50 protein-coding genes and 1 tRNA gene (2 of these 51 only partly in view) are annotated in these 57671 nt (G+C 29.7%); 22 read left to right on the top strand and 29 right to left on the bottom strand.

The window, feature by feature from the left end; all coding sequences use genetic code 11:
• The 3 genes from ABNT65_RS11215 to ABNT65_RS11205 all read right to left on the bottom strand — a co-directional run.
• Positions 1-512, bottom strand: the beginning of a protein-coding gene (locus tag ABNT65_RS11215; RefSeq protein WP_348706904.1) for an SRPBCC family protein. The gene continues 514 nt to the left of window position 1, outside the view; only the first 512 of its 1026 coding nucleotides appear in the window; the start codon lies at positions 510-512; its stop codon lies off the left edge, out of view.
• Between the two features lie 493 nt (positions 513-1005).
• Complete coding sequence (locus tag ABNT65_RS11210) at positions 1006-2010, bottom strand: DoxX family protein (protein WP_348745865.1); 1005 nt, start codon at positions 2008-2010, stop codon at positions 1006-1008.
• A gap of 19 nt (positions 2011-2029) precedes the next feature.
• Positions 2030-2575 (bottom strand): DUF1599 domain-containing protein, encoded by a 546-nt coding sequence (locus ABNT65_RS11205; RefSeq protein WP_348706902.1) that lies wholly within the window; start codon positions 2573-2575, stop codon positions 2030-2032.
• Between the two features lie 85 nt (positions 2576-2660).
• Between ABNT65_RS11205 and ABNT65_RS11200 the strand changes: the two genes are divergently transcribed.
• From ABNT65_RS11200 to cdaA, 4 genes are read left to right on the top strand one after another with little or no spacing between them, the layout of a single operon-like run.
• The gene (locus ABNT65_RS11200; RefSeq protein WP_348706901.1) at positions 2661-3248 is read left to right on the top strand and encodes a TIGR00730 family Rossman fold protein; all 588 of its coding nucleotides are present in this window, start codon (positions 2661-2663) and stop codon (positions 3246-3248) included.
• A complete protein-coding gene (gene folP, locus ABNT65_RS11195) occupies positions 3249-4073 on the top strand; it encodes a dihydropteroate synthase (RefSeq protein WP_348737764.1) in 825 nt (274 codons plus the stop codon).
• 9 nt (positions 4074-4082) lie between these two features.
• On the top strand, positions 4083-4925 hold the full coding sequence (locus ABNT65_RS11190; RefSeq protein WP_348745864.1) for a metallophosphoesterase: 843 nt from the start codon (positions 4083-4085) through the stop codon (positions 4923-4925).
• A gap of 45 nt (positions 4926-4970) precedes the next feature.
• Positions 4971-5756, top strand: a complete 786-nt coding sequence (gene cdaA / locus ABNT65_RS11185) for a diadenylate cyclase CdaA (RefSeq protein ID WP_348706897.1) — start codon at positions 4971-4973, stop codon at positions 5754-5756.
• Positions 5757-6003: 247 nt separating this feature from the next.
• Here the strand turns inward: cdaA and ABNT65_RS11180 are convergent, their stop codons facing one another.
• From ABNT65_RS11180 to truA, 3 genes are all read right to left on the bottom strand, one after another.
• Positions 6004-6459, bottom strand: a complete 456-nt coding sequence (locus ABNT65_RS11180; RefSeq protein WP_348706896.1) for a hypothetical protein — start codon at positions 6457-6459, stop codon at positions 6004-6006.
• 69 nt (positions 6460-6528) lie between these two features.
• On the bottom strand, positions 6529-8244 hold the full coding sequence (locus ABNT65_RS11175) for an ABC transporter ATP-binding protein (RefSeq protein WP_348745863.1): 1716 nt from the start codon (positions 8242-8244) through the stop codon (positions 6529-6531).
• 50 nt (positions 8245-8294) lie between these two features.
• A complete protein-coding gene (gene truA / locus ABNT65_RS11170) occupies positions 8295-9029 on the bottom strand; it encodes a tRNA pseudouridine(38-40) synthase TruA (RefSeq protein WP_348706894.1) in 735 nt (244 codons plus the stop codon).
• Between the two features lie 1180 nt (positions 9030-10209).
• Here truA and ABNT65_RS11165 point away from each other — a divergent pair.
• Complete coding sequence (locus ABNT65_RS11165) at positions 10210-10707, top strand: metallophosphoesterase family protein (protein WP_348745862.1); 498 nt, start codon at positions 10210-10212, stop codon at positions 10705-10707.
• On the opposite strand, the gene ABNT65_RS11160 is transcribed toward ABNT65_RS11165, so the two are convergent.
• From ABNT65_RS11160 to ABNT65_RS11145, 4 genes are all read right to left on the bottom strand, one after another.
• A complete protein-coding gene (locus ABNT65_RS11160; RefSeq protein ID WP_348745861.1) occupies positions 10694-12565 on the bottom strand; it encodes an ATP-binding protein in 1872 nt (623 codons plus the stop codon). The two genes, ABNT65_RS11165 and ABNT65_RS11160, sit on opposite strands and share 14 nt — an antisense overlap.
• An 8-nt stretch (positions 12566-12573) precedes the next feature.
• Positions 12574-13272, bottom strand: coding sequence for a hypothetical protein (locus ABNT65_RS11155; RefSeq protein ID WP_348745860.1), 699 nt, complete (start codon positions 13270-13272; stop codon positions 12574-12576).
• Positions 13273-13555: 283 nt separating this feature from the next.
• On the bottom strand, positions 13556-14212 hold the full coding sequence (locus ABNT65_RS11150; protein WP_348706890.1) for a response regulator transcription factor: 657 nt from the start codon (positions 14210-14212) through the stop codon (positions 13556-13558).
• 653 nt (positions 14213-14865) lie between these two features.
• The gene (locus ABNT65_RS11145; protein ID WP_348737774.1) at positions 14866-15303 is read right to left on the bottom strand and encodes a DUF4293 family protein; all 438 of its coding nucleotides are present in this window, start codon (positions 15301-15303) and stop codon (positions 14866-14868) included.
• 208 nt (positions 15304-15511) lie between these two features.
• On the opposite strand from ABNT65_RS11145, the gene rho reads away from it, so the two are divergent.
• On the top strand, positions 15512-17239 hold the full coding sequence (gene rho, locus ABNT65_RS11140; protein ID WP_348706888.1) for a transcription termination factor Rho: 1728 nt from the start codon (positions 15512-15514) through the stop codon (positions 17237-17239).
• A gap of 51 nt (positions 17240-17290) precedes the next feature.
• On the opposite strand, the gene ABNT65_RS11135 is transcribed toward rho, so the two are convergent.
• The 8 genes from ABNT65_RS11135 to ABNT65_RS11100 form a co-directional block, all read right to left on the bottom strand.
• A complete protein-coding gene (locus ABNT65_RS11135) occupies positions 17291-17839 on the bottom strand; it encodes a 5-formyltetrahydrofolate cyclo-ligase (protein ID WP_348745859.1) in 549 nt (182 codons plus the stop codon).
• 3 nt (positions 17840-17842) lie between these two features.
• The gene (locus tag ABNT65_RS11130) at positions 17843-18208 is read right to left on the bottom strand and encodes an MmcQ/YjbR family DNA-binding protein (protein WP_348706886.1); all 366 of its coding nucleotides are present in this window, start codon (positions 18206-18208) and stop codon (positions 17843-17845) included.
• Positions 18205-18453: a hypothetical protein gene (locus tag ABNT65_RS11125; RefSeq protein ID WP_348706885.1), complete on the bottom strand. Its 249-nt coding sequence runs from the start codon at positions 18451-18453 to the stop codon at positions 18205-18207. Before ABNT65_RS11125 ends, ABNT65_RS11130 begins: the two co-directional genes overlap by 4 nt.
• Positions 18443-19057, bottom strand: coding sequence for a DUF4230 domain-containing protein (locus ABNT65_RS11120; RefSeq protein WP_348706884.1), 615 nt, complete (start codon positions 19055-19057; stop codon positions 18443-18445). The genes ABNT65_RS11125 and ABNT65_RS11120 overlap by 11 nt, the downstream gene beginning before the upstream one ends.
• Positions 19058-19265: 208 nt before the next feature.
• Complete coding sequence (locus tag ABNT65_RS11115) at positions 19266-19721, bottom strand: hypothetical protein (protein ID WP_348706883.1); 456 nt, start codon at positions 19719-19721, stop codon at positions 19266-19268.
• Between the two features lie 306 nt (positions 19722-20027).
• Positions 20028-21044 (bottom strand): phytase, encoded by a 1017-nt coding sequence (locus tag ABNT65_RS11110; protein WP_348737778.1) that lies wholly within the window; start codon positions 21042-21044, stop codon positions 20028-20030.
• Positions 21045-21090: 46 nt separating this feature from the next.
• On the bottom strand, positions 21091-23958 hold the full coding sequence (locus ABNT65_RS11105) for a TonB-dependent receptor (RefSeq protein WP_348745858.1): 2868 nt from the start codon (positions 23956-23958) through the stop codon (positions 21091-21093).
• 143 nt (positions 23959-24101) lie between these two features.
• On the bottom strand, positions 24102-25619 hold the full coding sequence (locus ABNT65_RS11100) for a tetratricopeptide repeat protein (RefSeq protein ID WP_348745857.1): 1518 nt from the start codon (positions 25617-25619) through the stop codon (positions 24102-24104).
• Between the two features lie 144 nt (positions 25620-25763).
• Here ABNT65_RS11100 and ABNT65_RS11095 point away from each other — a divergent pair, with 144 nt between their 5' ends.
• The gene (locus ABNT65_RS11095) at positions 25764-26522 is read left to right on the top strand and encodes a ThiF family adenylyltransferase (RefSeq protein ID WP_348706879.1); all 759 of its coding nucleotides are present in this window, start codon (positions 25764-25766) and stop codon (positions 26520-26522) included.
• On the opposite strand, the gene ABNT65_RS11090 is transcribed toward ABNT65_RS11095, so the two are convergent.
• Positions 26519-27286: a response regulator transcription factor gene (locus ABNT65_RS11090; protein ID WP_348737784.1), complete on the bottom strand. Its 768-nt coding sequence runs from the start codon at positions 27284-27286 to the stop codon at positions 26519-26521. The two genes, ABNT65_RS11095 and ABNT65_RS11090, sit on opposite strands and share 4 nt — an antisense overlap.
• 160 nt (positions 27287-27446) lie before the next feature.
• Between ABNT65_RS11090 and ABNT65_RS11085 the strand changes: the two genes are divergently transcribed.
• The 8 genes from ABNT65_RS11085 (at position 27447) to ABNT65_RS11050 (ending at position 37369) form a co-directional block, all read left to right on the top strand.
• Positions 27447-28112 (top strand): hypothetical protein, encoded by a 666-nt coding sequence (locus ABNT65_RS11085; RefSeq protein WP_348706877.1) that lies wholly within the window; start codon positions 27447-27449, stop codon positions 28110-28112.
• Between the two features lie 77 nt (positions 28113-28189).
• On the top strand, positions 28190-30601 hold the full coding sequence (locus tag ABNT65_RS11080; RefSeq protein WP_348745856.1) for an outer membrane beta-barrel family protein: 2412 nt from the start codon (positions 28190-28192) through the stop codon (positions 30599-30601).
• A gap of 90 nt (positions 30602-30691) precedes the next feature.
• A complete protein-coding gene (locus tag ABNT65_RS11075; protein WP_348737787.1) occupies positions 30692-30877 on the top strand; it encodes a hypothetical protein in 186 nt (61 codons plus the stop codon).
• A gap of 62 nt (positions 30878-30939) precedes the next feature.
• Positions 30940-32124, top strand: coding sequence for a radical SAM protein (locus tag ABNT65_RS11070; protein ID WP_348702328.1), 1185 nt, complete (start codon positions 30940-30942; stop codon positions 32122-32124).
• 13 nt (positions 32125-32137) lie between these two features.
• Positions 32138-33229: a hypothetical protein gene (locus ABNT65_RS11065; RefSeq protein WP_348702329.1), complete on the top strand. Its 1092-nt coding sequence runs from the start codon at positions 32138-32140 to the stop codon at positions 33227-33229.
• A 16-nt stretch (positions 33230-33245) separates the two neighbouring features.
• Complete coding sequence (locus ABNT65_RS11060; RefSeq protein WP_348737788.1) at positions 33246-35459, top strand: peptidase domain-containing ABC transporter; 2214 nt, start codon at positions 33246-33248, stop codon at positions 35457-35459.
• A complete protein-coding gene (locus tag ABNT65_RS11055) occupies positions 35449-35880 on the top strand; it encodes a hypothetical protein (protein WP_348737789.1) in 432 nt (143 codons plus the stop codon). The genes ABNT65_RS11060 and ABNT65_RS11055 overlap by 11 nt, the downstream gene beginning before the upstream one ends.
• 271 nt (positions 35881-36151) lie before the next feature.
• Positions 36152-37369, top strand: a complete 1218-nt coding sequence (locus ABNT65_RS11050; protein WP_348745855.1) for a zinc-dependent metalloprotease — start codon at positions 36152-36154, stop codon at positions 37367-37369.
• 88 nt (positions 37370-37457) lie between these two features.
• Here the strand turns inward: ABNT65_RS11050 and ABNT65_RS11045 are convergent, their stop codons facing one another.
• The 3 genes from ABNT65_RS11045 to ABNT65_RS11035 form a co-directional block, all read right to left on the bottom strand.
• Positions 37458-38132, bottom strand: coding sequence for a response regulator transcription factor (locus tag ABNT65_RS11045; protein WP_348702334.1), 675 nt, complete (start codon positions 38130-38132; stop codon positions 37458-37460).
• Entirely contained in the window at positions 38122-39396 is a 1275-nt protein-coding gene (locus tag ABNT65_RS11040) for a HAMP domain-containing sensor histidine kinase (protein ID WP_348745854.1), read from the bottom strand. The genes ABNT65_RS11045 and ABNT65_RS11040 overlap by 11 nt, the downstream gene beginning before the upstream one ends.
• 305 nt (positions 39397-39701) lie before the next feature.
• Positions 39702-39776, bottom strand: a tRNA-Pro gene (locus ABNT65_RS11035).
• A gap of 154 nt (positions 39777-39930) precedes the next feature.
• Between ABNT65_RS11035 and trxB the strand changes: the two genes are divergently transcribed.
• Positions 39931-40869 carry a thioredoxin-disulfide reductase gene (gene trxB, locus ABNT65_RS11030; protein ID WP_348702336.1) on the top strand — a complete coding sequence of 313 codons (939 nt, stop codon included), beginning with the start codon at positions 39931-39933 and terminating at the stop codon, positions 40867-40869.
• Positions 40870-40927: 58 nt separating this feature from the next.
• On the opposite strand, the gene ABNT65_RS11025 is transcribed toward trxB, so the two are convergent.
• Positions 40928-42070, bottom strand: a complete 1143-nt coding sequence (locus tag ABNT65_RS11025; protein WP_348737791.1) for a histidine decarboxylase — start codon at positions 42068-42070, stop codon at positions 40928-40930.
• Positions 42071-42235: 165 nt separating this feature from the next.
• Here ABNT65_RS11025 and ABNT65_RS11020 point away from each other — a divergent pair, with 165 nt between their 5' ends.
• On the top strand, positions 42236-42688 hold the full coding sequence (locus ABNT65_RS11020; RefSeq protein WP_348702338.1) for an Lrp/AsnC family transcriptional regulator: 453 nt from the start codon (positions 42236-42238) through the stop codon (positions 42686-42688).
• A 4-nt stretch (positions 42689-42692) separates the two neighbouring features.
• Here the strand turns inward: ABNT65_RS11020 and ABNT65_RS11015 are convergent, their stop codons facing one another.
• The 6 genes from ABNT65_RS11015 to ABNT65_RS10990 all read right to left on the bottom strand — a co-directional run bounded on the left by ABNT65_RS11015 (position 42693) and on the right by ABNT65_RS10990 (position 50044).
• Positions 42693-43541, bottom strand: coding sequence for a rhomboid family intramembrane serine protease (locus ABNT65_RS11015; RefSeq protein WP_348702339.1), 849 nt, complete (start codon positions 43539-43541; stop codon positions 42693-42695).
• 165 nt (positions 43542-43706) lie between these two features.
• Complete coding sequence (locus ABNT65_RS11010) at positions 43707-45518, bottom strand: acyl-CoA dehydrogenase family protein (protein WP_348702340.1); 1812 nt, start codon at positions 45516-45518, stop codon at positions 43707-43709.
• A gap of 18 nt (positions 45519-45536) precedes the next feature.
• Positions 45537-46727, bottom strand: a complete 1191-nt coding sequence (locus tag ABNT65_RS11005; protein WP_348702341.1) for an acetyl-CoA C-acyltransferase — start codon at positions 46725-46727, stop codon at positions 45537-45539.
• Positions 46728-46769: 42 nt separating this feature from the next.
• A complete protein-coding gene (locus tag ABNT65_RS11000) occupies positions 46770-47117 on the bottom strand; it encodes a four helix bundle protein (RefSeq protein ID WP_348702342.1) in 348 nt (115 codons plus the stop codon).
• Between the two features lie 42 nt (positions 47118-47159).
• Positions 47160-49565: a 3-hydroxyacyl-CoA dehydrogenase/enoyl-CoA hydratase family protein gene (locus ABNT65_RS10995; protein WP_348702343.1), complete on the bottom strand. Its 2406-nt coding sequence runs from the start codon at positions 49563-49565 to the stop codon at positions 47160-47162.
• A 17-nt stretch (positions 49566-49582) separates the two neighbouring features.
• Positions 49583-50044 carry a MarR family winged helix-turn-helix transcriptional regulator gene (locus ABNT65_RS10990; protein WP_348702344.1) on the bottom strand — a complete coding sequence of 154 codons (462 nt, stop codon included), beginning with the start codon at positions 50042-50044 and terminating at the stop codon, positions 49583-49585.
• A 185-nt stretch (positions 50045-50229) separates the two neighbouring features.
• Between ABNT65_RS10990 and ABNT65_RS10985 the strand changes: the two genes are divergently transcribed.
• The 5 genes from ABNT65_RS10985 to ABNT65_RS10965 all read left to right on the top strand — a co-directional run.
• Entirely contained in the window at positions 50230-53199 is a 2970-nt protein-coding gene (locus tag ABNT65_RS10985; RefSeq protein WP_348745853.1) for a T9SS type A sorting domain-containing protein, read from the top strand.
• 192 nt (positions 53200-53391) lie between these two features.
• Entirely contained in the window at positions 53392-54321 is a 930-nt protein-coding gene (locus ABNT65_RS10980; protein ID WP_348737797.1) for an ABC transporter ATP-binding protein, read from the top strand.
• 4 nt (positions 54322-54325) lie between these two features.
• Positions 54326-55648, top strand: a complete 1323-nt coding sequence (locus tag ABNT65_RS10975; RefSeq protein WP_348737798.1) for an ABC transporter permease — start codon at positions 54326-54328, stop codon at positions 55646-55648.
• A gap of 104 nt (positions 55649-55752) precedes the next feature.
• The gene (locus tag ABNT65_RS10970) at positions 55753-56574 is read left to right on the top strand and encodes a mechanosensitive ion channel family protein (RefSeq protein ID WP_348702350.1); all 822 of its coding nucleotides are present in this window, start codon (positions 55753-55755) and stop codon (positions 56572-56574) included.
• A 265-nt stretch (positions 56575-56839) separates the two neighbouring features.
• Positions 56840-57671, top strand: partial view of a sigma-54 dependent transcriptional regulator gene (locus tag ABNT65_RS10965; protein WP_348702351.1) — the 5' portion only. It continues 332 nt past the right edge of the window; only the first 832 of its 1164 coding nucleotides appear in the window; the start codon lies at positions 56840-56842; the stop codon falls past the right edge of the window.

Here is a 57671-nt window from a genome sequence, read left to right as displayed (position 1 = left end):
TTATCTAAATTGGCTAAGCCTTTTTCTTGCATTGAACCTAACATGTTATCCCATCCGCCAGAAATTGCTGCAAACATTTTAAATATAAATGGAGATTTATCTGCTTTCATGCCCCAAGTTACTTTGGTGCCTTCTTCAACTTCATTAAACTTCCAATAAATTCCGCTTGGATCTCCGTTGTTAAAAGACATTTCTTGATCTATAAACGTATTAGGTTCAATAGCTATGGTTTTCATGGCTCCAGGGCCATCTTTACTAGTCCAGCTATTAGAAGCTCCAACACCAACAGTTTTGTCGCCGTAAGTAACTACAATAGTTGAGTCTTCATCATGCCAAGGACCCCATTTTTCCCAAGTTTTTAAATCATTAACGGTGTTAAAAGCATGGGCTATAGGTGCTTTTACTACTTTACTTCGTGTAATGTTATAATTACCAGAGTAAGTGCTTACATACAATAATCCTAAAAGGATGATAGCTAGTAAAAAAAGAAAAAAATACTTTAAAAATTTCATGGTTAATAAAATTTGGTTGCGGAGTGAATTTACAAATTTTATTGATGTGAAAAAAAGTTAAGGACTTGATTTTTATGCTTGTTTGGTTTTTAGTGTTTTGTGCAATTGAGTAGTTTTGTTACAAGATTTCCTCTTTGCTTGTTACGAGTTCCTTTTGTCTTGTTGCTGGTTTCTCTTTGCTTGTTATGAGTTCCTTAGGTCTTGTAGCTGGTTTCTCTTTGCTTGTTACGAGTTCCTTTGGTCTTGTAGCTGGTTTCTCTTTGCTTGTTACGAGTTCCTTTGGTCTTGTAGCTGGTTTCTCTTTGCTTGTTACGAGTTCCTTTTGTCTTGTTACTGGCTTCTCTTTGCTTGTTACGAGTTCCTTTTGTCTTGTTACTGGCTTCTCTTTACTTGTTAAGAGTTTCTTTCGCTTTGTTGTGAGTTTTATAGGGTATTAAAAAACAAATCAGAGGCTAAAAGCCTCTGATTATAGAAAAATTTATATATAAGTAACTTATTTTAATTCAATATCATTAGCATCTGTCCAGTTCCACTTACCAACAATGTTTCCTTTTTCTACAGTTAAAACACCAGGGTTAGCTCTAACTGCTGTTTTAATAGCTTTTTCATCACAACTACCAAAGGTATAAGGCAGGTTGTATTCTTTTTTAAATGCGTTTAACGTATCGTAATTTTCTTCATAAATAACATCTGCCATCATAATATCAGAAGTTAAAATATAAATTTCATATCCTTTCTTTTTAGCTTCAGCAGCTACTTTTGAAATTTCTTGTAATCCTTCTTTACTAACTTTTTCAGTGGTGGTCATAAAAATAAGCATGGCTTTATTTTTAGATAGCATTTCTTCCATCTTGTCACCATCTGCAGTGCTTATTTCAAAATCATGAATAGGAGGTACTTCATCACTATTTTCCTGGTATTGCATTCCTTGCTCAATATTAGTTCCAATTGAGTAAGCTCTAAAATCAATAATAGGTAAATGTGTTAATACATAATAAGCAATTACTAAGGAAAGAAATGCAGAAGCATAGGTAGTTAAAGTTGATACTTTTTCAGAAATTAAAGGCTTTATGTATTTAATACCTAAAATTAAAATGATAATGAATATCATAAAAATAACATTTTTATAAAATGTTTCTTTAGGTGTTAATTTAACAGCGTCTCCAAAACAACCACAATCTGTTACTTTATTGTAGGTGTATGAGTACCAAGTTAAGAATAAGAATATTAAATTTAGCCCGAATAAACTCCAAACTGTAAGTTTAGGTTTGTAGCCAACTAAAAGCATCACACCTAAAACTAGTTCAGAAACAATTAAAAGAATAGCAAAAGGTAATGCAACTGGAATTAGAAATTCTAAATTTAAAACATCTGCACTAAAATATTCTTCAAATTTGTATTGAGAACCTATAGGGTCTACCAATTTTACAAATCCAGAATAAATAAATAAAAGTCCTACAAGTACTCTTGAAATATGGGTCAGTAATTTTAATATCATATTGATAGGGGTTTTAAGGTTAACTGTCTAATTCTGAATGATGAATTAAAGCAAAAATAGCATAATTAATCATATCTTGGTAATTGGCATCAATACCTTCTGAAACTAATGTTTTTCCTTTATTATCTTCAATCTGTTTTACTCGGAGTAATTTCTGAAGAATTAAGTCAGTTAAAGAAGAAATTCGCATATCTCTCCAAGCTTCACCATAATCATGGTTTTTATTTTCCATTAGTTCTTTGGTTATGGCAATGTGTTTGTCATATAAAACAGCGGCGTCTTCAGTTGATAAATCGGGCTGTTCAACAACACCAAGTTCTAACTGAATTAGAGCCATTATAGAATAATTGATAATGCCAATAAACTCAGGCTTTTCTCCTTCGTCAACTTTTCTTATTTCATTTTCTTGCAATTGTCTAATACGTTGGGCTTTAATGAATATTTGATCTGTTAATGAAGGCAAACGTAATATTCTCCATGCGCTTCCGTAATCTGACATTTTTTTAACAAATAAATCTCGACATGTTGCCACAATCGAGTTGTATTGTTCTGAAGTATTTTGCATTTTTTGTTTTCTGAAATAATAAGGTAAAAATAATAAAACCATTAGGTTTTCCTTTATTTTTACCAAATAATTTATTTTAACTATTATGAAATTAGAAAATATAGTAGTCTTTTGCGGTTCCAGTAAAGGCTATAGTTCCATTTATGAGCAAGCTGCAATTGAATTAGGAAATTATTTTGCAAAAAATAATTTGCAAATGGTTTATGGTGGTGGTAAAGTTGGTTTAATGGGGGTAGTAGCTAATACAGTTTTAGATCAAAAAGGAAAAGTAATAGGTGTAATTCCAAATTTATTAAGAAAAGAAGAGGTAATACATGCAGGTGTTACAGAGTTGATAGTTACCGATACAATGAGTGAACGTAAAGTAACTATGAGCAAACTAATAGATGGGTATATTGCTTTGCCTGGTGGATTTGGTACGTTAGATGAGCTTTTTGAAGCATTAACATTACAGCAGTTACATATTGAACAAAAACCAGTTGGTGTGTTGAATATAAATGGTTTTTTTGACGCTACACTAAAGCAACTAGATTTTATGGTAAAAGAAGGTTTTTTAAAACCTGAAAATAGGGCATTTTTATTAGTAGATACTACTGTAGAAGGGTTGATGGAGCAAATGAAAAACTATAAAGCGCCAGAGAAAAAAGATATAATAGATAAAGTTGTACGTTAGATGACAATTAATTGTAAAGGGAATTTAATAGATGTATCCTCACCCAAAGTGATGGGGATTTTAAATATAACTCCAGATTCATTTTTTGATGGAGGGAAGTATACAGATGAAGGTAGTATTCTTAGGCAAGCTGAAAAAATGTTACAAGAAGGTGCTGCATTTATTGATGTTGGTGCCTATTCATCAAGACCTGGTGCTGCACATATATTGGAAGATGAAGAATTGAAAAGAATTGTTCCTGTTATTAATTTATTAGTGAAAGAATTTCCTGATATTACTATATCTGTAGATACTTTTAGAAGTAAAGTAGCTAAGGAAACAGTGTTAGCAGGTGCAGCAATTGTAAATGATATTTCTGGAGGAAAAATGGATAATGCTATGTTTTCTACTATAGCGGCTTTACAGGTGCCTTATATTATAATGCATATGCAAGGTACACCTCAAAACATGCAAAATAGCCCTCAGTATGAGAATATTGTTAAGGAAATAATTTCATTTTTTGCAGAACAGTTGTTTAAATTAAGAGCATTAAAAGTAAATGATGTTATTATTGATGTAGGTTTTGGTTTTGGAAAAACAATTGCTCATAATTTTGAATTATTACAAAAGTTGTCTTTGTTTGAGAGTTTAGAGGTGCCAATTTTGACTGGTGTTTCTAGAAAGTCTATGTTATATAAAACGTTAGGTATTACAGCTAAAGAAGCGTTAAATGCTACTACAGTAGCTAATACTATAGCCTTGATGAATGGTACACATATTTTAAGAGTTCATGATGTAAAAGAAGCAGTAGAAGCAGTTACAATTTATAAGCAATTAAATTTATAGTATAAGAAAATGAAAAGAAGAAGTTTTGTAAAAAAGGCAGTGTATGGTGGTGTAGGTTTAGGTGTTTTAAGTGGTTGGTATACTTGGCAAGTGGAGCCTTTTTGGTTAGAGTTTGTAACTAAAAAAATGCCTATTAAAAATTTACCTCAGGCGTTGGAGGGGAAAACCTTAATGCAAATAAGTGATGTGCATGTTGGTAATAGATTTGATTACCAGTACATAATTGATAGTTTTAAAAAAGCGCAAGAGCTTAAACCTGATTTTGTAGTGTATACAGGTGACTATGTGAGTTATGAAACAGAAGAACAATTAAAACAGTTAAAAGAAGTTTTAAAGTATACGGTAAAAGGTGAACTAGGAACACTAGGTGTATTAGGGAATCATGATTATGGTAAAAATTGGGCAGAACATCATGTAGCGAATGCAATTACTGATATGTTAGAGTCTTCTGGAGTGTCTATGTTAAGGAATACTCAGAAAGAAATAGAAGGTTTAAATTTTATTGGTTTTGATGATTATTGGGGTGTGAATTTTAATCCTGTAAAAGCAATGCAAGATTATAGTGCTTCAAAAGCTACTATTGCTTTGTGCCATAACCCAGATGTTTGTGATTTAAATGTTTGGGGGAGTTTTAAAAGCTGGATTCTTTCAGGGCATACACATGGAGGGCAATGTAAGCCTCCTTTTTTACCACCACCTATGTTACCGGTTAAAAATAAAAAATACAGTGCTGGCGAGATAGATTTACTAGATGGACGAACATTATATATTAATAGAGCTTTAGGGCATTTATGGCAAGTTAGATTTAATGTGCGCCCTGAAATTACCGTTTTTGAATTGACTACTGCCTAATGCATTGGTTTAAAATAAGTACATTTACACAAATAGTACCTAATAATGAATTTAGACTTTATTGATTTTTCTTTTTTGGATATTCTTGATATAATCTTGGTAGCGGTACTACTATATTATATTTATAAGCTTTTAAAAGGTACTGTGGCTATAAATATTGTTATAGGGATTGCTTTAATTTTTGTTATTTGGAAAATAACTCAAGCATTACGTATGGAAATGTTGAGTGGTATTTTGGGGTATTTATTATCAGGAGGTGTTATTGCGTTAATTATTGTCTTTCAGCAAGAAATACGTAAGTTTTTATTAATGATTGGTACAACCAACTTTTCTGCTAAAAGGAGTTTTTTACATCAGCTTAAATTTTTACAAACTGAAATTACTTCTGAGGTTGATACAGAAACAATATTGAAATCTTGTGTTGTTTTGTCTAAGACTAAAACAGGTGCTCTAATTGTTATTGAAAGAACTAATAAATTAGATTTTTTAGTAAATACGGGTGATGCTATGAATGCTGTGGTTAATGAAGCTATTTTAGGTAGTATTTTTTATAAGAATAGTCCTTTGCATGATGGGGCTACTATTATAAGGGATAATTATATTGTTGCTACTAGGGTAATTTTACCTATTTCAGAGAATACACAAATACCCTCGCGTTTTGGATTGCGCCATAGGGCTGCTATTGGTGTTACGGAGAAAACAGATGCTGTTTGTTTGTTAGTGTCTGAAGAAACAGGAGAGATTTCTTATATTAAGGATGGTGAGTTTGTGTTGTATGGGTCTATAGAAGAGTTAGGTAAAAAATTACAAAGTGATGTAGTGATAACTTAACATGATATTGGAATATAATACCAATTAAATAATAAAATATCGCATATAAATTCTTTCTTTTTAGCTTGTTTGTCGTTTAAAAAAGACAAGCATAATTAAGACTATGCTTGATTTTTCAGCCTAAAACAATTCTAAAAATAATTCAATTAATTTATACGGTATTCTAAAATTCAATTGGTATAAAACATAAAAAAACCTTCAAATAACTTGAAGGCTTTTTTGTTTAACTTAGAATTAAGTTAATTTATTATTTAGCTGGAGCCATTTTAGCTTGAATAGCGCTTATTACACTATTAAACTTTTTAACACCATCAGCATCTAAAGTCTTTACTAATTCAGCACCTTTAGTAGCTAATTCAACCCCTTTTTTAGCTAATTGAGTATTTTTAACTACATCACCTTTAGCAGCTATATAGTCTTTAGCATAAGTAGCGTAGTCTTTTAAGTGTTGCTCAACTTTTTCGTTGTCAAAGTTAGGGATAGTTACGCCCTCTAAAGCAGATTGTACTGCTTCTTTAGCCTTATCTACAGCTTCAGTAGTTGTTTCTACAGCTTTAGTAGCAGCTTCTTTGGTAGCATCAGCAGCTTTGTCTACAGCTTCAGTAGTTGTTTCAACAGCTTTGTCAGCTTCTTCTTTAGCTTTTTTACAAGAAGTTGCAATTAAAGAACCAGCAACTAATGCTGATAAGATTACTTTTTTCATCGTTCTATGATTTTAAGTTTAATGATTGATTGAGAAACAAATGTACTATTTTGATTTGTCTATTCAAATTTATTCTACGTTTTCATTACTAAACTGTTTTTCGTATAAATTACGATAAAAACCAGTTTCATTTTGTAATAAATCATGGTGATTTCCTTGTTCGGCAATCTTACCTTTATCCATTACAATAATTTTGTCAGCCTTTTTAATAGTGGCTAACCTGTGAGCAATTATAATTGACGTTCTATTTTTAGTTATTTGATCGGTTGCATATTGAATCATTTGTTCTGCATGTGAATCTACTGATGAGGTAGCTTCGTCTAAAATTAAAATAGAAGGCTTACTTACGTATGCTCTTAAAAATGCAATTAATTGCCTTTGACCAGAAGAAAGCATACTACCTCTTTCTTTAACATTGTACTGGTAATTATTGGGTAAACTCATAATAAAATCATGGATTCCAATTTGCTTGGCAGCTTCTTGCACTTCTGTTAACGTAATAGATGGGGTGTTTAGTGTAATGTTATTAAAAATACTATCAGAAAATAAAAATACGTCTTGTAAAACTACGGCTACTTTGTTGCGTAATGATGAAATATCGTATTGTTGTACAGGTGTGTTATCTACAGTTATTTCTCCACTATCTATTTCATAAAACCTACTTATTAAATTGATAATGGTTGATTTTCCTGCTCCTGTGGCTCCTACAATAGCTATTGTTTGGCCTTTATCAACATTAAAACTAATGCCTTTTAAAACTTCTTCATTTTTAATATAACTAAACCTAACATTTTTAAAAGTAATAGCTCCTTCTAAATTTTTAGCTTGTAATGTTCCAGTTTTATCAATAGAGCTTTCAGTATCAATAATAGCAAAAACACGCTCACCAGAAACAATACCCATTTGTAATTGATTAAACTTATCGGCTATTTGGCGTAGCGGTCTAAAAAGCATTTGTGCCATTCTTATAAAACCAACAATTGCTCCTAGAGTTACTGCTTCATTTTCTACAGCTTGTAAACCACCAAACCAAACAATAAGTCCAATGGCAATTGATGATAAAATTTCAGCAATAGGAAAGAAGATGGAGTAGTACCATACAGTTTTAATATGGGCTTTTTTATGTTTGTTATTAATGTCAACAAAGTTTTTATATTCTATAACTTCTCTATTAAAAAGCTGAACTATTTTCATTCCCGTAACACGTTCTTGTACAAAACCATTCAAATTAGCAACCTGATTTCTTACGTCTTGAAAGGTAGCTTTTATGGCAATTTGAAAAAGTTTGGTAGCATAAATTAATATGGGAAGCATTGCTAGTGCTATTAAAGCTAGTTTCCAATTAATAGTAAACATCACTATTGCTACTACCAGCATTTTTAAAATATCACTAACAATCATAAATACACCTTGTGTGAAAAAGTTAGCTATAGTTTCAATATCAGACACTACTCTGGTAACAAGTTTACCTACAGAAGTAGTATCAAAATAGCCCATTTTAAATTGCATAATTTTATTAAAGGTAGTAGTTCTAATATCTTTTATAATATGTTGCCCCACCCAATTGGCAAAATATATAAAAGAAAACTGAAGCAATACTTGTAGTAATAATAAAACAAATAAAATTATGGTATAATTTATTAGTTGACTAAGGTTTTTAGTATCTGTAAAATCATTAATAGCATACATTAAAATATAGGGGTCTGCTGCGGAAGCAACTGCTAAGAAAATGGTTGAAAATACGGCAATACCAAATTTTAAACGATAGCGTTTTGCAAAACTCATAAGCCTTGCAAAAATTTTAATGTCAAATGCGTTTCCTGATTTTGTACTCACTATATATAGGGGTATGATACGTTTGTTAAAAATAATCCTTTTGCTGGAACTGAAACACCAGCTTTACTTCTGTTTTTACTTTCAATTATTTCTCTAAAGTTTGCAACAGATTTTTTGCCTAAGCCAACATCTAGTAAAGTGCCTACTATAGCTCTTACCATGTTTCTTAAAAATCGATCGGCAGATATATAAAACGTTAAATTACTGTTGTTAAGTATCCATTTAGCTTCGGTAACTTTACAAATAAATGTATTGACATCAGTTTTTACTTTTGAAAAACACTCAAAATCATTATACTCATATAATATTTGCGCAGCTTCATTCATAGCATTAATATTAATGTCTTTGTAAAGTAATTGCCAAGTGGTATCTAATAAAAAAGGGTTTCTACCTAGCCATATTTTATATTCGTAGCTTCTACTATTAGCATCAAATCTAGCGTGGGCATCATTATTTACTAAAAGTGTTTGATGAATAACAATGTCATTTGGTAATATAGCGTTTAGCTTATACGTGAAATTCTCATCTAAAACTTTATCAATGTCAAAATGTGCAAACATTTGAGAAGCATGAACACCGGCATCAGTTCTTCCAGCACCAACTATATTAATGTCCGTTCTTAAAATAGTGCTTAAAGCATTGTTTATTTTTTCTTGTATGGAAATTGCATCTGGTTGTATTTGCCAGCCATGATAGTTTTTACCGTTATATGATAGCTCTATAAAATACCTCAAAAAAATGGTGTTTTTAAGTAGCTAAATTATGGAATTTATATGGTATCAATTATAAAATGTTCTGTTAATTTTTTAGTGGTAACACAATACGTAAAAGTGATTGTGTCTTTTATGATTTTGTATTAATGAGTTTCATGATAAGTTAAGTAGTTATATAAAACGGTTTGGTAAAAGGTTGATTGTTTTGTGTTTAACAAATGATTGTACGGAGTTGTTTTTAATGTTTTTTGCAGAAAGTTAATTTTGTTAACTTATGTTAATGGTTGTGAGTGTTTTAGAGGATATCTTTGTAGTGTATTTAAATTAGTTACATAATTCCCTTAATTATTAAGTTTTTCCCCTAAAATAAACTCCTTGTGTATTACTTGAGAGTTTATTTTTTTTAGAAAGAATTAATGGATAAAAAGCTTTTCTGTTTTTATAAGTCTTAAATGAATACTTTTCTTGATTTTTTATAGAGAATTACTTTTATTAACCTATGTTAATGGTTATGAGTGTTATGTGCTTTATTTTTGTAGTGTATTTATAACTTATGATAAGTACGATCCCTCAATATTAAGTTTTTCCCCTAAAATAAACTCCTTGTATATTACCTGAGAGTTTATTTTTTTTTTTAGAACTAATTCAATCCTTTTTTAGTTTTCAATAGTTTTATGTATCACATCTAACATAAATATACTTAATTAAACTGCCTCTTTTTGTTTGATATTTTAAAATAAAAGAAACTCTAGTCTAACTACGCTTTAATTTTCTTTTATCTATCTTAAAAATAGATTGTTTTTCTTGTGAGTACATTTAAATTAAAAATGATGTTAAAGACTCATAAAAGTCTATAAATTCTGTTTGTGTAATATTAAATTAACATATGTTAATTGTTATGTTAATTTAATATTATATATTTGAACTGTTATCATAATTATTGATAATCCCCTTGTTAATTTTTTTCCCTTAAAATAAACTCCTTGTATATTACCTGAGAGTTTATTTTTTTTTTATTCCTGTTTTTTTATTGTGTTGTAAATGTGTTTTTTAACGTATGTTAATGGATGGGTTTATGGTATGGTATATCTTTGTAATGTATTAATACAATATCCCCCCATTTAAGTTTCCCCTAAAATAAACTCACATTTTTGCGAGTTTATTTTTTTTGTACCCATATCCTATATACCTTGCCCTTTGTATGAAAAAAATACTATTACTTTCAGATACGCATAGTTATATAGATGCTCAGATATTAAAATTTGTTAAGTTGGCTGATGAAGTATGGCATGCTGGAGATATTGGCGATTTAAAAGTGACTGATACTTTAAAAAAATATAAACCTTTACGAGCAGTTTATGGAAATATTGATGATAAAGATGCAAGGGCAGAGTTTCCTTTAGATGCAAAATTTACAGTAGAGGGGGTGTCTGTATGGATTACACATATTGGAGGGTATCCTAATAAATACAACCAAAGAGTAAGAGAAGATTTAAAAAAAGAACGACCAAAACTTTTTATTTGTGGGCATTCACATATTTTAAAGGTTCAGTTTGATGAAAAATTACAAATATTACATTTAAATCCAGGTGCAGCAGGTAATCATGGTTTTCATAAAGTACGCACCATGCTACGTTTTGAGTTAGACAAAGGAGCTGTTAAAAATATGGAGGTTATTGAATTAGCTAAACGAGGTTAACTTCTTTTTTTTTTATAGTTGGTACGGACATGGTAATTTTTGTTCCTCTGTTTTCTGCTGATTCAATAATAATATTCCCATTCATCATTTGAATTCTAGCTTCAATTTGGTTAAGGCCAAGTCCAGATTTTACTTTACTATTTCGGTAATTAAAACCAACACCATCATCTTCAATTAAAACAGATAAAAAATCACCAGTATCTTCTAAAACAATATATGCATTGGCAGCTTTACTGTGTTTTATGATGTTATTGATAAGCTCATGAATAACATTGTACATTTTAATTTCAAAATCTTGATCATATCTAGGGATATTACTCATGTCTGGATGAAAAGTAAGTTCTGAATTAGAGTACTTTTGAGTGATGTCTTGAAGAGAATACTCTAAACCAAATTTTAATAAAATAGAAGAAACTAAGTTGTGTGATAAATCTCTAACCTTTTGAGAAGCTTCTAAAATTATTTTTTGTGTTTTATCTAGTTCAATAGGAGTATTGCCGTTGAATTGTCTTTTTGTAGCTAATAAATGCATGTTGGCGGAAGATAGTAAAGCACTAACGCTATCATGTAAGGTTTCTGCTATTTGTTTTCTTTCTGTTTCTTTACCATCAATAGCAGCATTTAAAATCATTTTTTGAGAATCTGATTTTATTTGGGCTATTTTTTGTTGTTCTACTAATTTATTTTGTTCAATTTTTAAGTGTAAGTTTCTTTGGCGTAGGGTGTAGTTATAAATAACAACTCCTGATATAGTTAAAATAAGTAAGGAAAGCGCTCCTAATAAATAATTAGTAGTTCTTTTTTGGTGTTTCTCTAATTCTATTTGGTTTTTTACCAAATCTACTTTTTGTTTTTCTAAGTTTTCTTTGTGTTTGGCCTCAATTTTTTTAACCACTTCTTTAATGTCTTTTTCTTTTAAAAGGTCTTCTAATTCATATGATTTTTCAAGGTTGTCATAAGCTTCAACTTCTTCAAGTTTTCTCATTGCCCAAGCTAAATTATAGTATAAGATGGATTTAAATTCCGTAGCTTTATGGTTTTCTATTTTATCAATAGCTGATATTGCATCACTGTATAGTGATTTAGCTTTTTTTAGATCACCTTTAGCTAAAAAAACATTAGCAAGGTTATTTAAAGAGCTAGCGATTCTTTCCTTGTCATTCCTTTTTTGGTGAATTTTTATTGCTTTTTGAGCAAAGAAACTAGCTTTGTCGTATATAGAGTCTAAGAAGTAGAGAGTTGAAATATTTGAATATGAAATAGCTTTGTATTTTTCAATTTCGTCATTAATAGATGTTAAGCTATCTATTTTTTTAGCAAAAAAGAGTGCGCTATCCTTGTTTTTTAATAAAAGATGTTTTGTTAATTTTTTATTTTTTACCTTTTTGGGTGGTTTGTTTTTTATATCTCTATATTTTTTTAAATAATTACCGCTAATTTTCAAATAAATCTGACAAATAGAATTGTCTATTTTTTTTATTGGACTATCAAAATCATCGATATTATCATCTTCTTTTAATTTTTTTAGATAAAAAAGAGATTTTTTGTAAAAATATAAAGCTTTATCTACTTCATGAGTTTTATGATATATATCACCAATAAGTTTGAGGGCTAAATACGAATGTTTTTTATCATCTTTACTTTTACTTAAGACTATTAGAGCTTCTTCAAGAGCTTTAGAGTAGAGCTCTTTTTTGAATTTTGTTAAAGCATTTTTGTATTTTATAGCTGTAGAATCTTGATCTATTTGTACTAAAATAGCCTTATTATTTAAGGCTATTTTATAGTTTTTTTTCTTGAAGAAAAAGCTTTTGTTTACAGTTAATATTGTTATTAGACAAACAAAAAAAAGTTTCATATAGATTTTTAAATACTAGATAATTCTATTATAACTCTAGGTTTTCTGGGTATTTCACCTGCTTCGCCATAGTTTCTATTCTGAATATTATTAGTGTTTGATGTTTTGTGATTAACGAAGTCAATTTTTAATATATCATCATTTGGTTTGCTTAAAATACGCTCAAATTTGGTTATTTTACTTTTTCCCTTAGATAAATGAACCTCGTAAGTTTCAACATTTTCATTATAAACAAATTCAGCAATTACATTTTCATCTACTTCGAAGTTTAAACTAAAGGTATTGTCCTTGTTTTTAGTAACGCTATAATTATTTAAATATTCAGTTACACCTTTAGCAAAGGTAATATTTTCATCTTCAATTGCAATAGAAGTTTGTTTGCCATTGTTTTCTTCTAAAAAGCCTACTTTTAAAAGGTTATTCTCAAGTTTGAAATTGTTGGTATAGTTTGGTATTGACTTTTGGTTGGTTTTAGATAAAATAATTTCGTTAGATAAGTCAGCGTTTTTATAAGATTCAACCGCTGTATTTTCTGAAACGTTAAAGTCTATTGAATATCTCCCTTGAGAATCCCTTTTTAAAGTATAAGTTTGTAATTGATTTTCTTGGCTTTCTTGAATTATATTGGTGTCATTGTCATTAGATGAACAAGATGTCATAAATAAAAAACTTGCAACTGCTATAAATAATGGGGTAATTTTTTTCATGATTTTTGAATGTGTTATTTATTAATATTTAAGGTTTATGGGCTTGTTTAAAAAAGGCGACGTACTTAGGATAGACAGATGGAGATACGGGGGACGTTCTCATTGTTAGGGGATAAAGAAAACAAAATGAAGGGGTTTTTCTATGCTATGTTATAAATAACAGTGTACATCGCCAAATATATTGTTATGGTTAGTAGTTTATTAGCGATGTACTTAGTTAGGATTATAGGTTTTGGGGGTTTTTTTCTTTAGGGGGTTAAAGAAAAAAGATAGAATGAAAGGATTATACTATGTTGTTCCTAACGGCATACATCGCTAAACCTACTACATTTTTTACTTTCAACTTTTTATATAGGCTTCTACGATATGTTTCTACCGTTTTTATGCTAATTCTTAAATTTTGTGCTATTTCAGATGAACTCTTTTCTTGGGCTATTAATCTCAGTACTTCAATTTCTCTTTCTGTCAAATCTTTATGAGATTGTTCCCTCTTAATCTCATTTTTTGATCCCGTAACATATAAATTGAATAGTTTACTTTTAATATCTTCATTAAAATATTGCAAACCATTGTTTACAGCTCTTATTGCATCTACAATATGGTCATACGCACAGCTTTTTTCTAAAAAACCGTTAGCACCTAAAGCAATCATTTCTGAAACTATTTTTGGATCGCTTAAACTTGATAGAATTATAGTTTTCATTTCAATTTCTCTTTGGTGAAATGCTTTTAAAACCTCTATTCCATCCATGTCAGGCATATTAATGTCTAATATTAAAATGTCTGCGGTGTTAGACGTTGACCAGTTGACTACTTCTCTTCCTGTAAGAGAATATCCCTCAACTTCGATGTCATCTTCAATATTTATTAAAGCCATCACTCCTTCTACTAGGATTTTGTGATCGTCGGCTATATGAACTTTAATCTTCTTGTAACTCATTTGTTGTTTACGTTTACAAATTTAAAAGACAACTACAGTTCTCACAATACTCAGAATCCCTATACGTTTTGTCAGGGTTTTTACTTAAGTAATCAGGGTAAACCCTTAGTTGTTCTTTAACATTTTGAGGTTAAGTTTTTGTTTTTAAGGTTTTTATAGTATATTTTACTATAGTAAAGATATGTATATTTTAAAAAATAAACTATGAAAGTTATGCCTAATTCTTCTTGAAAATTTTTAAAATAAGTATTGTGTATTCATTTTTAATCCTCTTTAGTTTTGATTGTGTGTTATTTATCAAAGTTTAATTAAGGTATGTATATTATGCAAAGTATTTGATAATTAATTAGTTGTAGTTGTGGTTTAAATAGTATAGTTTAATTAGTGTAAAAAGTAGCTTTTTTATAACTATATACTTTTACTATTTCATTCTAATAAATAAAATAGTAAACAAGTAAAAGTGTAGCACATATATGTAATGTATACTAAATTATTTTACTAGCTAAATAATGAAAGTTATACAATTAATTAAAATAGATTATAGTATTCTTTGTGTTGTATCAATACTAAATAGTACCTATTATATTATATGGTATAAAAAAACCGAGAAAATTTCTCGGTTTTGTCGCACTAAATATACTAAGATGTTAGGTTTATCGTAATCTATCAACAGATTTTACAAGATCTTCATCCCTTTTAATGGCCTTATTTGCTAAAACTACAAGCAAAATAATAACAATTGGTAGGAACATCCCAATACCTTTCTCAGAAACGGCTGTTTCTCCAGATAACGTTAGTGATAGATAGATCAACAATCCTAATAAAAAAAGATTTGTCAAAATAATAATTCTGCCTAATACAAATTGTAGTTGTCTTTTTTTGAATAAAAAGATAGTTGCAATGGATATTATGGCTGATATAAAAAATAATATAGGAACTATTTTAGGTGCCAAAGAACTAGCACTTAATAAATCTATACTATATATAGAAGCGTTGTTTTTAACTTGTTGCCATAAACTAACAAAAAAGGTTAGCCCACCAGCAATGAGAGCTGCTAATAAAAGATATATAGATTGTATTCTTTGTATCATTTTCAATAATTGGATGGCAAAAATAATGTTTCTTTTTTTTAAAAAGAAATATTAGAAGTTAAATAATTTGTATATATTTGCGATGTAAGTAATCTAAGTGGTTACTTGTTATATACTTCAATATAGCTAAGAGTCAAAAAAACAAACAATAATTTTTTAAATTCTTTACACTTAACAAAAGAAGGATTTTAACCTAATACTTTAATGAATGTTCGAAATTTCGGAATTAAAAGCTAAAAAGCTTACTGATTTACAATCAATAGCCAAAACTATTGGGTTGACTAAAATTAGTCAGTTGAAAAAGTTAGATTTAGTTTACAAAATTTTAGATGCTCAGGCAGAGGCTTCTAATGGTGAAGCAGTTGTCAAAAAAAAGGAGACTACTACCAAAGCTAAAGTTAGCAAAGCTAAGCCTGTTGCTAGTGATAAAAAACCAGTAGCTAAGAATACAACCGAATCAACTAAAAAAGAAGAGGAAGCTCCGAAAGAAAAGCCTAAAAGAAGAAGGATTGCAAAGACTGCTGTTGCTTCAAACGAGACTAAAGAAGAGAATGTTTCTAAAAAAGGAAATGATGCTGTAGCAAAAAAGAGTCAGGAAGCAGCTAAAGTTGTGGCTACGCCAAAAACTGATGATGCTAAAAGAGGCGGGCAAAATGATAATAACAATCATAGACACCAAAACAATAAGCATAGAAATCACCAGAATAAAGGTAATAAGCAGCATCATAATCACAATAAAGGAAATCAAAACCATAATAAAGGAAACCAGAATCATAACGGGAATAAGAGTGGTAATAAATACCGTGATCCTGATTTTGAGTTTGATGGAATTATAGAAAGTGAAGGTGTATTAGAAATGATGCCAGATGGTTATGGTTTTTTACGTTCTTCTGATTATAATTATTTGTCATCACCTGATGATATTTATGTTTCTCAATCTCAAATTAAATTATTTGGATTGAAAACTGGAGATACTGTAAGAGGTAATGTACGTCCGCCAAAAGAAGGAGAGAAGTACTTTCCTTTAATTAGAGTTTCAAAAATAAACGGATTAAATCCTAATATTGTAAGAGATAGAGTTTCTTTTGAGCATTTGACACCACTTTTTGCTAATGAGAAGTTTAATTTAGCACAAAAAGGAAGTTCACTTTCTACTAGAATTATAGATTTATTTTCTCCAATAGGTAAGGGACAACGTGGTATGATTGTAGCACAGCCCAAAACAGGTAAAACTATGTTGTTAAAAGATGTGGCAAATGCTATTGCTGCAAATCATCCAGAGGTTTATCAGTTGGTATTACTTATTGATGAACGTCCTGAAGAGGTTACAGATATGCAACGTAGCGTTAGAGGTGAAGTAGTAGCTTCTACCTTTGATGAGCCGGCAGACAAACATGTTAGAGTAGCTAATATTGTGTTAGAAAAAGCAAAGCGTTTAGTTGAGTGTGGGCATGATGTAGTTATTTTATTAGATTCTATAACACGTTTAGCAAGAGCTTATAATACTGTAGCGCCAGCATCTGGTAAAATTTTATCAGGAGGTATTGATGCTAATGCATTGCATAAACCAAAAAGGTTTTTTGGGGCTGCACGTAATATAGAAAATGGAGGTTCTTTAACTATTATTGCTACAGCACTTACTGAAACAGGTTCTAAAATGGATGAAGTTATCTTTGAAGAATTCAAGGGAACTGGTAATATGGAGCTTCAGTTAGAGCGTAATATAGCTAATAGAAGAATTTACCCAGCTATTGATTTAATTAAATCAAGTACGCGTAGAGATGATTTATTATTAGATGAGAAAACTGTACAGCGTATGTGGGTGTTGCGTAAATATTTAGCAGATATGAACCCAATTGAGGCTATGGAATTTATACAACAAAGGATTAAAACGTCAATCAATAATGATGAGTTTTTAATTTCAATGAATGGTTAGAAATTAGTATAGTTTTAGAGATATAAAAAAATCCTGCTTTTGCAGGATTTTTTATTGCGGGTATATAACGTGATTTAATGGAATGTCATATTTATTTAAATCGGATATCTTACCTATAGGTTTAAAAAAATTGATACCTAAAGTTTTTACATTTTTTTTGCATTCTGATAAAAAGCGATCGTAAAATCCTTTACCGTAACCAACTCTATAATTGTTTTTGTCTGAAATTAATAAAGGAACAAAAACCATATCTATATTAGTTACAGCTATTTCTGTAGCATTAATTGGCTCAGGGATACCGTATTCATTTTCTTTTAATTGTGTTTTTTTATCTAAAATATAATGAGTTAGGGTGTTGTTGCTAAAATCACTTTTACTAATAATAACCGTTTTTCCTTTTTGTTGAAGGAAATTAATAATGGGATACGTGTTGATTTCTTTTTGACGTACAATAGGTAAAAACAAATGAATATTTTGAATACCTGTTAAATTTAAATCTTGTATTTGGTGATATATGTTTTCCTCAAGTTGTTTAATTTCTTCAGAGACAAGGTTTGTGCGTTTTTGTTTGTATAGCTTTCGTAATTCTTTTTTAGTCATAGTTTATAAGCTTTTTAATTCTTCTTTTAATTTTCTGGTAAGTCCTTTTACAACTAAATCATAAGAATGATCAATTAACTCAAAAGCAAAATTATCTGAAACATCTTCATTAAGAGTAACTGTATTCCAGTGTTTTTTGTTCATGTGGAAACCTGGATTGATACTTTCGTATTCGCTTCTTAACTCTTCAGCCCAATCAGGTTTGCATTTTAAATTTATTTTGGTTTCTCCTTGTTCCCATCTATCTAAACCAACCAAAGCAAACATTTTTCCCATGACTTTAAAAACTAAAGTAACTTCATCAAAAGGAAAATGTTCAGTTACTCCTTTTTTAGAAATGCAATATTGGTGTAGTTGTTCTATATTCATTGATTAGGTTTTAAAGTGTTAACTAATAAAAATAACATAGTTATAATCCCAAAAATAAGTAAAAAGTACTTGATTAAATTGATAGTAATAAAAAAGGCAAAGCCATCTGATATATTGGTAGTATCAAGTTTTTGTTGCCAATTATGAATGGTTTTGGATTGTTGTAAGCTGTAGTAACCAATTAAAGAAGTAACTGCTAATGTTGCTACTTTTAACTTTTTTAAAGAGGGGGTTTTAGTTTTCAATTAGAGTAGATGTATGACTGGGTAACTCTAAAGAAGAATAATCTAATTTCCAACCAATAGTTTCTACTAAGCTATTCATTAATAAAATAGCATCTAAAGCTTCTTTGTTGGCAGTTTGCATTAAATTGCTTTCAGGAATTTTAAGCATCACATGTTCTTTAGCTTCTTTGTTAACTTTGGTTAAATCTTCAGAGCTAAATTTGTTTAAAAAACCATTTTGAATATCGTAAAATCTAATATTAGGTTCTATAGAGAATACTTCTGGTTGAGGAAAATTTGATAGAATTATTGTTCTTTTTTTAGTGTCTGCTTTTAGTTTAATTTTTCTAAAGTCAAAGCCAATAAGTACTTTGGCGTTTATTAAAATAATAGCTTTCTTTTTGCTGGTATATAATCCAAGAAATTTTTCTTTAGAGTTTTCATGGTGGTATATTTCTGCAAATTCTCCTTCCACTGTAATTAGTTTAGAAACTTTTGTTATTTTATCTAACAATACTACAGATTGTTTTTCTGTAAGACTTTTTTTGCTTGTAGCTGTAAATTTTTGAAAAATAAAATAAGATATAACGGCTCCTCCAGCTAAACCTAAAAATAATAATTCCATAAGCACGAATTTACGTAAATACAATGTGTGTTTAAAATAAAAGACACAGATATTTATGTATTGTCACATTCATTTACGATTAGAAATACTATCAGTTTTTCATTGATAGGTTATTTAATAAATAGGTTATCAGGTTTAATAGAATTATGAGAAATAAGGAAATTAAGGGGGGTATGGGGAGGCGTTTATATTTTATAACTAACTAATTCTAATGGTTTCTTGAATAGGTAATGGTAAGCAGTGGTGTATTTGTTTTTTGTGCAAATAAGCTAACTGCTGTATTGTTTTCTTTGTTTACTAGAAACGTAATTAAGTTAGCCGATTGTGTTGTTTCTTCGCTAAATTTTATAGGTTTACTTTTTAAGTTTTCACTTAAAGTTGTGTACTCGTTTGATAAATCTTGTATAGTATTAAACTCAATTACTAATACAAGCTCTAAAAAACTATAAGTATTGTTAACTTCATCAAAATTAACTCTTAATTCACCTTTTTTAAGTGTTTTAATTATAGGGTGTTTTAATAAATTGACAGTGTAGGAATGATGTGGATTACCTATCATTTCACTAGAATGGTGCGAAAACTCAAAATTTAGATCTTGTAATATCTCATTGGGTTTTGCGCATAAATTTGCGTTAAAAAATAATTCACTAATAAGTGTTTTCATTTTCTTTGGGGGTTAAGTATAAAGCAAGCTATTACTAGTTTTTTAGTAGAGGGGTAAAACAATTAAAAAACAAATTTGCTTTTTAATTTGAGGGGGTATAAGAAGCTTAACTTTAAATGTTCATTTTGTATTCTGTTCACAAACATAAAAATAAATTTTGAGTAAATAGTATTAAGTTTGATAATTTAGTACGTATGTGAGTGTTAGTGTGTTGTTTATGAGTTTATTATTTGGTTTTGAGTAGTTAAAAAAAGACTTACCATATGGTGGTAAGTCTTAATAAATAGACAAAGTGAGAAAGAAAAATTATTTTATGACCTTATTTAAATCATAAAAATAAAAGTCTTTATTATCATTCATTGCTACAAAAAGTCCATTAGGGAATTTACTGCCTAAAGGAATTGTAGTTACTTCACAACCGTCAGTTTCTGTAGTTGATAAGTTAACGGATTTTATAAATTTATTTGTTTGCCTGTCAAAAATGTTAAACTCTCCTTTTTGTTGATTAGAAACAATAAGGTAACCGTTTGAAGTGTCTGTTTTGGCAATAGCAATTCCCTCAATATCTGCCATAAACTTATCAGAACCAAAACAAGAAATTTCTTTGTTTCCAGCTTTAGGTTCAGCATAGTATTTACGAATACAGTGTTGTTCATCGGAATAATACACAAAGCCTAATTCATTATCAACAGCAATGGCTTCAATTTCTTTTTTACCGCTAAAGGCTCCAAACTTTCTAACTAAATTGGAAATGGTAGTTTTACCATTAAAAGTTAATTCATATTGATATAGATAGTTTTCTTTAGGACCAGTTTTTCTACTAACAATTGCATAAAGTTTTGACGAAATTGGAGATTTGTATAAAGCAACTCCCATAGGAAGATTATGTTCAGGCTCAGTAGTATCTGTAAAAACTTTAAAACCTCCATTGTCAAGTGGTTTCATATCGGGTACTGAAAATAATCTAATTTGTTGTTGTTCACGCTCTGTAAAAACAATAACGTCTGTTTTTGTACTGTCATTTAACTGAAAGCCATATGCTAAATCAATATTGTTAGGTCTTTTTATGTTTTTTATAGTTTTTTCAGGTATAATTTTACCGTTTAAGTTAAAAGCATAAATAGCACCGTTGGTTTCTTTGTCAGTTCCAAACACGATACTTTCTTCTGCATTATTTGGGTTAACCCAAATAGCAGGATCATCACTATCATTAACCGTTTTTTCTGTGATTACATCCGGTTTTATAGCTGGTAGTTTACTTGTTTGTTTGCATGCAGTTATTGCTATTACTATTGTTAGTATTGTTAATTTATATAATTTCATTCGTAGTCTTTTTAACTTTGATAATTGTGATGGAAATAACTATTTCTTATTTTTTAAACAAATCGTACTTTAACCCAAGGCTTAGGCGTCTACCATAGTATTCGGCTTGCATAGTCCTGTTTTGTTCACCTTGATAGTAACGCAACGCTTGGTTAGTAAGATTGGTAAAGTCAAGATACACTCGTAAATTTTTAGTGATAGCATATCCTGCGTTGAAGTCTAAGAAAAACTGTTGGTCATAGTATCTGTCATTAAACTCATTTTTACCAATTTCATCAATATAAGCGTCTGAGAAGTTAGCTGATATTCTAGCAGAAAATCTTCCGTCATCATAACCTAAAGAACTGTTGAACATGTTTGGAGCTGTATTAGGTAAGCTCATATTAACTCTTTCATCACCATCTTCATTGTTAATGCCTTTAGCTTCTGAAGTTAAGTAGGTGTAGTTAAGGTAAATATTAAAGTTTTTAGCAAAACCTGGTAAGAAATTTAGCTTACGTTGGAAAGAAAACTCGGCACCTAATACATAAGCATCTTCACCATTTTCTGGTCGTTTTACTTCAAATCCTTTAGTATTTGCTCCTAAACTATTGTCAGTAGTTTCACTAATGTATGTATAGGTGAAATCTTTAATGTTTTTGTAAAAAGCCCCTGCTGAAATAATACCAATATTAGAAAAATAATGCTCACCAATAATGTCAAAGTTCATAGATTTAGCAGGATTCAGGTCTGGGTTTCCTGTTTCTATTTCTTCATCTTCCCTTAAAATATTTTTGTAAGGAACTAAGTCAACATAATTAGGACGAGCAATAGTATTGGTGTAAGCAAAACGAATTAGTGTTTTTGGAGTAAAATTATACTTTATATGTAGGCCAGGTAAAATGTTAGTGTAGTTATTACTATTAGTAATGGTAGAAAAACTATCATAGTCACCATCCTCATCGTAGTTTACAACATTTCCTATACCAGTGGTTTGTGTGTTTTCAATTCTAACTCCAGCTAACACAGTAAGTTTCTCAGTAAACTGCTGCTCTGTCATCAAGTATCCAGCATATACATCTTCTTTTACATTAAAAAATTCTCCTAAATATTCATCAGGAACTGGTTCACCATTTACTTTGTTTAAAGTTAAATTACCCAACCATTCTTCAGAGGCAAAAACTCCAGCCTTGTATTGATTTCCAGCTAAAAAAATATTGTTTGTTAAATCTCTAGTAGTAACATAAGCAAGTGAACCGTAGGTGTCTTCTAAATCAAATTTATAAAAGTTATTTTTTCTTCTTTTTTCTTTAAAACGAGATCTGAATCCAAATTTTATAAATCCATCTTCACTATTAAATAACTTAGCAGGAAGTTGAAAGTTTGTGAAAAGATTGTAATCTACTTCATCTGTAAACTTTTTCTCTTCAGTAACTTCGTCTAGCTTAAAGTTACCTAAGTTATTTAAAGAAGTATTTATTGGTGTGAATAAAGGGAACTCAGCATTATTATTGTAGTTAATACTAAATAAATCATCAGCATCGTATTCAAAAACAGCATATCTTTCATTTAAACGTTCTTCAGATGCTTTTGCAAAAGAAGCCATCCAGTCTGCTTTTATAGTACCAAATAAATGGTCACCACCTAAAGTGTAGTTTTGCATTCGTTGGTCTTCTAAACGACGATTTTTATTTCTACCGTTATTAATTCCTCCTTTAGTTTCTCTTTTAACTTCTACAGGAAAACGGGTAGGCGTATTGTTGGTAATTGTAAAATCAGAAGTGTTAATATCATCTCCGTCTAATACTTCATATTTTGATCTAAAACGATTTTCTCTATCATCTCTCCAGTTGTACATAGATTTGAAGAAAAAAGTGTTGTTGTTGTCTAGTTTATAGTCAAAATTTGCTGAGAAGCTTCTTCTAATACGTTGCACAAGGTAGTCGCGTTGTTGAAACTCTTTAGCGTAAGGATTTACATCTATTTTCTCAGTATCAGTTCCGTTATTAAATTCGAACTCATTATCCCATTCAGCTTCTATGTTGTGAGAACCAAAATCAGTATCGTTAATAGAACCAGCTACCATCCAGCCAAATTTTTCATTTTTGCTTCTATCACCAATTAATAAGGAACCATTAATGATTCTTTTGTTAGTGATAAAGTTAATACCAGATCCAGCTGTAGCAGAAATTCTAAAGTTCTGTGGCGCAGTACGTGTAACTAGGTTTACAGATCCGCCTAAAGCATCTCCATCCATATCTGGAGTAACAGCTTTGTTAACCTCAATAGTTTGGATCATATCAGAAGGAATTAAATCCATTTGAATGTTTCTGTTGTCACCTTCAGCTGATGGAATTCTACTACCGTTTAAAGTAACAGAATTTAACTGAGGAGATAAGCCCCTAACAATAACATTTCTAGCTTCTCCTTGGTCTACCTGCATGGTAATACCAGGAACCCGTTTAATAGCATCTCCAATATTAGCATCAGGAAATTTGCCAATTTGATCTGTAGAAATTACGTTGGTAATATTGGTGTTAGATTTTTGTTTGTTTAAGGCTTTGGTTTCACCCCCTATTGAAGTAGCAATGGTAACTTCATCTAAAAGATTTACATTTGGTTGCATTACTACTTTTAAAAAAGAGGTTTGTCCTTCGTTAATAGTTATAGTATTAGTAGTTGTTTGATATCCTATAAAAGTAATTTTTATTTTGTGTTCTCCAGTAGGAATATTAACAATAGTAAACTGCCCGTCAAAATCAGAAACAGCTCCTTTTTTTTCTGATTCAATACTAATGTTTGCTCCTGGAAGATACAAGCCACTTTCATCAGTAATAATTCCTCTAACTCCCCCTGATTGAGCTAAAGATTTGCTGTAAAACAGTAGTGAAAAAACCGTTACAACAAGAAGTTTTAAAAATTTTAAATGTGTCATTAATTAAGGTTTTGTTTTCATAGCAAAGCTAGGTAGTAACTGAGGTTGATTGCTTTTTACAAGGGCAACAAAGAGTTTTTTTTAAGGCAACAACAAGGCAACATTAAAGATTAATTTACTTTGTAGTAACTATATGGAAAAGGTTAGATGGTTAGCATGAAATTAACCAATTCTTGTTTGGGCTCTATGGGGAGTTTTTTACGTAATCTATATCTAGCTACTCGAACACTATCAGGAGTTACTCTTAAAATAGAAGCTATTTCTTTTGAAGATAGGTTTAAACGTAAAAGCATACTTAGTTTTAACTCTGTTGGAGATAGTTTTTCAGTAGATATTTCTAGTAATTTTTTATTGAAATCAGGGTGTATGTCTTGAAATAAATTATCAAAACCTTCCCATTCATTATCTTGTTTTATAGTGAAATCAATTTCTTTAGCAATTTCTTTAATTTTCTTTTGATAATTTGAAGGTTCTCTTTCTGAAAGATTTTTAAGATTTTTGGAAATATGATAGAGTATTTTGTTTTTTTGTGATAAATGTAAACTGTATTTAGAAAGTGTTGCTGTTTTTGTTTCTATATCTTTTTTCATAACAGATTCTTGTGCTAATTTTTTTTCTAATTCAGCTTGTAATGTACGCTCTTTATATATTTGTAATTTTTGTTTTTCTTTTCTTTTTTTACTGAAAAAGTAGCCGGCAATACTTATATAGGATATAATACCTATTAATGCAACAATCAATAGTTTTTGATTGGATAGATTCGTTTTATTTTTTTCTTTTAATAATTGGATTTCGGCTTCTTTTTTTTCAGAACTGTAATTGGCTTCTAAAAAGTTTAATTGTTTAGTGTTTTGGTTTTTAAGAGTGATTTCTTTATAGTTTTCAGATTTTACTCTGTATTCATAAGCTTTTTTGTATTGTCCTAATATAAAATAAGCTTTGGATAAGTCTTTATAGGCACTTTCTAAAAGATTGGTGTTTTTTAGTTTTTCAGCTATAATCAATGATTTTTGAGTAAATGAAATGGATTCTTTTACATTACCTTTTTTTCTGTAAACATCACCAATATTATTTAACACATCGCTTTCTTCAAAAGTATTCGTGTTTTTAAATAAATGATATGCTCCTAAGAAATACTGATAAGCTTTATTATACTGTGTTAAATCTTCATATATACTTCCAATGTTAATATTAGTTTGAGCAATTCCTAATTTATTTTTTAACTGAGTGAATTTGTTTAAACTGAGTTTTTGAAATTTAATAGCCTCTAAGTATTCTCCTTTTTTTTCTTTAATATTTCCTAATAAAGAATAGGCTTTGGCTTTTCCTTTAGTATAGCTTATTTGACTAGAAGTGTTTAAAGCTTCTGTGGCATATTTTTTTGCCAAAGGAAAGTTTTTTAAAGATAGGTATAGTATACCGATGGCATTTTTAGTTTTAATAGTTAAAGTGTCTTCTTGTGAGGTTAAAAGTGCTTTGTTGTAACTTTCAATAGCTTTTGCATGAAAATAGTTCTTAGCATATGAGTTTCCTAAGTTATAATAATGTAAAGTGCTTTTGAAGTTATTTTTTTGATTTAGAGTAGTATTGGTTAAAGATGAGAGGTCTTGTTTTTGAAATGTTAAAAGATTAACTATAACTACTATAATATACTTTATCATAACTACAAAAAAAAGATATTAATGTGTTTTTTTTATTAAGAAAAAGTTATGAAATAATTGTAAAAACAATGCTAGATTACACTTTAGTGTAGCTGTGTTTTAATAGGGTTTTAATTATATTTGGTATAGACAATATTAAATCAAATGGAGTTACAATATAGTAGAAACAGAATATATGTTAAGGAAGAAGAGCAGAGGTTAATAAAAAAAACTTCAATATTGTTAGCGGGCAGTGGGTTAGGTAGTGTTATTGCAGAATGTGCATTACGATTAGGGTTTGAAAATATTACAATAGTTGATGGAGATGAGGTAGAAAAATCTAATCTTAATAGACAGAATTACGAAGCTAATGATATTGGAGAAGAAAAAGTAAATGCTATTAAGCGCAGGTTGTTGTCTATTAACCCTAAAGCTAATATTACTGTTCATAATTGCTTTATTGATGAAGAAAATGTAAAAGGTTTTATTGATGGACAAGATATAGCGATAAATGCTTTAGATTTTACGACCGATATTCCGTTAAAGTTTGATAAGTTATGTCAAGAAAAAGGAATTCCAGTGTTACATCCGTATAATTTAGGATGGGGAGCATTGGTTGCTGTTATTACTCCCGATAGCCTAGATTTAAGTTTTTTAAATAAAAAAAGTGATGAAACATTTAATGAACTTAAAATGGTAGATTATATGGTTGGGTATATGAAATTTTGGGGAAAACCTCAAGATTGGATAGAAAAAGTAGTAAATGAATACAAAAAAGAAACAGAAGTATTATCTCCTCCACAGTTATCTGTAGGATCTTGGTTATCTGCTTCCATGTGCACTCAAATACTTTTTAATATTACTACAAAAAAAGAAGTGAAAAAATTTCCAGATTTATACTTTTTAAGTATTAATGATAATTAAATAAGTTTATTATTGGTAGCAAAAGATACTGCTTCGGTAACGTTAGCTACTTCCAATTTATCAAAAAGTTTTTTTCTATGAAATTTAACTGTATCAGGAGAAACAAAAATAGTTTCTGCAATCTCATTTATTTTAAAGCCCCTTGCAGAGTATTGTAGTATTTCTTTTTCTCTACTAGTTAAAGTAATCTTATCTTCTTTTTTCCAAAAATTACCATCTAAATTATAAGTAAACATTTTGTTGTCTCCTTGTTTGTATATTCTAATATTTCCAGATTTATTTTCATTTGAAAGAGATATTGTGCAAATAGCTTTCCAAATTTTACCATTTTTAGTTAAAAATAAAGGAGTTAGTTTTTGGTTTACAAGTATTAGTTTTCCTTCTGAAGTCTTTAAATGAAAGTCATAAGATATGGTATAGGATAACCTTTCTTCAAGAGGAAGTGTATCGTAAAAATCAAAACCTACGGTATTTATTTTTAAAAGTAAATCTAAATCTTTTGCAGGGACATATTTAAAGTAAAAAGCATAGCCCATTTCTTCAACATCTTTAGGAGTATGTCCACACAAAAAAAGAGGATTGTCTGAAACATATTCAAAGCCTTTTTTTTGATAATCAATAATATATATGCTTTTGTATGTTGTTCTTACAAAAGCTTTTATAGAAGCTAAGTAGTTGTTAGTTTGGCTTAATTCGTCTTTTGATATCTTTTCTACAGTATTACTAATAGAAAAAAAACTATTTATATTTTCTTTTTTTTTCATTGATGATTTTGAGGGACTTCCAGTAAAAGTATGAAAAAATTGAATACACTTTAATAAGATAGTTTAAGAATTAAGAATTATTTAGTGTTTTGAGTGTTTTTTTACACTTTAGTGTAATGATTTGTAGGGGCTTAATAAATAATTTGCTGAAAAAATATTTATGTTACCAAACAATAATTCTTTACAATTACTACCCATTACAGAAATTCTTGATCTTGCAAAATTTGTTGTAGTTGAAAATTTTAAACATCATCAAAAAGGTGAGTTTGATGAACAACTTAATATTGATATTCATTCTATATACAAAGAAGAGTTACATTTTTTTAAAAATGCAAAAACTTTTATATCAAAAAATATAGAAGGTGTTATTGAAGGAGCTATAAGAGTTTTAAAATGGAATTATTTTGATTTACTACCATTTGAAAAAATATTTGGTATAAGTCCTACAGAAATAATTAAAAACTCCATAAATAAACCTATATGGCATATAGGTAGATTTGCTATTAAAAAAGGAGGGAATGATATAAATCTTTTTAAAACTTTAATGGTATGTGCAATAGCTCCAATTTGTAATGATAAAAATGCGGTAGCCTTAGCTGAATGCGATAGCAGGTTATTAAAAGTTTTAAGAATTTTAGGTATTAAAGCAACTGTAGTTGGTGATTCTGTGAATTATTTAGGGTCAGAAACGGTACCAGTTTGTTTCTTCTATGATGGATTAATTGACTTTTATACTAAAAATAAACATATAGTATCAGAATCAGTACTACAAAAAACTGATGAGCTAGATAGGCTACCTAAAAGTGTAGTTTTAGAGGTAGCATAGTTTAACTACTCTTTAGTGTAGTTAAGGTTGTTATTCAATCTTTTACATTTGGAATAGATAACAAAAGAGCATTCTAAATGAATCAAACTAATCTTATTTTTTATTTACTCTTTTTCACATCTTATATGGTATTATCTCAAGTTAAAATAAAAGGAAATGTAAAGAACTCTTTAGGAGAAGCAATTGAATTTGCTAATGTAATATTTACAGATTCGAGTAATACTATTATTAAAGGAGGTGTAACAAATGAAAAAGGAAGTTTTGAGTTTTTAATTAAAGAGGGCAATTATAAATTAACAATTAGTTTTCTGGGATATAAAGATTATAGTGTAAACTATATAATAGATAAAAACCAAAGTATTGATACTGTTTTTTTAGAAGAAGATTCGAATAAGCTGGAAGAAGTTGTTGTAACTGGGAAAAAAGCAACCATAGTTAAAAAAGTAGATAGAATTGAATTTAATATAAAGAACACTGTTTTATCGGAAGGTAATGCGTGGGAAGTGCTAAATAAAACTCCTGGAGTAATAGCTTCGTCATCTGGATCTTTGCAAGTTTTTGGTAAGTCTGGTGTTTTAGTTATGATTGAAGAACGTCCTGTGCAGCTTTCATTAGATGAATTAAAAAATATGTTGGAAGGGATGTCTGCTAGTGAAATTAATTTAATTGAAGTTATTACAAATCCGCCTGCTAAATACGATGCAGAAGGAAATGGAATAATAAATATTTCTTTAAAAAAGAAAAAAACATTAGGATATAATGGAGAGTTTTTTTCAAGATATACACAAGGGATATTTCCTAAATTAAGTAATGGAGCAAATATTATTTATAGAAATAATAAAGTTAATATTTCTGCAAATTATAGTTTAGGAAAAGGAAAGAGTAATGTGAAAGAAGATAGTGATATTAATTTTTTGAATTCAATAACAAAAAGATCTTCTTTTTGGAAAGAAAACTCTGATAGGAATACAGACTATGTCACTCATAATTTTAGAACATCATTAGATTATCAATTGTCAGAGAAAAGTGTATTTGGGGTGAAAATAGATGGTAATCTTGTTCCAGATAGAGAAACAATTAATAAAACTAGGACAGATGTTTTTGATAATCAGAATGTTTTGGAGTCTATCTTTATTAATAATAATAATTCGGATAGAGAAACTAAAAACATTTCTTATAACGTAAACTTTAACCATAAATTTAAAAAGAAAGGGCGTTCACTAGTTTTCAATTTGGATCATATAGATTATGATACTGAAGGAAATCAAGGGGTTAGTACAGACTTTTATAAGTCAGAAAACAGCTTTGATAAAAACGAGTTTTTTACATCTGATAATAATCAAAATATTCAAATATATACTTCAAAGCTAGATTATATAGAGCCAATTGATTCTACGTCCAATATAGAAGCAGGTTTTAAATTTAATTCGATAAAGACAGATAATAATTTAATTTATTTTAATAGAAATCCCCTAGGTAATTTATTATTTGACAGTACAAGAAGTAACCAATTTATTTATAATGAAGATACTTATGCTACTTATTTGTCTTATAGTAAGGATTTTGATAGACTTTCTGTTAAAGTAGGTGTAAGAGGAGAATATACAAGAACTAAAGGTAATTCAGTTACATTAAATCAAGTTACAAATAATAATTATTTTGAAATATTTCCTTCTGCTTTTTTTCAATACAGTCTGAAAAATAAAAATTCAGTAGGAGTGTCTTATAGTAGAAGAATTAAAAGACCAAAATTTAGATTATTAAATCCTTTTCAATTTTTCACAAGTCCATATAGTTCTATAGAAGGAAGCCCTTTTTTGCAACCCTCTTTTTCTGACAATGTAGATGTAACATATAGTTTAAAGAATAAATATTTCTTAACAGGGTATTTTAGTTATACCAAAAGTCCTTTTACTCAATTATCAATTCAGGATAATGAAACACGAGTTTTTAAATATAAGGCAGTGAATTTAAATAGTAATGTAGCTTTTGGACTAGTATTTAGTACTTCATTTAATATGTCTAGTTTTTGGAGGGTGTATTTTGATCTTAATTTATATAATGAAATATATGAGTTTATAGATGTTGATGGTAGTCAGTTGATAAGAAATCAAAGGTTTAATATGGATCCGTATTTGTGGAATGAGTTTCAGATCTCTAAAAAACATAATTTATCGTTAGAACTTATAACTAGATATTTTTCACCAAAAGTTCAAGGAGGTTTTGATATTAAAGAAATGGGAGAAGTATCAATAGGGGTAAAGAAGAAATTTCTACAAAACAAAGCAACTTTATCAATATATGTAGCTGATGTTTTTGATACTAATAAATACACCTTAGAATCTAGGTACGCTATGCAAAACCACATTTTTAGAGAAAACCCAGAAAATCAATATGTCAGATTTTCTTTGTCATACAGGTTTGGGAACTCTAAGAATAAAAAGAAGAAAAAAAGAGAGCGTAAGTCTGCAGAGAAAAAAAGATTATAAAAAATTATTTATCGATAAATGATATCCGAGTAGCCTATTATGATGTAAAACTAACTAGGGAAATATTAATTAACAAAACAATTTAAAATTATGAAAATCAAGTTTTCACAAAAGGATCGCGAAGCATTAACAAAATCAATGTCATCATTTGAAAATGAAAAATTAGTAGATGCTTTAGACGTAGTTGGAGCAGGTCAAGCAGGAGATGCTGGCTGGTCTAGATCATGGTCAAGAAGTAGCGCTAATGCTGAGATTGGTCAACCAGGTCAAGCATAATATTTATCTAAAAAAATATTGGGGTAATTGTTAATTACCCCAATATAATTAAACTTGAAAAGATGGAATTAATTGAAGCAACTTTAAAATGTAGGTATGCTATTTTAAAAATAGCCAGTAGATGTAACTTAAATTGCAGTTATTGTTATGTGTACAATAAAGGAGACAAGTCTTATCTATTGCAACCTAAAAAAATGTCAACAGAAACTATTGATGCTTTTATCAATAGAGCCAAAGAACATTGTGAGTTACATGAAAGTGAAATATTTACTTTTATTTTTCATGGAGGAGAGCCACTATTGGCAGGCAAAGAGTTTTTTGAATATTTTGTTGAAAAAGTGGATGTTAATTTCAAGGATATACATACGAGAGCAAGGTTTACTGTTCAAACCAATGGAGTATTGTTGAATAATGAATGGTGTGAATTGTTTGATAGATTAGGAATCAGAATAGGAATTAGCATAGATGGTCCGAAAGTATATAACGATAAATTTAGAGTAGATCATGCTAATAGAGGTTCTTTTGATGATATAATAAAAGGGGTTAACGTAGTTAAAAATTACGGAAAAATTCCACTTGGAATTTTATCTGTTGTCAATATAGAAATTCCACCTGAAGAAATGTATAACTTTTTAAAGAAGTTAGATGTTACATGGATGAATTTCCTTTTACCTGATGGAAATTATGATAACCCACCAGAAGGATTAGGTTTGGATTATGGCAACACTATATACGCAGATTGGCTTATTAAACTATTTGATTTATGGTTTGAAGACAATAGTAATCGTTTAGATATAGGAATGTTTAGAAGCCTTATCTACATGGTTCTTGGTGTTGATGTAGCAGCAGATGAATTTGGAACTAGAACTACAGATGCATTAGTGATTGAAACAAATGGTGATATTGAATCTCTAGATGTTTTAAAAATTTGTGGAGATGGCTTTACCAAAGGAGATGCAAATGTAAAAAATACATCTTTTGAGGAAGCTTTAAATACACCTTTAGCTAGGTCTTACCATTTGAGTCATAAAGTGCTGTCTAAAAAATGTCAAGGTTGTGTAGTAAAAGATATCTGTGGTGGAGGTAATTTGCCACACCGATTTTCAACTGAAAATCAATTTGATAACCCAAGTGTATATTGTGCTAATTTATACAAACTGATTATACATATCCAGAATAAGATAATATCTAAACTACCCGAAAGCTTTGTTAAGGAATCAGGAATCAAAGAATTAGAGTATAAATAAATAAAAAATAATTATGTTACTAACTGAACAAAATATTAATATAGAATTAGCAGAAAAAGCTTTGTTGTTTTCGATTAATGAAGCTCAAGAAATTAATTCATTAATAATTAATGAATTTTATGATTTAGTAGATACTAGACTTGTTAAGTTGTTAGAGAAATACCCTGATGTAAATCAGTCTTATAAAGAATTGTCTATAGAAGAACAAAAAAAAATTAAGAAGGCTCCAGAAGTATTAAGCTTATTGTTTGCATCTGATAATAGTTTGATTAATAAAAATATCAGTTATTTTTTGTTAAGGCTTTTTGAGGCAGAAAGAGCAAAAAAAACAGAAACCTTTAATGTAGAAAAGTTTGGAGAAAGTCTTTGGTCTGCCGATGGTTCTTTTATGATTTCATATGATACAGAAGATAAGACTTTTGCTACTTTTGAGCATCCTACCGTTTCAAATACTCAAATACCTCAAGATTTCTTTAGTCATTTTAATCTAATAAATTCTACAGATAAAAATCATTATAGCTCAGAAGAATTAAAACCAATATTATATTCTTTTGAAGAAGCAGATTTAGTGTCTGATAAAATAACAAGGGTTTTTGATAAGTTAGATGACTGTTTTAAAAAATTCATTTGTACCTATACAAATGTGCTAATGTTAAAGAAAACAATTGATGAAAATATGTTTACTTCTGGTACAGATTCCACGCACATAAATAGAGTAATAATAACAAATGCTCATACAGTTGAAGATGAGGTAATAGCTGATGCAATGATACATGAGGCTATTCATGGAACCTTAACAATTATAGATGTATTTAATGAATGGCAACCGAGTAGAAAAAAATCCCTTGAATTTGGAAGAAATATTTATTCTCCTTGGACTAACAATTTATTAACCATAAGGAATTTAGTTCAAGCTGTTTATGTATGGTATGGTTTGTATAATTTCTGGAGTACCAGACCAGCAAATTTTAATCAAGATTATATTGAAAAAAGAATCGTTTATATAGAAAATGGGTTTAAAAAAATGAATATTACTCCTTATAAGGAAATTATCAATCCAACTACCTATAAGGAATTATCATCAATTAAAAATAAATTTTTATAACTAGAAAGACTAATTAATGTTTAGAAATGAGTTTCCTTTTTTTCATCAAGTATCAAGTAGAGATTGTGGCCCTACTTGTTTAAGAATGATTAGTAGGTTTTATGGGAAGAAGTTAAGTTTTAGTGACTTAGATAAAGAAGGTCTTTCGTATAACGGGATGTCTATAGGTGTTTTAAGTGATTTAGCTTCTAAACTTCATTATAAACCGTTAATTATAAGAACAGATTTCGAGTCAATTAAAAATAAAGCACCTTTACCTTTTGTGGCGCATTGGAATCAGAGTCATTATATAGTTGTATATAGGGTTACTGAAGAATATGTGTATGTAGCTGATCCGGCATTTGGGAAAACTAAATATACTAAAGAAGAATTTTTAAAAGGTTGGTTGTCTAATAAAAAAATAGAAGATAAGAATAAAGGAATTGCTCTTTTATTGGAGCCTAATGAGGATTTTTTTAAAGAAACTAAAACAGAAGAAGTTTCTAAAAAATCATTTAGCGCTTTTCATTTTTTAAAGAAATATTTTCTATTCTATAAATATCATGTAGCACAATTACTATTAGGTTTTTTTCTAGGAAGTTTATTGCAGTTTATTTTTCCATTCATAACAAAATCGATTATTGATTTTGGGGTAAAAAATGGAGATGTAAGTTTTTTAGTATTTGTTTTAGGTTTTCAAGTTGTTTTATTTGCGTTAAGTGTTGGAATTGAATTTTTGAGGGCTCATATTCTGATTCATGTAAGCAGTAGAATAAACATTTTCATTATATCAGACTTTTTTGTAAAAGTAATGAAGCTACCTATTAGCTTTTTTACATATAAAGTAACTGGGGACTTAAATCAAAGAATTAGAGATCATGAAAGAGTTGAACGATTTATATCAAACTCATTATTAAAAAGTATATTTTCAATTTTTAGTTTAACCGTTTTTAGTGTTGTATTGTTTGTTTTCAGTAAAATAATATTTATGATTTTCCTAGTTGGAATTGTAATAGAGTTGAGCTGGATATTTTATTTCTTAAAAAAGGTAAGAATATTAGATCAGAAAAGTTTTTCTTTAAATTCGGAAGATCAGAATAAAGTATTTGAATTGATTACAGGGATTCAGGATATAAAATTAAATAATATTGAAGATAAAAAAAGGTGGGAATGGGAAAAAATACAGTTAAATAGGTTTGATGTATCTCTAAAAAAGTTAAAGTTAAAACAAGTACAAGAAGGAGGTCAACGTTTTTTTAGTTATTTACAAATAATACTCATAACTTTTTTTTCAGCGTATTTAACTATAGAAGAAGAGTTGACTTTAGGGTCAATGATGGCTATTATTTTTATTATAGGTCAAATGAATGCTCCAATAAGTCAATTGATCAATTTTATACTTCAAGGTCAATTAGCAAAACTAAGTATTGATAGATTAATAGAGGTGCATGATGAAAAAGAAGAAAAACAAAATAATATTAATCATTCATTAGCTGTATTGAATAATGATATTTCAATAAATAAATTAACCTTTTCTTATACAGGGAGAACTGAAAATACAGTAATTAATGAGTTGAGTTTAATTATTCCTAAAGGTAAGATATCAGCAATAGTTGGAGTTAGCGGTAGTGGTAAAACAACGCTGTTAAAATTACTTTTAAAATTCTACGAACCAACACTTGGAGATATTTGTGTAGGAGATACAAGTTTAGAGAATATAGATAATAAATATTGGAGAAGTAAGTGCGGAGCTGTATTACAAGATAGTTTTATTTTTTCTGATAGTATAGCCAATAATATTGCTCTTAATGAAGATTCTTTTAGTGCTATAAACTATGACAAATTGATTAAAGCTTGTCAAATAGCCAATATTCATGATTTTATTAATAAACTTCCTCATAAGTATGAAACTAAAATTGGTCAATACGGTATTGGACTAAGTCAAGGTCAAAAACAAAGGTTGCTCATAGCAAGAGCAGTTTATAAAGATCCAGATTATTTGTTTTTTGATGAAGCAACAAATTCATTAGATGCAGAAAATGAAAAAGTAATTATAGAAAACCTAGAAGAAGTTTATAAAGGGAAAACTGTAATTATTGTGGCGCATAGGCTAAGTACTGTAAAAAATGCGGATCAAATTATAGTTATGGATGAGGGTAAAATAAGTGAAGTAGGAAACCATGAAGAGCTTATTAATAATAAAGGGAAATATTATAAACTCATTAAAAATCAATTAGAACTTGGAGGATAATAAAATGATAGAACATAGGTCGAAAGAAACTGCTAAAGTGTTGAATGAGATTCCTGGTAAAATATTGCGTTGGGGAATGTATTTAATGTCTTTATTTGTAGTATTTATAGGTTATTTTAGTGTGGAGTTAATTCACTTTAATGTTAAAAAAACTATTAAAGTTAGTATGATTAATGAAAAAGAGATTAAGCTAGATAAAGCCATGATTGAGAAAATAAAATTTAATGAAATAAATAATATATATGTGAAAGGGAATAAATTAAAAAACAAAGATGACTTTGAAATAATAGTTGTAAATGGAAACGAAATTATGATTAAGTTTCATAAACCTTTTTTTAGAAATAATAAAGAAATTGCAAATATTGAATTAGATCAAGAAAAAAGTTTGTCAGAAATAGTAATTGGAGATACTTTTTTCTAATTGAAATACTGAAAAGTAATTCAGAAGTAGCTTTTCAATATTTTTGATATTCTGATTTTATTTATAGCTTAAATTTTACAGTTTTTTACAAAACTTAACTTGTGTTAACTTGTTGGTAGTTAGTGTTTAATTAAATTTGTGGTAATTCATAAATGAGAGAGGTTAAATAATGATTATTGTTTTATTTATACAATAATTTGTATGAAAACAAGTATTCATTATGTCTATTTTTTTGAATTAGAAGAAAATTAAACAGAAATATTAAGTTATCATGAGAAAATTAGTCCCTTTATTATTATTGCTAATAGGCTTTACAATTAAAGCAAATGCCCAAAAACGGAGTTGTGGAGTGGATGCATTAATGGAAAAAAGAATGCAAAACCCAGAATTTAAAGCTAAGTATTTTGAAAGAGAAATTTTATTTAAAGAAAATTTAAAATCTTTGAAAACTGAAGGGAAGCTATTCCGTAAAGAGTCAGTTGTTATCCCAGTGGCAATACATTTCCCAGCTGGAAGTGAATCAAATAGAGCTTGTTTAGAAGCGTTGTCTCAAAGTCAAATAGATATCTTAAACAAAGATTTTAGCGGAACTAATCAAGATATATCTTTATGGGAGAGTGCTAAGAGTCATTACCCAGGGGTCAATACAGGTTCTGTAAACGTACGTTTTGTAATTGCTACCAAAAATCACCCAAGTAATACAGATTCTGATTTAGTAGAAGGAGGAAAAGCCGTTACTATTGGTTATAATTTTGGAGGAGGACAAGATACAGATGTAAAATGGAAAGGGTATTTAAATGTAGTTGTTAAAGATATAGAAGGTTTAGGGTATGCTTCTTTAGGAGGTTTGCCAAAAATTGGAGATGCTGTAGTTATTGACAATGCGGCTTTTGGTTCTGGTGAAGGATGTACAGGTTTTGTTCCAGGAAATCCATATAACAAAGGGAGAACATTAACACATGAGCTTGGTCATTACCTTAATTTGCCTCATACTTTTAGTGGAGATTGTTCTAGTGATGATGGAGTGGCGGATACGCCAAATATAGATGAATCTTCAGGAGGTTGTCCAGCCCCTGGAAGCGTTCAAATGTGTTCAAACAAATCGTTAACTATGAATTTTATGGATTATGTTAATGATGCATGTATGTATATGTTTACTGCTGGCCAAGCAGAACGTAGTACCGCTTTTTTAAGTACAGTTAAAAACTCGTATAATATGACCGTATTAAGTGCAGAAGTTATGGATATGGAAGAGAATTTAGTGGTATATCCAAATCCAGTAAGAGAAAACTTGACCATTAAACTAGGAGGACAATTTTTAAAAGAACAAGTGCAAGTTCAGTTGTTTGATTTGCTAGGTAGATCAGTTTCTGAATTTAAAATAAATGAAAACAGTAAAATATCTGTAGCAAATTTAAATACTGGATTGTATTTATTAAAGTTAAGTACAGATAATAATACTATTACAAAAAGAATAATTGTAGAATAAATTATAGCCTTGCTTATATATAAGAAAATTACCCAATTCCCCACTTTATTTGAAAATGCTGAGTGAACTTTTTAAGTTCATTCGGCTTTTATACAACTAGTCTATATCCTTTACCTCTCACACTAACTATTTTTAAGTTTTCATCTTTACTTAAATGTTTTCTTAATTTAGAAACAAAAACATCAATACTTCTAAAGTTAAAAAAGTCTTCATTACCCCATAAATCTTGTAAAATTACCTTTCTTTCTACTGTTTTGTTTTTATGAGTATATAATAAATGAAGCATATTAGCTTCCATAGCGGTTAATGTTTGGGTTTCATTATTAAAAGTAAGAGTTAACGAGCTATGATTAAAAGTAAATTGACCAATTAAGTATACCTCTTGATTATTTTTTACCTGTTTTCTTTTTAAAATGTTTTTAAGCCTAAGATTTAACTCTTGAAAATTAAAAGGTTTAGTAAGATAATCATCAGCGCCAAGAGCTAGTCCTTTGATGATGTCTTCTTTAAGAGCTCTAGCAGTTAAGAATAAAACAGGAGTTTCTATTTGTTTGTTTCTCATGGTTTCTAAAAGAGTAAACCCACTTATTTTTGGCATCATAACATCAAAAATGCAAATTTCCGGAGAGTGTTTTAATAGAAGCTTAAGGCCTTCTTCACCATCAAAAGCACAGATTACATCATACCCTTCAGCTTCCAAAAATTCTGAAAGAAGGTTAGATAGTGTTAATTCATCTTCTACTAAAAGGAGTTTAGTTTTCATAAGGTATTTCAATATTAAATTTTGTTCCTTTATTGGCCTTGCTCGTAAAGGAGATTGACCCATTCATTCTTTTAATTATCTCAGCAACGTAGCTTAGCCCCAAACCGTGGCTTTTAATTTCATGAGTATCATTGTAGGATACGGTGAAAAATGGAGAAAATATTTTATTACTAAACTCTTTAGGAATACCTATTCCATTATCTTCAATAGTAATAATAAGCTTTTTGTTTTTTAAAAACGTTTTAATTGTTATTTCCCTTGGAGATTTAGAGTACTTAACAGCATTGCTAATTAGGTTGTCTATTAAGTCAGTAAACTGTTCACTATCAGTGATTATGTTTATGCCTTGGTGGTTGTAGTCCACCTTGATAATATCATTTACTTTTAAAACGAGGTCATATCTGCTAACTATTTCGCTAATTGCTTTTTCAATATCAACAACATCACTTTGAAAATCTGTAGAGGTAAGTTTAGCCAGTTTTAAAATCCTTTTAGAAAGTGTTCCTATTTTATCGTTTTCTTTTTTAGCAATGGAGGCATATTTATGAAGCTTAGGGTTAGTGTTTAATTCTATATCAAGTTTCTCTAAAGCTAATCCGGCTATGGTAATTGGTGTTTGCAATTCATGTGTTAAATTATTAATGAATTTGTTTTTAAAACTATTTAACTTTTTTTCAGTAAAATATTTTTTAACCAATAAGAATACACAAACGATAATAGTTATAATAATTATAATTGAAGAAAAAACAATGTATTTAATCTCTGAAAAAATATATTTTTTCTTTTCTTTTAGCTTAAAACTAAATATTCCACAATCGTAAATTAAAAGAATATCAGACTGCTGATAAATGGAGTCGTATTTTTGAGATCTATATACCCAATGATAATCTATTTCGTAAGAAGTATTAAGGTCATGGCTAGCCACCTCTTTTTTTAATCTGCCATATATGGTATCCAAATCCCTATGGGTAAGTTTAAAGTTATTGGGAGAATTTTGTTTAAAAAATAAAGCTTCCTCTTTAAAAGTCTTTTCGTCAGATTCAAAATTATAAGCTTTCAATAAAGAGAAGGATAATTCGTGTTTTCTGGTTGCTAAGGAATATTCTTGGATAACGTTGTTAAGAATATGGGTGTACTCATCATCAAGATTCATTCGTGCGTTTTCATAAAAACTAATTACAAATAAAACTTGATAAATAATTGCAACAATTATAGAAATTACTAGCGATACTATAATTAGTATAATAGATCTATTTATCCCCATGGTGTAAAATTATTTAAATATACTGTGGAAACGACAATGTTTACAAAACTTTACAAATGTTTACAAGCTTTAACCTTTAATATAGGGAAGACTTGGTAGATTTGCAACTGAAATAGAATTAAAAGTACGTTTATAACGTATTTTATTAAGAGTAAACTACTACATGAATAAGGTGAATTAAGGGGAACCTATTTTTTGAGTTTATAAAGCCAGTAATTGAGTTGCTGGCTTTCTTTTTTGTTGTAATTTAAATTAATATTTCTTTATTTAAAATAAAAAAACCTTACTGAATTAGTAAGGTTTTGTCGGGGTGGCAGGATTCGAACCTGCGACCTCCTGCTCCCAAAGCAGGCGCGATGACCGGGCTACGCTACACCCCGATTATTTGGGACTGCAAATGTATAAAAAAAATATAAATAAGAAATAAAAAAACATGATTTTTTAAGTTTATTTACACATAATCAAAATATATAAAGCAAAGAGCAAAAAAGATAAAAAACAATTACATTTGTAAATACAAATTTTTTAAGAGATATGGCAGAAAAAATAAAATGTTTAATCATTGGTTCTGGACCAGCTGGATATACAGCAGCAATTTATGCAGCAAGAGCAGATATGAAACCTGTTATGTACACAGGAATGCAGATGGGAGGACAGTTAACTACTACTACAGAAGTAGATAATTTTCCAGGCTACCCAAATGGAACAGACGGAACTGCAATGATGGAAGATTTAAAGAATCAAGCAGAAAGATTTGGAACAGATGTTCGTTTTGGAATGGTCACTAAAGTTGATTTTTCTGACCAAGAAGGAGGAGTTCATAAAGTTGTGGTAGATGAAACTACAGAGTTAGAAGCTGAAACGGTTATTATTTCAACTGGAGCTACTGCTAAGTACTTAGGATTAGAAAGTGAGCAACGTTTAATAGGTGGTGGAGTTTCTGCATGTGCTACTTGTGATGGATTCTTTTACAAAGGACAAGATGTAGTGGTTGTTGGAGCAGGAGATACTGCAGCAGAAGAAGCTACGTATTTAGCTAATATTTGTAAAAAAGTTACAATGCTAGTTCGTAAAGATTACATGAGAGCTTCTAAAGCAATGCAACACCGAGTAAATAAAACTGAAAATATAGAAGTATTATTCAATACTGAAATTGATGAGGTTTTAGGTGACAATGTAGTTGAAGGAGTAAGAGCTGTTAATAATCAGACTCAAGATAAAGTTGATATTCCTGTAACTGGTGTATTTATAGCAATAGGGCATACACCAAATACACAGTTGTTTAAAGGAGTTTTAGATATGGATGATACTGGGTATTTAATAACGAAAGGAAAATCTACTAAAACGAATATCCCAGGAGTATTTGCTGCAGGTGATGTACAAGATAAAGAGTATCGTCAGGCAGTTACAGCTGCTGGTACCGGTTGTATGGCAGCTTTAGATGCAGAACGTTATTTAGGAGCATTAGAATAGGATAGTAACTTACTAAATATAATAAAAGGAGATTACACATGTAATCTCCTTTTTTAGTTTATATATAAGTGGCTTCTTCTTTAGTTGTTTTTAGATGTAAAGAAACATCATTAATAAATTCATCAATTTGTTCTTTGGTAACATTAGGCATACATATAATGTGAGTTATATCTTCCTCAGTAGCTAATTGCCATTTGTTTTTAATAGAATCTGGCATTTTAGGAAAAACAACAGTAATTGCACCAGGATTAGACCATGCATTTATTCCAATTTTTAATAGCTCTTGTCTACAATACTTTGCTGTTTCTAAACTACGATTATATCTTACCTTTAATCCTTCTATACCCATTTTTTGAATAGCATACCATAAAAATAATGGGCTATGTCCATTTCTAGAACCAGTAATGGTAGTGTCTAAAGAACCAATGTATGAAATACCTTTTGAAACACGATCTCTCAAAGAACGTTTTGTAACAATAACACCAGCAGGAATTGGAGAACCAATAAATTTATGTCCACTTATAGAAATACTATCAGCTCCATCCATAAAGTCAAAAGGGATTTTAGGCTCTACAAATGCTCCAAATGAACCTGATAAAGCACCATCACAATGTATATAATGATCTTGAATAGCTAACTTCTTTAAAATTCCTTTTACTTTAGAAACATCATCTTTAGCTTCTTTCATAGTAGTGCCATATGTAGTTAAAATAATAGCAGGCTTATGTCTATTGAATTTTAAGGTTTCTTCCAAGTCATTGTAATCTATTTCCCCGTTTTCTTGTGATCTGATGACAATACTAGGAATGTTTAATAAATGAATATTCTTTTTTACACTATAGTGAGTAGATTCTGAATAGTATACCATTGCTTTAGGGTACATTTCTCGCGCAATGTATAAGCCATATAAATTACTCTCTGAACCACCATTAGTAACATATCCCCAATAATCATTTGGATTTGCTCTAAAAAGTTTGGCAAAGAAATCCACTACTTCTCGTTCTAATTCATGTGTTTGTACTTTATAGGTACTATTTTCGTATGGATCTCCTAGATTGTTAACAGGATATTTTAAAAACTCATATAATTCAGAATAATCAAAGTCTTTTGAAACAGGATATCCTAAGAATGAATCCCTTGCATCTTTAATTTTTGCTAGTAATGCTTCTAATTTGTTATCTAATAATAAATTTACCCCCATAATCTATTTCAGTTTAATATAATTAATACTTCAAAACTAAATAATTACAGAAAAATAAACTTGTATTATATTTAATTAAGAAAATAAAACTATTTTTGTTTAATTTATAGTGAAATATTGTTGTTTAAGAGTTTTTTTAATAGTGGTTTAGAAATAATATCTTTTATGGATTTGATAGATAAAAAAATTTTGGGCGAATTACAGCGAAATGCTAAACAAAATACTAAAGAAATAGCAACTAAAGTAGGTTTAACAGTTACACCAACTTATGAGAGGATAAAAAAATTAGAGCAAAAAGGAGTGATTAAAAGTTATGTAACACTTTTAGATAGAGACTTAATAGGGAAACAAATAATAGCTTTTTGTCAAATAACATTGTATAAACATCAAAGAAGTTTATTGGATAGTTTTAAAGAAAGTATTTTAACATTTGATGAGGTAATGGAATGCCATAATGTTTCAGGAAACTTTGATTTTTTACTAAAAGTAGCTGTGAATGATATGAACAAATTTCAAGAATTTATAAATGATAAACTATCTGTTGTAGAAGGAATTTCAACTATTCAAAGTTCTTTTGTAATGACTTCTTTTAAAGATACAACAAGTTATAATCTATAAAAAATCATTTTCTATAATTTCTAGAATACTCATCAAGTTTTTGTTTTTCTTTAGCCGTTAAATTGTCTATTCCTTTTTTATTTATTTTCTCTAATAATACATCAAATTCTTTTTGATCCATTACTTTTTGAGTGTTGTATTTGTCATCTATGGTCTCGTAACCTTTTTGTTTTGTTAAAAAAGGCTTCTTTAAAAGTAAAAAATCAGGTTTATAAATAATAAAAAAGACAAAAATTAACGTAGGGATCAAGGTTAGTAAAATAGGAACATAATTAATAGATAATGAACTTGGATATAAAATGATAGCAGTTATCATTCCCAAAATTGCCCCACCTAAATGCGCTTCATGCCCAATATTATCATTTTGAGATTTAATACCATATAGTGTGTAACTTATATATAATAAACCAAATAACCAGCTAGGAATTCCAATAGGTAAAAATAAAATACCAAGACGTATATCAGGAAAAAGAGCAATAGCTGCAAAAATAATTCCGCTTACAGCTCCCGAAGCACCAACAGCACTGTAGTTAGAATGATTTCTATGAATAAATAAGGCAAGTAAGTTACCTGCAATTAAGCTAACAAAATAAATAAGTGAAAAAATTAAAGAACCTAATTGTTGTTCAAGAATTCTCGCGAAAGAATAAAAACTAAACATGTTAAAAAGTAAGTGTGTCCAGTTTACATGTAAGAAACCAGAGCTAATTATTCTTTTGTAATCTTTACGGATTAAAATATCTTTTACTCTAAATTTATATTTATCAATAAATTGCCAGTCCTCAAAACCTTTGTATGAAAAAATGACATTACTTATTATAATTAGAAGTCCTACGGTACCAATATCAGACATTATGATATGCTTACTTAATTTATATTGAGAGCAAGATACAAACTACTTATCAGTGTAAAAGAAAAAAGACCGCTAAAAACTAATTCAACGATCTTTTAAACAAACAACTAAATTCTAAAACCTATAAAAGTTGAAGAAATTTTTATGTTCTTACGAACAATATTTTTAGAAGCAGTATTTATTTTCTGCTTTTAATTTTTCAGCAATAGTATTACGTAGTTCAACAACATTTGGATAGTTAGCATACTTTGTAAAACGCTTTAATCCCATTAACATCATACGTTGCTCATCACCTTCAGCAAAAGAAATAATACCTTCTCTTGCATTTTTTGTAATAATTTCTACAGCATTATATAAATATAATTTTGCCATAGCAATCTGTTCTTTTTGAGCCTCTTCACCAAAACGCTTAGCGTTTTTCTCTGTTCTTAAAATTCCAGATTCAGCCATGTATATTTCAATTAAAATATTAGAAGCAGCAGTTAATAACTGTTGGTGTTGTTCTAAATCTGGTCCAAACTTTTGGATTGCAGCACCAGCTACCATTAAGAACACTTTCTTTAATTTTCCAATAATTTCTTTTTCTTCAGAAAATAATACTGAATAGTCAGGAGTGTCAAAAGAAGGAATTCCCATTAATTCATCAGCAACTTTCATTGCAGGATTTAATAAGTCTACATGACCTTTCATGGCCTTTTTAACTAACATTCCTACAGAAAGTAAACGATTAATTTCATTAGTACCTTCATATATACGTGCAATACGAGCATCTCTCCAAGCAGCTTCCATAGGAGTTTCTTCAGAGAATCCCATTCCACCAAAAATTTGGATACCTTCATCTGCACAATTCTGTACATCTTCAGAAACAGCTACTTTTAAGATAGAACATTCAATAGCATACTCTTCAACACCTTTTAATTCAGCTTCTTGATGTGTGTTGCCTTCAGATTCACGGATTGCAATTCTATCTTCAATATTTTTAGCAGCTCTATATGATGCAGATTCACCAACATAAGCATTAGTAGCCATTTCTGCTAATTTCATTTTAATAGCTCCAAATTCAGATATAGAAGTTTTAAATTGTTTACGCTCGTTAGCATAGTTTACAGCTTCACTTACAATTCTTCTTTGTGAGTCTAAACAAGCAGCAGCTAATTTAATACGACCAACATTTAAAGCGTTCATTGCAATTTTAAAACCACCACCACGAACAGATAACATGTTTTCTACAGGAACTAAAGTATCATTAAAGAATACCTGACGTGTAGAAGAAGCACGAATACCTAATTTATGCTCTTCTTCACCTAAAGTAACTCCATTTGGATTGTCTTTATCATATTCTAAAATAAATCCGGTAATATTTTTATCATCTTCAATACGAGCAAAAACAATGAATATCTCAGCAAAACCTGCATTTGAAATCCACATTTTTTGTCCGTTGATTTTATAATTTTTTCCATCTTCAGTTAACTCAGCAGTAGTTTTACCAGAGTTAGCATCAGATCCAGCACCTGGTTCAGTTAAACAGTAAGCACCAAAACGCTCACCCATTGCTAAAGCAGGTACATATTTTTGTTTTTGCTCTTCAGTACCATATAAGGTAATTGGCATAGTTCCAATACCCGTATGTGCTCCAAAAGCAGTACTAAAAGACCCTGTTCCACTAGAAATATAATCACAAGTTAACATAGTAGAAACAAACCCCATTCCTAGTCCACCATAAGATTCAGGAACAGCTACGCCTAAAAAGCCTAATTCACCAGCTTTGCGCATAGTTTCTTCAGTTAAAGCATAATCTTTAGCTTCAAAACGAGTTTTATGAGGGATGATTTCACGGTCGTTAAATTCTTTAACGGCATCTCTCATCATTGTTTGCTCTTCAGAAAAATCTTCAGGAGTAAATATGTCTTCGCATTTAGTTTCTTTCACTAAAAACTGACCTCCTCTTAATATATCTTTGTTTATTGTTTCTTCCATTTTTTTTGTAATTTTTTATTAATTTAAGAACTCGAAAATACCAGCAGCACCTTGCCCAGTACCCACACACATAGTTACCATTCCATATTTATTTTTCATGTTACGCTTACGCATTTCATCAAATAATTGTACAGATAACTTACCACCAGTACATCCTAACGGATGTCCAAGAGCAATTGCACCACCATTTACATTAATGATGTCAGGATTTAACCCTAACTCACGAACAACAGCCAATGATTGTGAAGCGAAAGCTTCATTTAATTCAATTAAATCAATATCATTTTGCTGTAAACCAGCTTGTTTTAAAGCTTTAGGGATGGCAGCTACAGGGCCAATTCCCATAATACGAGGAGGAACTCCAGCAGCAGCATAGCTTACCAAACGAGCTTCTGGCTCAATACCTAATTCTTTTACCATTTCTTCACTCATTACCATTACAAAGGCGGCACCATCACTTGTTTGAGATGAGTTACCAGCGGTAACAGAACCATTAGCAGCAAAAACAGGACGTAACCTAGCTAAAGCTTCAACACTAGTACCTTTACGAGGTCCTTCATCTTTGGTAACTGTATAATTTCTTGTAGCACGTTTACCATTTTCTCCAATATAGGTTTCTTCTACATTGATAGGAACTATTTGATCTTGAAAACGATCTTCACTTAGAGCCTTTAATGCTTTCATGTGAGATTCGTAAGCAAATTTATCTTGATCTTCACGAGAAATATTATATTGTTGAGCAACGGCTTCAGCTGTATTACCCATTCCCCAATAATAATCTTCGTGACCTGCATTTACGATATCGTAATTTAATTCTGGTTTAAATCCAGTCATAGGTACAGAACTCATACTTTCAGTACCACCTGCTATAATACAATCAGCCATTCCTGATTGTATTTTAGCAACAGCCATTCCAATAGTTTCTAGTCCAGATGAACAAAAACGGTTAACAGTTACTCCAGGAACATCCACAGAATCTAATCCGATTAACGAAATAATTCTAGCCATGTTTAATCCTTGAGAACCTTCTGGCATAGCGTTACCAACAATAACGTCGTCAATACGCTTAACATCGAATTCAGGCAACTTTTCCATCATGTATTTGATGGTCTCAGCAGCTAATTCGTCGGCTCTTTTAAATCTGAACACACCTTTTTTTGATTTACCTACGGCGGTTCTATATCCTTTTACTATATATGCTGTTTTCATTTTTATTTTAGTATTGAGTATTGAGGTTTTAGTATTGAGCTTTTATAGTTTTTGCTGAAAAGCATAATTCATTTTTTGTATTTCAATACACAACTCAACAATAGATTGTACTTTGTCTTTATTAATTAAATTTAATTCTATAACTAATAACAATTGCGTTTGAAGTTCATATGTTGAACCATTAGCAATACTTAAAAAGTGCTTAAATTCATTTTGAGAATTTCTACCAGCTCCTTCAGCTATATTTGAAGGAATTGAAATAGCACTTCTTTTTATTTGAGAGGTTAGTCCAAACTTTTCATCTGAGGGTAATTTTGAAACAAGTAGATATACAGCTTTGGTCAATTCTATTGATTTTTGCCATATTTTTAAATTTTCTACTTTATGCATTTCTAACTACTTAATACTAATATCTCAATACTATTCGTAACTTTAGTTGCGAAGTGGTTTCCCAGTTTTTAACATGTGCTGAATACGCTCTAAGGTTTTTCTTTCTGTAGTTAAACTTAAGAAAGCTTCACGCTCTAGGTCTAATAAATACTGTTCAGTAACTTTTGTTGGTTCTGATAAATCTCCACCAGCCATAACATAAGCTAGTTTGTTTGCAATTTTCTGATCGTGTTCAGAAATGTATTTAGAAGCATTCATAGAATCTGTTCCTACTAAGAACATACCTAATGCTTGTTTTCCTAATGCTAAAACATCTTTACGTTTTACAGGTTGAGTATATCCTGCCTCAGCTAATAATAAAGCATGTTTCTTAGCTTCTGCAATTTGGCGATCTTTGTTTACAACCACCACATCTTTTCCTTTTTGAAGTAAATTTAAGTCGAATGCTTCATGTGCAGAAGTAGCTACTTTAGCCATACCAATAGTTAAGAAGTGCTCTTGTAAAACGTTTAATTGAACGTCACCAGTATGGAATAAATCTTGCGCTCTTAAAGCCATTTCTTTAGATCCACCACCACCAGGAATTACTCCAACTCCGAATTCTACTAAACCAATATAAGTTTCGGCAGCAGCAACAACTTTATCTGCGTGTAATGATAACTCACAACCACCTCCTAAAGTCATTCCATGAGGAGCAGCAACCGTAGGAATAGCTGAATAACGCATACGCATCATTGTATCTTGGAAATACTTGATAGCCATGTTTAATTCATCATATTCTTGTTCAACAGCCATCATGAAAATCATTCCAATGTTAGCTCCTACTGAGAAGTTTGCACCTTGGTTTCCGATAACCAAACCTTGGAAATCTTTTTCAGCTAAATCAACAGCTTTATTTAATCCAGCTAAAACGTCACCTCCAATGGTATTCATTTTAGATTGGAATTCACAGTTTAAGATTCCGTCACCTAAATCTTCAATTACTACTCCTGAGTTTTTAAATACCTCAGTAGTTTTACGAATGTTATCTAAAATTATAAAGGAATCTTGTCCTGGTTTTTTAACTTGTGCTTTAGCGGTTACATCATAGTAATAAGTAGCACCATCTTTAACTGTATAGAAAGAAGTTTCTCCTTTAGTTACCATTTCGGTAACCCAAGCAGCAGGCTCTTTACCTTCAGCTTTCATTAATTCGATACCTTTTTCGACACCTACAGCATCCCAAATTTCGAAAGGACCATTTTCCCAACCGAAACCAGCTTTCATAGCATCATCTATTCTATATAATTCGTCTGAAATTTCTGGGATTCTATTTTGAACATAAGCAAACATTGCTGCAAAGTTCTTACGGTAAAATTCTCCTGCTTTATCTTTACCTCCAACTAATACTTTAAAACGATCAATTGGTTTATCTATAGTTTTTGTTAACTCTAAAGTAGCAAATTTTGCACGCTTTTTAGAACGATATTCCATCGTATCTAAATCCAACGACAATATTTCTTTTTTACCTTCAGCATTTACAGATTTTTTATAAAAACCTTGTTTAGTTTTACTACCTAACCACTTGTTCTCCATCATTTTTTCGATGAAGTCAGGAAGTTTAAATAACTCGTGAGCTTCGTCATCAGGACAGTTTTCATAAATACCATTAGCAACATGTACTAATGTATCTAATCCAACAACGTCTACTGTACGAAAGGTAGCTGATTTAGGACGTCCAATAACTGGCCCTGTTAATTTGTCAACCTCTTCAATAGTTAACCCTAATTCTTTTACTTGGTGGAATAAAGACTGAATTCCAAAAATACCAATACGGTTACCTATAAAGGCAGGAGTATCTTTAGCAAGTACAGAAGTTTTTCCTAAGAATTTAGAACCATAATCCATTAAGAAATCTGTGATTTCTGGTTTACAATCTGGGCCAGGAACAACTTCAAATAATTTTAAATAACGAGGAGGATTAAAGAAATGCGTTACAGCAAAGTGTTTGCGGAAATCTTCACTTCTTCCTTCGTTCATAAACTTAATAGGAATACCAGAGGTGTTTGAAGAAATAATAGTACCAGGAGTACGATACTTCTCTACTTTTTCAAAAACACTTTGTTTAATATCTAAGCGCTCAACTACAACTTCCATTACCCAATCTACATCTTTAATTTTATGTAAATCATCATCAATGTTACCAGTTGTAATTCTATCTGCAAATTTTTTGTTGTAGATAGGGGACGGTTTTGATTTTAGAGAAGCAGTTAAGGCGTCATTTACCAATCGGTTACGCACTACCTTGTCTTCTAAAGTTAGTCCTTTTGCCTTTTCTTTGTCGTTAAGTTCTCTAGGAACAATGTCCAAAAGTAAAACTTCAACACCAATATTTGCAAAATGACAAGCAATACCTGATCCCATAATTCCAGAACCTATAATTGCTACTTTTTTAATTCTTCTTGCCATTTGTTGTTTATTTGTTTTTATACAGCTTCGTTGTTAATGTTATCTTCATAAATCAACTTATCTGTAATAAGTTTGTTTATAGTTGTTGTTACTTTAAAAAAGTTATCTAACTCTTTTTCAGAAACAAATTCTCTTACTTTATTATTAAATTGATATACGTGCCCTTTAGAAACCTCGCGCATTTTTTTACCAAGGTCGGTAAGTTTAATAATTACACTTCTACCATCATTAGGGTTTTTCTCTCTAAAAATAAACTCTTTGTCTTCCATGGTTTTTAAAAGTCTTGAAAGACTAGTTGGTTCCATTCCCATTAAAGGTCCTAAAGCTGTAGAAGGGGTTCCTTTTTCGAAATCAATATTAAGTAGAGCAAAAGCGGTAGCCATAGTACTATTGTGTTTTGCGGCTTGTTCGTTATACAATTTTGCAACCGCCTGCCACGTAGCTCGTAACTGATGATCTATTGACTTGTTTTTATCCATACAGGGTCAAATATATAAAAAAATATTATGCATGCATAGTAAATTGATGAAAAATTATGCGTGCATAGTATTTTTTTATCTGTCAAGTTATAGGGAAAGTAAAATGTTGGTTAGGGAAAGTTTTTGGGTAAAAAACCTTTTGCGTGTATCATTTTTGTACTAAATATAATCAAAAATTTACAATCATGAGAAAAAGATGTCTAACCATTTTAGCTATACTAAGTATAGTAATAAATGCATTTTCACAAAATGTATTAATACCCGATACTAATTTTAAGAACTATTTATTATCAGATTTAAGTATTAATACGAATGGAGATACAGAAATTCAAGTAAGTGAAGCGAATGCTTTTACAGGTACTATTAATTGTTCAAATAGAAGTATTGGTAGTTTAATAGGAATTGAGGCTTTTATAAATTTAAAGAGTTTGTTTTGCAATGATAATCAATTAACAACATTGAATGTTACTCAAAATAGTAAGTTAAGTATGTTGTCATGTGAAAGAAATCAATTAACAAATTTAGATGTTACTCAGAATATCGATTTAGTAACTTTATTGTGTACATCCAATCAATTAAACACGATTGATGTTAGTCAAAATACAAATTTGATGAATTTTGTATGTCCTGATAATAGTATAAATACTATAAATGTAACTAGTAATTCTAAATTAAGGCAGTTGCTAATTGATAAGAATCAACTGACAAGCCTAGATGTTTCAAGCAATCCAGATTTGACAGTGTTGAGCTTTATTGATAATCAGTTACAGACTATTAACCTTTCTAATAATACACGTTTAGTAAGATTTCAGGCAGATAATAATCAGTTTTCAAATTTAAACCTTTCTAATAATTTAATGTTAGAACATTTAAGTTGTTTCAATAACCAATTAACTAGTTTAGATCTTTCAGTAAATACAGCTTTAAGGGTAGTACGATTGTTTAAAAATCAACTAACAAGTTTAAATCTGAAAAATGGAGCAAATACCAATATAGATAATTCGTTATTTACCATTGCAAATAATCCTAATTTAAATTGTGTAGATGTAGATAATCCAACATATAGTACCAGCAATTGGATTCATAAAGATTCACACACTAATTATAGTTTAAATTGTGGAAATCAAACTACATGTGTTGTAGCAATACCCGATGCAAATTTCAAAAGCTACTTATTAAATAATAATACAATTAATACAAATGGTGATACTGAAATTCAATGTTCAGAAGCAATAGCATATTCTGGAAATATTAATTGTCCTAATAGTGGAATTGTTGATATGACAGGGGTTGAAGCTTTTGTTAATATAAAAGGATTACAATGTTATAGTAATAGTATTGTAAGTTTAGATGTGTCAAGTAATACGAAGCTTAGAAGTTTAGGTTGTTACAATAATAACTTAACAATGTTAAACATATCAAATAATCCAGTTTTAAAAGATGTGCTTTGTGATAATAATCAGTTAACAACTATAGATGCTTCTGGTAGTACAGCTTTAAAGTTTTTAGGATGTAGAAATAATCAAATAACTAATTTAAACCTTTCAAGTAATTTAATGTTAGAAACATTGTCTTGTGGAAACAATCAGTTGAGCTCAATAGATGTTACCAATAATATTAATTTAAGAGAACTGTATTGTGAAGAGAATGGAGTTGCAACAGTAAATACATCTAACAACGCTAAATTAACAAAGCTGTATTGTAATAATAATCAAATAACTGGTTTAGATACTACCAATAATCCTGATTTAACTTGGTTGTCCTGTAGTAAAAACAACATGACAAGTATTGATGTGTCCAATAATTCTAAATTACAATACCTGTTTTGTGAGTATAATCAAATTGCAGTATTAGATACTAATAATAATCCAGACTTACTTTGGTTGTATTGTAGAAATAACCAATTAACTAGTTTAGATCTGAGTTCTAACACTAATTTAGCTAAATTTAATGCTATAGATAATCAATTGACGTATTTAAATATTAAAAACACTAATAATTTGAATATGGGGAATAGTGATTTCAATGTAGTAGTGAATCCTAATTTAACATGTATTATAGTTGATGATCCTGCATATAGCTTAGCTACGTGGTTTTTAAAAGACACACAAACTAGTTATAGCCTTAATTGTAATCCTGTTCCATGTGTTGTAGCTATACCAGACGTAAATTTTAAATCGTACTTGGTTAACAATAGTAGTATAAATACTAATGGAAACTCTGAGATAGAATGTAGTGAAGCTGCGGCTTACACAGGAGCTATAAATTGTGCTAACAAAAATATTTCAGACTTAACGGGAATTGAAGCATTTGTAAAGTTAACACAGTTAGATTTTAGAAATAATCAACTAACAAGCGTAAACTTAAGTAGCAATCCAGATTTATGGATTTTAAAAAGTGATGGAAATCAACTTACTTCTTTAGACGTTACTCAAAATATAAAATTGGTTATTTTTAGCTGTAATAGCAATCAATTAACTAGTATTGATGTAACTAATAACTTGCTATTATCAGTTTTTAATTGTTATGGGAATCAATTAACTTCTTTAGATGTAACAAATAATGCAAATTTAAGTGCATTAAATTGTAACTGGAATCAATTAACTAGTTTAAATGTGAGTAATAATGTGAATTTACAGTCATTTATTTGTTCATATAATCAAATTGTAAATTTAAATCTATCAAATAATACAATGTTAAAAACTTTCAATGGTTCTAATAATAAATTAAAAAACTTAAATCTTAAAAGTGGAAGTAATACTAACATTATCAGTAATTTTTTCACAATTATTAATAATCCAGATTTGACATGCGTACAAGTTGATAACCCAACCTACAGTTCATTAAACTGGTTGAATAAAGATACACAAACCAATTATGGAACTTTTTGTGCTTTTGTACCTATGGCACCACAGCCAATAAGTTTATTAAAAACAGTAAGTGTATATCCTAATCCAGTAATAAATAAGTTACATGTTAAGTCAGAGAAAGTGGCGATTTCTAGTCTTGAAATTTTAGATGTTTCTGGACGAACTTTAAGAAAAGTAAAAGAAGTAAAAGAGCCTATTGAAGTTTCAGATTTAAAACCAGGTGTTTATTCTTTAAAAATTTATGCAGGCAAGGAAGTAGGAGTAAAACAATTTATAAAAGAATAACTTTTGTTCTATATTTTAAGGTATAAAAGCCGTTTGTAAAGGAAACTTTATAAACGGCTTTTAATTTTAGAATTTAGGTGTTGGTAATTGTAACAATTCATAAATTTAGTTTACTAACTAAGTATAAAATTACCTAAGTTTGTTGTGCAGAAGGTAAAGAATAAGAAAAGTAATCAATCAATTTTACAATTAATGAAAAACTTATTAGAGGTTAATAATGTGGTAAAACGCTATGGAGATTATACTGCATTAAACAATGTTTCTATCCATATCCCAAAAGGAAGCGTTTTTGGGCTTTTAGGACCTAATGGAGCAGGAAAAACATCGCTTATTAGAATTATTAATCAAATAACAATGCCAGATAGTGGGACTATCTATTTAGATGGAGAAGCTTTAGCACCACATCATGTTGAACATATCGGATACTTACCAGAAGAAAGAGGTTTGTATAAAAGTATGAAAGTAGGAGAACAAGCATTGTATTTAGCACAACTGAAAGGGTTGTCAAAATCAGAAGCAAAGAAACGATTGAAATATTGGTTTGATAAGTTTGAAATTGGAGCTTGGTGGGGAAAGAAAATAGAAGAATTATCAAAAGGAATGGCTCAAAAAGTTCAGTTTATAGTTACTGTTTTGCATCAACCTAAATTATTAATTTTTGACGAGCCGTTTTCTGGATTTGACCCTATTAATGCACAATTAATTGCTAAAGAAATTTTACAACTTAGAGATGAAGGAGCAACCATTATTTTTTCAACACACAGAATGGAAAGTGTAGAAGAAATGTGTGATTATATTGCTTTAATTCATAAATCAAATAAAATTTTAGATGGTAAATTAGAAGATGTAAAAAGAGAATTTAGAACCAATACTTTTCAAGTGGGATTAAATACTGCAAACCCAAAAGAAGTTAAAGGGGGGTTGCAAGAAAAATTTACTGTTTCAGATGCCGATTTTGCTACGTTACATAAAGGGCTGAATTTAAATGTTAAGCTAGAAAAAGGAATGTCAACTAATGAGTTGTTATCGTTTTTATCTAGTAAAGGAGAAGTATATCATTTTGTAGAGTTGGTTCCAAGTGCGAATGATATTTTTATTCAAGCAATCAATAAAAATAGTTAATCCAATGAAAAAGTTACCACTAATAGTTAAACGAGAGTTTATTGCAAAAGTTAGAAACAAATCATTCATCATTATGACTTTCTTAAGTCCGTTAATTATGATAGGAATGGGGTTTTTAGTGTTCTTTTTAATGAAAAAGAATGATGAAAAAGTTAAAAATATAGCTTTTGTAGATAATTCTGGAGTTTTTACGAAAGATGTTTTTAAGGATACCAAAACAGTAAAATATCAGAATTTTACCCAATTAGGAATTGATGCCTCTAAAGAAAAGGTGAAAGATGGTGATTTTTATGGTGTTTTATACATACCAAAACAAGATAGTTTAGAGGTTTTAGCTAAATCTATTGAATTTTATTCTAAAGAAACACCGAGTATGACGGTAATAGCAAATCTTGAAGGTAAAATAGATAGGAAGATTAGAAATGAAAAGCTTACTGCTTTTGGGATTGATTTGGCTAAAATAAAGGCTTCTCGAATTTCTTCGGATATTAAAATGTATGACTTCTCAGGAGAAAAATCATCTAAGTTAAAGAATGGATTAAAGATAGGAGTAGGAGCTATAGCTGGGTATTTATTAATGATGTTTGTATTAATTTATGGAACTTCAGTAATGCGAAGTGTTATAGAAGAAAAAACAAGTAGAATTATAGAGGTGATTGTTTCTTCTGTAAAGCCTTTCCAACTAATGATGGGAAAAATTATAGGAAACGCATCTGCTGGATTATTACAGTTCATCATTTGGGGGATTTTATTCCTAGTGTTTAGTATTGTTGCATCTGCTATGTTTGGAGTAAGTATGATGGAAATGCAAACAGCTAAAGTTTCTCCAGAACAAATGGAGGCTATTCAAAATGCAGCAACAGGAAAAGGAGAAATGATACTGCAAGAATTTTTTAGGTTACCATTATTAAAGCTTTTCTGTTTGTTTATTTTCTATTTCTTAGGAGGGTATATGTTGTATAGTTCGTTGTTTGCAGCTGTAGGTGCAGCGGTAGATAATGAGACTGATACGCAGCAATTTATGATGCCAATTATGTTGCCTTTAATTTTAGGGGTATATGTAGGGTTTGCTACAGTAATAGAAAATCCCAACGGACCTATTGCTACTATATTTTCTTATATACCTTTTACATCGCCTATTGTTATGTTAATGCGAGTACCATTTGGTGTAGCTTGGTGGGAAATTATTTTATCAATGCTCACATTAATACTAACTTTTTTAGCCATTGTGTGGTTAGCAGCTAAGATATACAGAGTAGGTATTCTATCGTATGGTAAAAAACCAACCTATAAAGATTTATGGAAATGGATTCGTTATAGCGGATAAATAATGAAAGAAAGCAGTTGTTTTAATATAACTGCTTTCTTTTTCTAAGAATTAGAAATATTTCTATAATTTTAGTCCACACAATAAGTAAACCACACAATCTTATGAAAGAGTTGAATGAGTTTTTAAATTATTCTTTTAAGTTTAGTAAAGAAATTAGTATTAGTGTAAAAGCTATATTAGTTTTAATTGTAGTATTAATACTTGCTTCAGTGTTACTAAAGACTTTTAAAAGGTTAATTGTAAAAAGATTACAAAAAGAAGATAAAAACAAGTTTGATACTATATTTTCTTTCGCAAGTTGGTTTGTGTATATTGTTATTTTCTTAGTTACACTAAATTCGTCGGGTGTAAATGTTACGGCAATATTTGCGGCATCCGCAGCACTTTTAATAGGTGTTGGTTTAGCATTACAAACCTTTTTTCAAGATATTATATCAGGTATATTTATTATCATAGATCAAAGTGTACATGTAGGTGATATTATAGAGTTAGATGGTAAAGTTGGACGAGTAGAGGATATTAAATTAAGAACTACTCGTGCTGTGACTATTGATAATAAAGTTTTGGTAATTCCAAACCATAAATACTTAACAAGTAGTTTATATAATTGGACTCAAAATGGGACGGATACTAGAGAAAGTGTGTCTGTAGGAGTAGCATATGGAAGTGATGTTCAATTAGTAAAAAAGTTATTGCTAAGAGCCGCCGCGGAACATCCTCAGGTATTAAAGAACCCAGAACCATTGGTGCTTTTTGAAAATTTTGGAGATAGTTCTTTAGATTTTAAGTTAATATTTACACTGAACGATAGCTTTAAAGCGGTGATTCCTCAGAGTGAAATTCGATTTAAAATAGATCAACTGTTTAGAGAGCATAATATTTCTATTCCATTTCCGCAAAGAGATGTTCATATTATAAAATGATAGATTGTTTTCTTGAGAAAAAACAAGGTTAAAAGAATAAAGAGTTTTAAAAGATGTTTTGAAACACTATTTGGCTTACTTTTTGAGTTACAAACACAAATAATATTAGCCAATTATAAAAAAATTATATTAATAATAATGAGATGATAGATTTAGAAGAAAGAGTAGAAGAATTACAAAAAATGATTTCAGGTTTTAAAAAATCATTAAAGTAATCCATTTTCTTTATATCTCTTGTCTAAAAGTCTAATAGAACAAATAGAATATGTCAAAAATATTAATAATAGAAGACGAAGCAGCTATTCGTAGAGTTTTAAAAAAAATTATTTCAGAAGAAAATGATAGTTATCAAGTAGAGGAAGCAGAAGATGGATTAGTAGGTATTGAAATGATAAAAGATAACGATTATGATTTAGTACTCTGCGATATAAAAATGCCTAAAATGGATGGTGTTGAAGTGTTAGAAAAGGCAAAAAAGCTAAAGCCAGAAGTGCCAATGGTAATGATTTCTGGTCATGGCGATTTAGATACAGCTGTTAATACTATGCGTTTAGGGGCTTTTGATTATATATCAAAACCGCCAGACTTAAACCGTTTGTTGAATACTGTTAGAAATGCTCTAGATAAAAAGGAGTTAGTAGTAGAAAACAAGCGTTTGAAGAAAAAGGTAAGTAAGAATTATGAGATGATTGGAGAAAGTGAAGCCATTACTCATATTAAAGAAATCATAGAAAAAGTAGCGGCAACAGAAGCTCGTGTGTTAATTACTGGTCCCAATGGTACAGGAAAAGAATTAGTAGCGCACTGGTTGCATGAAAAATCAGATCGCTCAAAAGCACCTATGATTGAGGTAAACTGTGCGGCTATTCCTTCAGAGCTAATAGAAAGTGAACTGTTTGGTCATGTGAAAGGGAGTTTTACTGGAGCAAATAAAGACAGGGCAGGAAAGTTTGAGGCTGCTAATGGAGGAACGGTTTTTTTAGATGAAATAGGAGACATGAGTCTTTCTGCACAAGCCAAAGTTTTAAGAGCTTTGCAAGAAAATAAGATTCAACGCGTAGGTTCTGATAAAGATATCAAAGTAAATGTACGTGTTG

It is taken from the genome of Tenacibaculum sp. 190524A02b, from assembly GCF_964036645.1.
In the GTDB taxonomy this organism is placed as follows: domain Bacteria; phylum Bacteroidota; class Bacteroidia; order Flavobacteriales; family Flavobacteriaceae; genus Polaribacter; species Polaribacter vairaonense.
This window is presented reverse-complemented; position numbering and strand designations above follow the sequence as displayed.

Bases quoted from the DNA above. Each gene is read 5' to 3' on its own strand.
- ABNT65_RS11210 (WP_348745865.1), bottom strand. From the start codon at position 2,010: ATGATATTAAAATTACTGACCCATATTTCAAGAGTACTTGTAGGACTT.
- ABNT65_RS11205 (WP_348706902.1), bottom strand. From the start codon at position 2,575: ATGCAAAATACTTCAGAACAATACAACTCGATTGTGGCAACATGTCGA.
- ABNT65_RS11200 (WP_348706901.1), top strand. From the start codon at position 2,661: ATGAAATTAGAAAATATAGTAGTCTTTTGCGGTTCCAGTAAAGGCTAT.
- folP (WP_348737764.1), top strand. From the start codon at position 3,249: ATGACAATTAATTGTAAAGGGAATTTAATAGATGTATCCTCACCCAAA.
- ABNT65_RS11190 (WP_348745864.1), top strand. From the start codon at position 4,083: ATGAAAAGAAGAAGTTTTGTAAAAAAGGCAGTGTATGGTGGTGTAGGT.
- cdaA (WP_348706897.1), top strand. From the start codon at position 4,971: ATGAATTTAGACTTTATTGATTTTTCTTTTTTGGATATTCTTGATATA.
- ABNT65_RS11180 (WP_348706896.1), bottom strand. From the start codon at position 6,459: ATGAAAAAAGTAATCTTATCAGCATTAGTTGCTGGTTCTTTAATTGCA.
- ABNT65_RS11175 (WP_348745863.1), bottom strand. From the start codon at position 8,244: ATGAGTTTTGCAAAACGCTATCGTTTAAAATTTGGTATTGCCGTATTT.
- ABNT65_RS11165 (WP_348745862.1), top strand. From the start codon at position 10,210: ATGAAAAAAATACTATTACTTTCAGATACGCATAGTTATATAGATGCT.
- ABNT65_RS11160 (WP_348745861.1), bottom strand. From the start codon at position 12,565: ATGAAACTTTTTTTTGTTTGTCTAATAACAATATTAACTGTAAACAAA.
- ABNT65_RS11155 (WP_348745860.1), bottom strand. From the start codon at position 13,272: ATGAAAAAAATTACCCCATTATTTATAGCAGTTGCAAGTTTTTTATTT.
- ABNT65_RS11150 (WP_348706890.1), bottom strand. From the start codon at position 14,212: ATGAGTTACAAGAAGATTAAAGTTCATATAGCCGACGATCACAAAATC.
- ABNT65_RS11145 (WP_348737774.1), bottom strand. From the start codon at position 15,303: ATGATACAAAGAATACAATCTATATATCTTTTATTAGCAGCTCTCATT.
- rho (WP_348706888.1), top strand. From the start codon at position 15,512: ATGTTCGAAATTTCGGAATTAAAAGCTAAAAAGCTTACTGATTTACAA.
- ABNT65_RS11135 (WP_348745859.1), bottom strand. From the start codon at position 17,839: ATGACTAAAAAAGAATTACGAAAGCTATACAAACAAAAACGCACAAAC.
- ABNT65_RS11130 (WP_348706886.1), bottom strand. From the start codon at position 18,208: ATGAATATAGAACAACTACACCAATATTGCATTTCTAAAAAAGGAGTA.
- ABNT65_RS11120 (WP_348706884.1), bottom strand. From the start codon at position 19,057: ATGGAATTATTATTTTTAGGTTTAGCTGGAGGAGCCGTTATATCTTAT.
- ABNT65_RS11115 (WP_348706883.1), bottom strand. From the start codon at position 19,721: ATGAAAACACTTATTAGTGAATTATTTTTTAACGCAAATTTATGCGCA.
- ABNT65_RS11110 (WP_348737778.1), bottom strand. From the start codon at position 21,044: ATGAAATTATATAAATTAACAATACTAACAATAGTAATAGCAATAACT.
- ABNT65_RS11105 (WP_348745858.1), bottom strand. From the start codon at position 23,958: ATGACACATTTAAAATTTTTAAAACTTCTTGTTGTAACGGTTTTTTCA.
- ABNT65_RS11100 (WP_348745857.1), bottom strand. From the start codon at position 25,619: ATGATAAAGTATATTATAGTAGTTATAGTTAATCTTTTAACATTTCAA.
- ABNT65_RS11095 (WP_348706879.1), top strand. From the start codon at position 25,764: ATGGAGTTACAATATAGTAGAAACAGAATATATGTTAAGGAAGAAGAG.
- ABNT65_RS11090 (WP_348737784.1), bottom strand. From the start codon at position 27,286: ATGAAAAAAAAAGAAAATATAAATAGTTTTTTTTCTATTAGTAATACT.
- ABNT65_RS11085 (WP_348706877.1), top strand. From the start codon at position 27,447: ATGTTACCAAACAATAATTCTTTACAATTACTACCCATTACAGAAATT.
- ABNT65_RS11080 (WP_348745856.1), top strand. From the start codon at position 28,190: ATGAATCAAACTAATCTTATTTTTTATTTACTCTTTTTCACATCTTAT.
- ABNT65_RS11075 (WP_348737787.1), top strand. From the start codon at position 30,692: ATGAAAATCAAGTTTTCACAAAAGGATCGCGAAGCATTAACAAAATCA.
- ABNT65_RS11070 (WP_348702328.1), top strand. From the start codon at position 30,940: ATGGAATTAATTGAAGCAACTTTAAAATGTAGGTATGCTATTTTAAAA.
- ABNT65_RS11065 (WP_348702329.1), top strand. From the start codon at position 32,138: ATGTTACTAACTGAACAAAATATTAATATAGAATTAGCAGAAAAAGCT.
- ABNT65_RS11060 (WP_348737788.1), top strand. From the start codon at position 33,246: ATGTTTAGAAATGAGTTTCCTTTTTTTCATCAAGTATCAAGTAGAGAT.
- ABNT65_RS11050 (WP_348745855.1), top strand. From the start codon at position 36,152: ATGAGAAAATTAGTCCCTTTATTATTATTGCTAATAGGCTTTACAATT.
- ABNT65_RS11045 (WP_348702334.1), bottom strand. From the start codon at position 38,132: ATGAAAACTAAACTCCTTTTAGTAGAAGATGAATTAACACTATCTAAC.
- ABNT65_RS11040 (WP_348745854.1), bottom strand. From the start codon at position 39,396: ATGGGGATAAATAGATCTATTATACTAATTATAGTATCGCTAGTAATT.
- trxB (WP_348702336.1), top strand. From the start codon at position 39,931: ATGGCAGAAAAAATAAAATGTTTAATCATTGGTTCTGGACCAGCTGGA.
- ABNT65_RS11025 (WP_348737791.1), bottom strand. From the start codon at position 42,070: ATGGGGGTAAATTTATTATTAGATAACAAATTAGAAGCATTACTAGCA.
- ABNT65_RS11020 (WP_348702338.1), top strand. From the start codon at position 42,236: ATGGATTTGATAGATAAAAAAATTTTGGGCGAATTACAGCGAAATGCT.
- ABNT65_RS11015 (WP_348702339.1), bottom strand. From the start codon at position 43,541: ATGTCTGATATTGGTACCGTAGGACTTCTAATTATAATAAGTAATGTC.
- ABNT65_RS11010 (WP_348702340.1), bottom strand. From the start codon at position 45,518: ATGGAAGAAACAATAAACAAAGATATATTAAGAGGAGGTCAGTTTTTA.
- ABNT65_RS11005 (WP_348702341.1), bottom strand. From the start codon at position 46,727: ATGAAAACAGCATATATAGTAAAAGGATATAGAACCGCCGTAGGTAAA.
- ABNT65_RS11000 (WP_348702342.1), bottom strand. From the start codon at position 47,117: ATGCATAAAGTAGAAAATTTAAAAATATGGCAAAAATCAATAGAATTG.
- ABNT65_RS10995 (WP_348702343.1), bottom strand. From the start codon at position 49,565: ATGGCAAGAAGAATTAAAAAAGTAGCAATTATAGGTTCTGGAATTATG.
- ABNT65_RS10990 (WP_348702344.1), bottom strand. From the start codon at position 50,044: ATGGATAAAAACAAGTCAATAGATCATCAGTTACGAGCTACGTGGCAG.
- ABNT65_RS10985 (WP_348745853.1), top strand. From the start codon at position 50,230: ATGAGAAAAAGATGTCTAACCATTTTAGCTATACTAAGTATAGTAATA.
- ABNT65_RS10980 (WP_348737797.1), top strand. From the start codon at position 53,392: ATGAAAAACTTATTAGAGGTTAATAATGTGGTAAAACGCTATGGAGAT.
- ABNT65_RS10975 (WP_348737798.1), top strand. From the start codon at position 54,326: ATGAAAAAGTTACCACTAATAGTTAAACGAGAGTTTATTGCAAAAGTT.
- ABNT65_RS10970 (WP_348702350.1), top strand. From the start codon at position 55,753: ATGAAAGAGTTGAATGAGTTTTTAAATTATTCTTTTAAGTTTAGTAAA.